Source organism: Actinomycetota bacterium (assembly GCA_040905475.1).
Lineage (GTDB): Bacteria > Actinomycetota > AC-67 > AC-67 > AC-67 > DATFGK01.
In genome coordinates this window covers 1-48,409 of the sequence record JBBDRM010000035.1, presented here as the reverse complement: position 1 = coordinate 48,409, position 48,409 = coordinate 1, and the positions used below count along the sequence as shown (strand labels likewise).

General features: G+C 66.9%; 46 protein-coding genes. 23 read left to right on the top strand and 23 right to left on the bottom strand.

Annotated features, from left to right (window positions below; genetic code table 11):
- The coding region (locus WEB06_03450) for an alkaline phosphatase family protein (GenBank protein ID MEX2554669.1) at positions 1–1,064 on the bottom strand (1,064 nt) is incomplete at its 3' end.
- 157 nt (positions 1,065–1,221) lie between these two features.
- Positions 1,222–1,722, bottom strand: a complete 501-nt coding sequence (locus WEB06_03445) for a PKD domain-containing protein (protein MEX2554668.1) — start codon at positions 1,720–1,722, stop codon at positions 1,222–1,224.
- Between the two features lies 1 nt (position 1,723).
- Here WEB06_03445 and WEB06_03440 point away from each other — a divergent pair, with 1 nt between their 5' ends.
- Positions 1,724–1,912, top strand: a complete 189-nt coding sequence (locus WEB06_03440) for a hypothetical protein (GenBank protein ID MEX2554667.1) — start codon at positions 1,724–1,726, stop codon at positions 1,910–1,912.
- Between the two features lie 93 nt (positions 1,913–2,005).
- On the opposite strand, the gene WEB06_03435 is transcribed toward WEB06_03440, so the two are convergent.
- Positions 2,006–3,304, bottom strand: coding sequence for an NAD(P)/FAD-dependent oxidoreductase (locus WEB06_03435; GenBank protein MEX2554666.1), 1,299 nt, complete (start codon positions 3,302–3,304; stop codon positions 2,006–2,008).
- Positions 3,305–3,335: 31 nt separating this feature from the next.
- Complete coding sequence (locus tag WEB06_03430; protein MEX2554665.1) at positions 3,336–3,827, bottom strand: hypothetical protein; 492 nt, start codon at positions 3,825–3,827, stop codon at positions 3,336–3,338.
- Positions 3,828–3,968: 141 nt separating this feature from the next.
- On the opposite strand from WEB06_03430, the gene WEB06_03425 reads away from it, so the two are divergent.
- A complete protein-coding gene (locus tag WEB06_03425) occupies positions 3,969–4,556 on the top strand; it encodes a YdeI/OmpD-associated family protein (GenBank protein ID MEX2554664.1) in 588 nt (195 codons plus the stop codon).
- Here the strand turns inward: WEB06_03425 and WEB06_03420 are convergent.
- Positions 4,553–6,916 carry a GH92 family glycosyl hydrolase gene (locus WEB06_03420; protein ID MEX2554663.1) on the bottom strand — a complete coding sequence of 788 codons (2,364 nt, stop codon included), beginning with the start codon at positions 6,914–6,916 and terminating at the stop codon, positions 4,553–4,555. The two genes, WEB06_03425 and WEB06_03420, sit on opposite strands and share 4 nt — an antisense overlap.
- A 92-nt stretch (positions 6,917–7,008) precedes the next feature.
- The gene (locus WEB06_03415; GenBank protein ID MEX2554662.1) at positions 7,009–9,825 is read right to left on the bottom strand and encodes a neutral/alkaline non-lysosomal ceramidase N-terminal domain-containing protein; all 2,817 of its coding nucleotides are present in this window, start codon (positions 9,823–9,825) and stop codon (positions 7,009–7,011) included.
- 88 nt (positions 9,826–9,913) lie between these two features.
- Between WEB06_03415 and WEB06_03410 the strand changes: the two genes are divergently transcribed.
- Positions 9,914–10,357, top strand: a complete 444-nt coding sequence (locus WEB06_03410; protein ID MEX2554661.1) for a PaaI family thioesterase — start codon at positions 9,914–9,916, stop codon at positions 10,355–10,357.
- On the opposite strand, the gene WEB06_03405 is transcribed toward WEB06_03410, so the two are convergent.
- Together WEB06_03405 and WEB06_03400 are read right to left on the bottom strand one after the other, a co-directional pair.
- Entirely contained in the window at positions 10,354–10,731 is a 378-nt protein-coding gene (locus WEB06_03405) for a response regulator (protein MEX2554660.1), read from the bottom strand. The genes WEB06_03410 and WEB06_03405 overlap by 4 nt on opposite strands.
- A 2-nt stretch (positions 10,732–10,733) precedes the next feature.
- A complete protein-coding gene (locus tag WEB06_03400) occupies positions 10,734–12,479 on the bottom strand; it encodes an ATP-binding protein (protein MEX2554659.1) in 1,746 nt (581 codons plus the stop codon).
- 104 nt (positions 12,480–12,583) lie between these two features.
- Between WEB06_03400 and WEB06_03395 the strand changes: the two genes are divergently transcribed.
- Genes WEB06_03395 through WEB06_03385 form a run of 3 tightly spaced genes read left to right on the top strand, consistent with a single transcriptional unit; the run spans position 12,584 to position 13,665 of the window.
- Positions 12,584–12,973 carry a cupin domain-containing protein gene (locus WEB06_03395; protein MEX2554658.1) on the top strand — a complete coding sequence of 130 codons (390 nt, stop codon included), beginning with the start codon at positions 12,584–12,586 and terminating at the stop codon, positions 12,971–12,973.
- Positions 12,974–13,012: 39 nt separating this feature from the next.
- Positions 13,013–13,288, top strand: coding sequence for a hypothetical protein (locus WEB06_03390; GenBank protein ID MEX2554657.1), 276 nt, complete (start codon positions 13,013–13,015; stop codon positions 13,286–13,288).
- Positions 13,219–13,665, top strand: coding sequence for a PIN domain-containing protein (locus WEB06_03385; protein ID MEX2554656.1), 447 nt, complete (start codon positions 13,219–13,221; stop codon positions 13,663–13,665). The genes WEB06_03390 and WEB06_03385 overlap by 70 nt, the downstream gene beginning before the upstream one ends.
- A 3-nt stretch (positions 13,666–13,668) precedes the next feature.
- Here WEB06_03385 and WEB06_03380 read toward each other — a convergent pair whose 3' ends face one another.
- Complete coding sequence (locus tag WEB06_03380; GenBank protein ID MEX2554655.1) at positions 13,669–14,934, bottom strand: sulfotransferase; 1,266 nt, start codon at positions 14,932–14,934, stop codon at positions 13,669–13,671.
- A complete protein-coding gene (locus tag WEB06_03375) occupies positions 14,931–16,013 on the bottom strand; it encodes a DUF1214 domain-containing protein (GenBank protein MEX2554654.1) in 1,083 nt (360 codons plus the stop codon). The genes WEB06_03380 and WEB06_03375 overlap by 4 nt, the downstream gene beginning before the upstream one ends.
- 85 nt (positions 16,014–16,098) lie before the next feature.
- Between WEB06_03375 and WEB06_03370 the strand changes: the two genes are divergently transcribed.
- Positions 16,099–17,343: a DEAD/DEAH box helicase gene (locus tag WEB06_03370; GenBank protein MEX2554653.1), complete on the top strand. Its 1,245-nt coding sequence runs from the start codon at positions 16,099–16,101 to the stop codon at positions 17,341–17,343.
- A gap of 6 nt (positions 17,344–17,349) precedes the next feature.
- On the opposite strand, the gene WEB06_03365 is transcribed toward WEB06_03370, so the two are convergent.
- Positions 17,350–18,207 carry an alpha/beta hydrolase gene (locus WEB06_03365; protein ID MEX2554652.1) on the bottom strand — a complete coding sequence of 286 codons (858 nt, stop codon included), beginning with the start codon at positions 18,205–18,207 and terminating at the stop codon, positions 17,350–17,352.
- Positions 18,208–18,217: 10 nt separating this feature from the next.
- Positions 18,218–18,628: a PaaI family thioesterase gene (locus WEB06_03360; protein MEX2554651.1), complete on the bottom strand. Its 411-nt coding sequence runs from the start codon at positions 18,626–18,628 to the stop codon at positions 18,218–18,220.
- Positions 18,629–18,702: 74 nt separating this feature from the next.
- Here WEB06_03360 and WEB06_03355 point away from each other — a divergent pair, with 74 nt between their 5' ends.
- Positions 18,703–19,299 carry a TetR/AcrR family transcriptional regulator gene (locus WEB06_03355; GenBank protein ID MEX2554650.1) on the top strand — a complete coding sequence of 199 codons (597 nt, stop codon included), beginning with the start codon at positions 18,703–18,705 and terminating at the stop codon, positions 19,297–19,299.
- Between the two features lie 98 nt (positions 19,300–19,397).
- On the opposite strand, the gene WEB06_03350 is transcribed toward WEB06_03355, so the two are convergent.
- Positions 19,398–19,784, bottom strand: a complete 387-nt coding sequence (locus WEB06_03350) for a hypothetical protein (protein MEX2554649.1) — start codon at positions 19,782–19,784, stop codon at positions 19,398–19,400.
- The gene (locus WEB06_03345; GenBank protein MEX2554648.1) at positions 19,781–20,725 is read right to left on the bottom strand and encodes an aldo/keto reductase; all 945 of its coding nucleotides are present in this window, start codon (positions 20,723–20,725) and stop codon (positions 19,781–19,783) included. Before WEB06_03345 ends, WEB06_03350 begins: the two co-directional genes overlap by 4 nt.
- A 59-nt stretch (positions 20,726–20,784) precedes the next feature.
- Between WEB06_03345 and WEB06_03340 the strand changes: the two genes are divergently transcribed.
- Positions 20,785–22,416, top strand: a complete 1,632-nt coding sequence (locus WEB06_03340; GenBank protein ID MEX2554647.1) for an AMP-binding protein — start codon at positions 20,785–20,787, stop codon at positions 22,414–22,416.
- Complete coding sequence (locus WEB06_03335) at positions 22,416–23,306, top strand: adenylate/guanylate cyclase domain-containing protein (protein ID MEX2554646.1); 891 nt, start codon at positions 22,416–22,418, stop codon at positions 23,304–23,306. The genes WEB06_03340 and WEB06_03335 overlap by 1 nt, the downstream gene beginning before the upstream one ends.
- On the opposite strand, the gene WEB06_03330 is transcribed toward WEB06_03335, so the two are convergent.
- Complete coding sequence (locus tag WEB06_03330) at positions 23,303–23,746, bottom strand: SRPBCC family protein (GenBank protein ID MEX2554645.1); 444 nt, start codon at positions 23,744–23,746, stop codon at positions 23,303–23,305. The genes WEB06_03335 and WEB06_03330 overlap by 4 nt on opposite strands.
- Positions 23,746–24,600: a lysophospholipid acyltransferase family protein gene (locus tag WEB06_03325; GenBank protein ID MEX2554644.1), complete on the bottom strand. Its 855-nt coding sequence runs from the start codon at positions 24,598–24,600 to the stop codon at positions 23,746–23,748. Before WEB06_03325 ends, WEB06_03330 begins: the two co-directional genes overlap by 1 nt.
- Here WEB06_03325 and WEB06_03320 point away from each other — a divergent pair.
- Positions 24,599–24,910 carry a hypothetical protein gene (locus WEB06_03320; protein ID MEX2554643.1) on the top strand — a complete coding sequence of 104 codons (312 nt, stop codon included), beginning with the start codon at positions 24,599–24,601 and terminating at the stop codon, positions 24,908–24,910. The two genes, WEB06_03325 and WEB06_03320, sit on opposite strands and share 2 nt — an antisense overlap.
- 8 nt (positions 24,911–24,918) lie before the next feature.
- Positions 24,919–25,329 (top strand): PaaI family thioesterase, encoded by a 411-nt coding sequence (locus WEB06_03315; GenBank protein ID MEX2554642.1) that lies wholly within the window; start codon positions 24,919–24,921, stop codon positions 25,327–25,329.
- A 147-nt stretch (positions 25,330–25,476) separates the two neighbouring features.
- Here WEB06_03315 and WEB06_03310 read toward each other — a convergent pair whose 3' ends face one another.
- Together WEB06_03310 and WEB06_03305 are read right to left on the bottom strand one after the other, a co-directional pair.
- Complete coding sequence (locus tag WEB06_03310) at positions 25,477–26,502, bottom strand: class I fructose-bisphosphate aldolase (GenBank protein MEX2554641.1); 1,026 nt, start codon at positions 26,500–26,502, stop codon at positions 25,477–25,479.
- Positions 26,503–27,014: 512 nt separating this feature from the next.
- The gene (locus WEB06_03305; GenBank protein ID MEX2554640.1) at positions 27,015–28,997 is read right to left on the bottom strand and encodes a hypothetical protein; all 1,983 of its coding nucleotides are present in this window, start codon (positions 28,995–28,997) and stop codon (positions 27,015–27,017) included.
- 465 nt (positions 28,998–29,462) lie between these two features.
- Here WEB06_03305 and WEB06_03300 point away from each other — a divergent pair, with 465 nt between their 5' ends.
- From WEB06_03300 to WEB06_03290, 3 genes are read left to right on the top strand one after another with little or no spacing between them, the layout of a single operon-like run.
- Positions 29,463–30,062 carry a cyclic nucleotide-binding domain-containing protein gene (locus WEB06_03300; GenBank protein ID MEX2554639.1) on the top strand — a complete coding sequence of 200 codons (600 nt, stop codon included), beginning with the start codon at positions 29,463–29,465 and terminating at the stop codon, positions 30,060–30,062.
- Positions 30,032–30,277, top strand: a complete 246-nt coding sequence (locus WEB06_03295; GenBank protein MEX2554638.1) for a ribbon-helix-helix protein, CopG family — start codon at positions 30,032–30,034, stop codon at positions 30,275–30,277. The genes WEB06_03300 and WEB06_03295 overlap by 31 nt, the downstream gene beginning before the upstream one ends.
- The gene (locus WEB06_03290; GenBank protein ID MEX2554637.1) at positions 30,274–30,582 is read left to right on the top strand and encodes a type II toxin-antitoxin system PemK/MazF family toxin; all 309 of its coding nucleotides are present in this window, start codon (positions 30,274–30,276) and stop codon (positions 30,580–30,582) included. Before WEB06_03295 ends, WEB06_03290 begins: the two co-directional genes overlap by 4 nt.
- Positions 30,583–30,600: 18 nt before the next feature.
- On the opposite strand, the gene WEB06_03285 is transcribed toward WEB06_03290, so the two are convergent.
- Together WEB06_03285 and WEB06_03280 are read right to left on the bottom strand one after the other, a co-directional pair.
- Positions 30,601–33,327 carry an adenylate/guanylate cyclase domain-containing protein gene (locus WEB06_03285; protein MEX2554636.1) on the bottom strand — a complete coding sequence of 909 codons (2,727 nt, stop codon included), beginning with the start codon at positions 33,325–33,327 and terminating at the stop codon, positions 30,601–30,603.
- 61 nt (positions 33,328–33,388) lie between these two features.
- Positions 33,389–33,544 (bottom strand): hypothetical protein, encoded by a 156-nt coding sequence (locus tag WEB06_03280; protein MEX2554635.1) that lies wholly within the window; start codon positions 33,542–33,544, stop codon positions 33,389–33,391.
- 38 nt (positions 33,545–33,582) lie between these two features.
- On the opposite strand from WEB06_03280, the gene WEB06_03275 reads away from it, so the two are divergent.
- A complete protein-coding gene (locus WEB06_03275; protein ID MEX2554634.1) occupies positions 33,583–36,747 on the top strand; it encodes an adenylate/guanylate cyclase domain-containing protein in 3,165 nt (1,054 codons plus the stop codon).
- A gap of 452 nt (positions 36,748–37,199) precedes the next feature.
- On the opposite strand, the gene WEB06_03270 is transcribed toward WEB06_03275, so the two are convergent.
- From WEB06_03270 to WEB06_03260, 3 genes are read right to left on the bottom strand one after another with little or no spacing between them, the layout of a single operon-like run.
- Positions 37,200–37,799, bottom strand: a complete 600-nt coding sequence (locus WEB06_03270) for a hypothetical protein (protein ID MEX2554633.1) — start codon at positions 37,797–37,799, stop codon at positions 37,200–37,202.
- Positions 37,756–38,121: a helix-turn-helix domain-containing protein gene (locus WEB06_03265; GenBank protein ID MEX2554632.1), complete on the bottom strand. Its 366-nt coding sequence runs from the start codon at positions 38,119–38,121 to the stop codon at positions 37,756–37,758. The genes WEB06_03270 and WEB06_03265 overlap by 44 nt, the downstream gene beginning before the upstream one ends.
- Positions 38,122–38,165: 44 nt before the next feature.
- Positions 38,166–38,522 (bottom strand): tetratricopeptide repeat protein, encoded by a 357-nt coding sequence (locus tag WEB06_03260; protein ID MEX2554631.1) that lies wholly within the window; start codon positions 38,520–38,522, stop codon positions 38,166–38,168.
- A 204-nt stretch (positions 38,523–38,726) separates the two neighbouring features.
- On the opposite strand from WEB06_03260, the gene WEB06_03255 reads away from it, so the two are divergent.
- From WEB06_03255 to WEB06_03225, 7 genes are all read left to right on the top strand, one after another.
- Positions 38,727–39,383, top strand: a complete 657-nt coding sequence (locus WEB06_03255) for a Crp/Fnr family transcriptional regulator (protein ID MEX2554630.1) — start codon at positions 38,727–38,729, stop codon at positions 39,381–39,383.
- 178 nt (positions 39,384–39,561) lie between these two features.
- The gene (locus WEB06_03250; GenBank protein ID MEX2554629.1) at positions 39,562–40,437 is read left to right on the top strand and encodes a serine protease; all 876 of its coding nucleotides are present in this window, start codon (positions 39,562–39,564) and stop codon (positions 40,435–40,437) included.
- 124 nt (positions 40,438–40,561) lie between these two features.
- The gene (locus WEB06_03245; GenBank protein ID MEX2554628.1) at positions 40,562–42,658 is read left to right on the top strand and encodes a cyclic nucleotide-binding domain-containing protein; all 2,097 of its coding nucleotides are present in this window, start codon (positions 40,562–40,564) and stop codon (positions 42,656–42,658) included.
- A gap of 121 nt (positions 42,659–42,779) precedes the next feature.
- Positions 42,780–42,941, top strand: coding sequence for a hypothetical protein (locus WEB06_03240; GenBank protein MEX2554627.1), 162 nt, complete (start codon positions 42,780–42,782; stop codon positions 42,939–42,941).
- Between the two features lie 24 nt (positions 42,942–42,965).
- On the top strand, positions 42,966–43,124 hold the full coding sequence (locus WEB06_03235; protein ID MEX2554626.1) for a hypothetical protein: 159 nt from the start codon (positions 42,966–42,968) through the stop codon (positions 43,122–43,124).
- Between the two features lie 172 nt (positions 43,125–43,296).
- Entirely contained in the window at positions 43,297–46,656 is a 3,360-nt protein-coding gene (locus WEB06_03230; protein MEX2554625.1) for an adenylate/guanylate cyclase domain-containing protein, read from the top strand.
- A 187-nt stretch (positions 46,657–46,843) separates the two neighbouring features.
- The gene (locus WEB06_03225; protein MEX2554624.1) at positions 46,844–48,271 is read left to right on the top strand and encodes a hypothetical protein; all 1,428 of its coding nucleotides are present in this window, start codon (positions 46,844–46,846) and stop codon (positions 48,269–48,271) included.
- Positions 48,272–48,409: the final 138 nt, after the last annotated feature.

Here is a 48,409-nt window from a genome sequence, read left to right as displayed (position 1 = left end):
CGCTCGTCGGGGAAGAACGTGTGCGGGACGTGGTCGTAGAAGCCGCCGTCCTCGTCGTAGGTGATGAATAGCGCGGTCTTGTTCCACAGCCCCGACGACGCCAGCGCCGCGTACACGGCCGCCATGTAGATCTGCCCGAGCTGCACGTGCTGCGGCGAGTGATCGGACGCGGTGAAGTAGCCCGGGTCGAGCGTGACGAAGCTCGGCAGCGTGCCCAGCGCGAGATCCGCGAAGAACGCCGCGAACGGCTTGAAACGCTCAGGATGACGCGTCCGCGGCTCGCGGTAGAGCATCGTGAACGGCGCCTCGAGGTAGTAGACGCCCCAGTCCAGCGGCCGACCGCCTACCGTCGCGCCGTTCGCGGCGGCCTCGTCGATCCGGTCGTAGATCGTCGGGAACCCGAACCCGTTCAGCGGGTTGCCCATCCCTTCAGTGCCCTTGTCGTCGAGCCGGTTGTCCATCAGCCCGCCCGAGGTCGCCGCGTGCAGGTAGTGGCGGTTCGGCAAGGTCGGCGCGCCTACCGGGGAGAAGTGGCGGTCGCAGATCGTGAACTCGTCGGCCGCGGAGTAGAGGAACGGAAGCTGCGGGCGCGTGTAGTAGCCCATCACGTTCTCCATGCCGGACGGGCGCGCGTCGGGCTCGGACGGATCGTTGTGATGGTGCTGCATCGCGCGCAGGTAGCCCTCGTTGGTGCCCTCCGCGTATTGGATGCGCGACGACTCCCACTCGTGCGGCGGATCGAGGCGCTGGCAGTAGGTGTCTTGGATCGGGAACATCGCGAGCCGGTCCCCGCCGAGCCACGGGTTCGACGGCAGCGCTCCGCCGGCGTCGCGCACGATACCGTCGACCTCGGTGCGTCCCTCGTCGAGCGAGAGCGAGCCGAAGTAGTGGTCGAACGACCGGTTCTCCATCGTCAGGACGACGATGTGCTCGATGGGGCACTCGGCGCCGTCTGGGGCCGACGCGCCGGCCGCACGCAGGATTCCGGGCGCCATTGCCGCAGCGCCGCCGGCGGCGAGCGCCCCGGCGACGCTACGGAGGAACTCCCTGCGCGTGAGGCTCATCGCGATCGAGATTCGACGCGGGACCCCCGGAACCTGCGGCGCGGTAGGACATTTGCTCCATGCCTTTCCTCCAGAGGTGGAAGTCGACGGCCCGCGCGGGCCTCTCTCCCGAGGGTGTCTGACATGTCAGACACGTCTGACGCTCCGACGCGAAGGCCTAGAAGCTGGTGGTCGCGTGGTTCCCGGCGCCGTCGACGACCTCGACCGTGCCGTGGGCGCCGGGCTTGGTGACGATGATCCCCTCGGCGGACGTGGCGTCGTCGAAGGACCAGTGCGCGGCGAGGATCGTGCCTTGTACGCCGACAACACCGGCCGTCAAAACGTCCCCGGCCACGTCGACCGTCGCGGAGAGCGGCTCGTCGACGATCAGCGTCCCGGTCCACGTGATCGTGTTGCCCGTCCGCGGGTCGACGACGGAAGCGGTCACCTCGTACTCGCCGGGCCCGGCGAACGTATGCGACACGATCTGCCCGCACCCGCCCGACGACGTCGAGCCGCCGAAGCTCCACGACACCGAGGTCGGGCACTCGCTCGGAATGATGTCGAGGTTGTCGAGCGTGAGGCCGCTGTCGATGGTGGTGTAGCCGGCCTCGGAGGTATAGGCCGTCAGTTCGACGGTCGTGACCGCGCTGGATTCGCTCGAGCGCAGCCTCGTCAAGATGAAGAAGAGCGTTCCCACGGCGATCGCCGACCGGGTTGGTCACTTGATCGCCACGGTTCAGCAGGCGCAGGTCGTTGCGGCAGCGGCGGACGAGATCCCGGACGTGGCGATCCCGACGCCCGAACCGCTGGTGACGGAGGCGGCGACGGATGCGACGGAAGCGCCCGACTCCGGATCGACTCCCTGAAGCGGCGCTGCCCTGCGCCGCCCCCGAGCGACAGTCATGACAGACATGACAGACATGTCTGTCACCTCTCGGAAACGCCATAGACCTACGAGGTCAAGTCTCGCGGGGAAGCTCGTCGTCCTCGGGATCGACCGCTGCGGCGACGGGGTCGGCTTCGCTGCGAAGGATCAGCCGGATCGGCCGGTCCCGGCGGATGTAGTCCCAGGTCCACGACGCGAGGACCGCGGCCCGGTTCCGGAATCCGATCAGGTAGTAGATGTGCACGAACAACCACGCGAGCCAGCCGAGCGTGCCTTTCATCTTGAGCCCGCGCACGTCGGCCACCGCCGCCCGCCGCCCAATCGTCGCCATCGTTCCCTTGTCGACGTAGCGGAACGGCGGCTGCTCTTTCCCGAGGATCGACCGCGCGACGTAGCGGCCTGCTTGCATCGCGGGCGGCGAGAGCATCGGCAGCTCGCCGTCGCGCGTCGTCACCGAGGCCGCGTCGCCGATCACGTAGACGCCGGGTGACCCCGGCAGGCGCAGCCGGTCGTCGACCGCGATTCGCTTCGAGCGGCTGCGTTCTTTCACGCGCTCGCCGAGTGGGTCGGTGGGACGCACTCCGGCCGACCAGACGACCGTGCGACTTCGGATCGTGTCGCCGCCGCGCAACACGACGTGATCGTCGCCGGCGCTCTCGACCAGGGTCGCGGTGCGCACCTCGATGCCGCGCGCCTTCAACTCTTCCGCGGCGTAGGCTCCGAGCTTCGGGTGGAACGTCCCGAGCAGCCGGTCGAGGCCCTCGACGATCAAGATCCGCGCGAGCGAAGGGTCGAGCTCCGGGTAATCGCGGCCGAGCACCAGCCGCAGGAGCTCCGCGAGCGCCCCCGCGTACTCGACGCCGGTCGGCCCGCCCCCGACCACGACGAACGTGAGCCAGTCGCGTGTCTCGTCGGGCGTGTTCGCGCGGCTCGCGAGCTCGAGACAGGACAGCACGTGGTTGCGGAGCCGCATCGCCTCGGCGAGCGTCTTCATCCCGAGCGTGTGATGCGCAAGCGATTCGTTGGCGAAGTAGTTGTTCGTGCTCCCGGTCGCGAGGACCAGCGAGTCGTAGGCGAACTCCTCGCCGAGCACGGTGTGTACGACCTTGCGCTCGGGATCGACGTCCGACACGGCCGCCTGCCGGAAGCGGACGTTGCGCGACCGCCGGAAGATCGCGCGCAGCGGATACGCGATGTCGGACGGGTTCAGCAGCGAGGTCGCGACCTGATACAGCAGCGGCGTGAACAGGTGATAGTTGTGCCGGTCGAGGACGAGCACATCGACCGGCTCACCGTCGAGCTTGCGCGCGCACGCCAGCCCGCCGAATCCGGCTCCGACGACGACGACCCGATGCGGTGCCCCCGTTTGCACGGGGGCGAGCATACGCCGCGCGGTGCTGCTACTACCGCGCGCCCGGGCAGAGCTGGTCGAAGTACGCGCCGACGCGGTTGACCGCTTCTGGTGCGCCGCTCGCCTGGAAGTCGCTGCCCGCTTGCTGTATCGCCGCCGCCTTCTGCGGGTCTGAGTAGGTGCTGGGGTTGGTGAAGTCGATGCCGGCGGCCGTGAGCGCCGCCTGGAACCTCTGCGTCGCGGTCGCCAGGGTCTGGATGTCGGCCTTGATCTCCGCCGGTGCGCCCGAGGCCATCCGGCCGAGCACGGCGGCACTCTGATCGAGCGAACCGCCGCCGGCGCCGGTGAACCCGCCGGAAACCGCCGCCGCGATCGCGAGCGCGGCAGACGTGCAGTCCGAGGACGAGAAGTTGGGAATGTTCCCGGTGACGGGCGGCGTGGTGCCGTCTCCGCTCGCGGTTGGATTGGAGTCGCCGCCGCACGCAGCGAGACTTGCGAGAACGATCGTGAACAGCGCGATCAGCAGACGCCGGGAAAGCCTCATGCCAGACACCCCCAAGTCGAGTAGGCCGGCGCCGAGACTACCTGGGGTTCGGCCAGAGTCAACCTGCAACCGGCGGGGTTTGGGGCTTTCCCGCACGAGGAGTGATGAAGGTCCCGGAGAATCCGGTCATATGCTGGCGGCGTGAAGCCCATCTTCTTCAAGACCCCGGCCGAGCTCCGACGCCGTCTCGCCAAGGATCACGCGAAAGCCGTCGAGCTGTGGATCGGCTTCTACAAGGTTGCCTCGGGCAAAGGCGGCATAACCTACAAGCAGGCGCTCGACGAGGCGTTGTGCTTCGGGTGGATCGACGGGAAGGCGATGAGCCTCGGCGAAGAGAGCTGGATGATCCGGTTCTCGCCCCGCAAGGCGCGGAGCCCGTGGAGCCGCGTCAACATCAAGCGCGCCGGCGAGCTCCGCGAGGCCGGGCGCATGAGGCCGGCCGGCTTGAAGGCGTTCGAGGGCCGCGATCGGTCGAAGGACATGTCCTACTCGTACGAGAATGCCTTGCGCGCGCTGGCCCCCGCGTACGAGAAGCGGTTCATGGCGAAACGAAAAGCCTGGAAGTTCTGGGAGGCGCAGCCGCCCGGCTACAAACGCACGGCCGCTTTTTGGGTGATGAGCGCCAAGCGCGAGGAGACGCAGCTGCGGCGGCTCGCGACCCTGATCGAGGACTCGGCCGGCGGGCGGAGGATCAGCCTGCTCACCTCGCCGACTGCGAAGCGAACCTAGGGTGTGCAGCCGAAAGCGCTCAGCGGGCTCGTGCTCATCGAAGGTGGCGTCGTGGTCGATCCCCAGCCCTTGTTCGCGGTGACGCCCATCTCGAACCGCGCCGAGCCGCCGGGCGTGAACGAATCGTGCGTGAACCAGGTCCTGTCGAGCGGAGCGCCGTTGAGCGTCGCGCCGTGCACGTACTTGCCGAGCAACGACGTCCCAGGCGCCTCGACGGTGAACGCGCCGCCGGGGAGCCGGATCGTCGCGCGCGGGAAGAGCGGGCTCCCGATCGTGTAGACGGGCGCGCCGGCGATCGTCGGGTAGAAGCCGAGCGCGCTCCACACGAACCACGCGCTCATCGTGCCGAGGTCGTCGTTGCCCGGCAGCCCGTCGGGCGTCGCGCGGTACAGCGTCTGATACGCGCGTGCCAGCGCTTGGGTCTTCCAGGGCTCCGACGTCCAGTCGTAGAGGTACGGCGCCTGGAGGTCGTGCTCGTTCGAGGGCGCGTACTGGTTGCCGTAGTACGCGATGCCGTACAGCGAGAGCTTCTGCTGCACCTCGGGCGTGAGATAGGGGATCAGCTCCGCGACCGGTGTCATGAAGAACGTGTCGAGCCGCCGGCGCGCTTTCGCGGGGCCCATCGCCTGGAACAGGCCCGCGACGTCTTGGGGAACGAGCCAGGTGTATTGCCAGCCGGTGCCCTCGCGGAACCCGTCGGGGAGCTCGGGGTGGTAGTTGGCCTTCCACGCGCCGTCCGCGCGCCGCGGGCGTATGAACTTTGTCTGCGGATCGAAGATGTTGCGCCAGTTGTCGGCCTGTGCCAGCAGCGCGTCGCGGTCGGCGGTCTCGCCGAGCCGGTCGGCGACCAGCGCCAAAGCGAAATCGCCGATCGCGTGTTCGAGCGTCGAGCTGGCGCCGCTCCCCGGGTAGGGCACGTAACCGAGTTCGAGGTACTCGGGGTCGCGCCGGTCGACGAGCGCGAGGCGGACGGCATCGGCGTAGAGCTCGGGAAGGACGTCGTCGGGCACCAGCCCCCGGCAGTAGGCGTCGGCGAACGACTGCAGCGCCGGCTCGCCGTTCATGAAGTCGGCGTGCACGTTCATCAGGCTCCATCGCGGAAGCCGTCCGCCCTGCCGCACGATCGCGCGCCACGAGCGCATCATGTCGCGCATCCGGTCGGGCGCGATGAGCATCAGCAGCGGCATCTCGGCGCGATACGTGTCCCACAGCGAGAAGTTCGCGTAGTAGGTCGATCCTGCCGGCATCGGGTCGCCGGGCGCGCCGATCGTGTGCACGGCTCCGTCGTGGCCCAGGTACGTCCCGGCCGCGTCGTTGAACACGTTCGGATGGTGCTGCGCGTGATACAGCGCCGTGTAGAAGCTGCGCTTCTCGAGCACGGTGCCGCCGTCGACGGTGATCGATCGGAGTGCGTCGCTCCAGGCGGCGCGGGTCTCGACGCGTTGCGCGTCGAAGTCGAAGTCGTCGCCCGGCAGCTCGGCCTCGAGGTTCGCGAGCGCCGCCTCCGGGCTCGTGAACGAGAGGCCGGTCTTGACGACGAGCTGCGTCTGGTCGGATGCGAAGCTGACGACGGCACCGGCTCCGTCGCCGTCGATGGTCGTTGCGCCGGTTTTGACCGGCGCTCCCCGGCTCGGCCATACGCCGTACGAGTCGAACGGCCGGTCGAAGCGCGCGGCGAAGTGGACGGGGTAGTTGTCCTCGGCCTCGAGGTCGACGTTGGCGGTCCCCATCACGGTGCGCTGATCGGGAAGGATGCTGATCGAGGCGAGGTTCGTCCCCGGCGTTCGGGTGAGCTCGGTGGACTCGCCGCCTGGGATCTGCCGTCCGATGTCGAGCATCACGTTCTGCTGAACGCCCGGCGGGAAGGTGTAGCGGTGCATCCCGACGCGCAAGCCGGTCGTCAGCTCGGCGTCGATCCCATAGCTGAGGAGCTTCACGCGATAGTAAGCGGCCTCGGCAAGCTCGAACGCGTGCGAGTACAGAGACTTGTACTGCTCGACGTCGGTCGAGGTGACCGGCCCTGCGGTGGGCATGAACGGGATATTGCCGCCCTCGGGCACGCCCATCGATTGCACGTGCACGTGGCTGAATCCGCGCATGAAGAGGTCGATCCACTGGTAGCCGGTGTACGCGAATACGCCGTCGGTGTCGGGCGAGAGCTGCACCATCCCGTACGGCGCCGCGGGTCCGGGGAACACGAATCCCGAGCCGAGCGTGCCGATCATCGGGTCGACGTAGCTCGTTGGGTCGGTGGGGGCCGCCGTGACGCCCGAAGGAACGCTCGCGATCGAGCCGATCAGGACGATCAGCGCGAGTAAGAGCCGGACGGCACGAAGCTTCGTCGCGCGGGTGGCTGACATGGCTGACATGGCTGACATGGCTGACATGTCAGCCATGTCAGTCGTCGTCACAGAACGCATCGTCTCCCGCCGGGCGAGCTGCCGACATGGGATCAGGCGCCGACGTGCAGCACGTCCCAAACCGCAGATCCAAGCGAGACGCTCGCGCCGTTCGTCGTGCCGGCCGCATCGACGACGGCTCCGGGGCGGATCGTCGCGACGTCGCCGGGCCGAAGTGCGGTCGCAGCGACCCAGCGCCCGCCCGTGAACGACGCGGGAACATCTTCGACCGCGCCGCTCGCTCGAACCACGTGAACGGTCGCCGCGACGACGGCCGACGACGACGCCCACGGACGGAACGAGCAGGTCTTGCAAAGGACCGCATTCGGGTCGTCCTGGATGTACGCGAACGAGGAGTCATACGTGCGGGGGTACGCGGCGGCGGCGGTAAATGACACCGAGCCACCGGGCTCGACCTTCGCGGCGCTCACCGTCAGGCCCGTCCACGGCGACACGGTGAAGGGTGCGCTCTCGAGGTGGTACGGCTCGTTCGCGCCGCCCTGCCGGATCAAGCCGTCGACGACGAACCGGTAGGTGCCGAGCGGCGTTTGCCCGCCGGGCACGACGGTCGCCGGGAAGGCGATGAACGCCTCGAAGTTGGCCGTCCAGAGCCACTCCTGGTTGCCGAGATACGTGTCGAGCACGCCCTGAACACCGGACGGGAACTGGACCTTCGTCTGAACCTCGCCGCTCTGATCCGCGAACGGCACCCAGGCGCCGTCGACGAGACGCTCCACCGACGCGACCGGGTTGTCGACGGCGTTCGATCCTCCGCGCCAGGTGAACTCCGCGGCGTCGAAGTGCGTGATGTTCTCGGGCTGGGTGACCGCCGCGGCGGGGCCGACGTCGTTGGGGTGCGAGGACATCCACGCCTCGTACGCGGCGGACGACGCCGCGCCGAGCGCGAGCATGAACGCTTCCTCGCGCGCCAGGTCGACGACCGCCACCGGCTCGAGCGGCTCAGGCGCGAGCGCGGGTCCGCCCTTGAGCGAACCGGCCAGCCGCACCATCCGCGTCGACATGTAATCGGCGGTGTGCGAGCCGTACGCGGTCAGCGCCTTCCGGTAGTGATCGCGGATCATGTATTCGCGGTAGCTGACGACGTAGCCGTTGTAGTCGCCGGCGTGCCCCACGCCCACCGGGAGCGCGTACCCGAGGTCCGCCGGCAGCTCCTCCTTGGTGAAGTTGCCCCAGATCTGCGACGGGTCCGACGGCTCGGCGTTGGCGGCGACCGCGTTGCCCGGGTCTTCCCAGCCGGCGGCGTCGTTGTGCACCTGCGCGAGCATCCGCGCGTGTTCCTCGTCGGTGACGACGACGGTGTTCTGCAGATCCGAGCCTTGCAGGCAGTTCCAAGTCCCGTCACCGTTGTCGGTGGGGCACGGGTACTCGTAGCCGTCGAAGATGTCGCCTTGCACCGCGTTCGCTCGGCTCTCGAAGTTCAGGATCAGGTCCATCTGCGCCTCGCAGGCGCAGGAGGCGAGCAGTACCTCGCCCATCCGGAACGCTTGGAGGTGCAGCGCCGTGTGTTCCTGCACGGCCCCGAACGACGGCGCGTCGTAGTGCTCGGGCAGCGGAATGCCCGTGGCCTTCAGCTGCTCCCAAGTCTTGTTGTTGGGATCCGGCCCCTGGGAGATGTGTGGGTTCACGCCGGTAAATTCCTCCAGCAGGTCTTCCGCGTCGGTCCCCCTGAAGCAGTCGGGCAAGCCGAGGATCGGCGAACCGGGGTCACCCTCGCCGGTCGTCTCGGTGCGGCAGTTTGAGACGCTGGGGTGGGGATGCGAGACGGGGCCCGGCACCCAGGCGTTGCCCGCTTTGACGGGGAAGTCGGACGTGAACGGCACGACCGCATCGCCGGCGCCGATCGACATGTAGGCGGAGACGATCGCATCGGCGAGATACCGCGCGCCCCGCTCGGTCTGTGCGTGGCCCACGTGAGCCCAGGCGCGGATCACGCCGTCCGGTAGCGTCTCGAAGTTATCGCGGAAGTATGGTCCCTCCGCGCTGCCGACGTCGCCCTGGCTCCACACGAGCTTTGCGCCGAGGTCGCGTTCGACCATGCGCTCCGCCGGCGCGAGGTAATCGGCGGTGATCAGGTCGTAACCGTCGTTGGACTCAGGATGCTGACCGTGGTTGACGAGGAGTGCGATCGGCTCGCCGCTCGGCACTTCGTCGAAGCGGATCACCGTCATGCCGAAGTCGGCGTGGGAATCCGGGTAGCCGGCCGGCGTCCCATCGTCGCCCGTCGTGGAGCCGGCGATGTTCCCTTTGTAGATCGAGTGCTGGACGACCGTCGCTCCCATCCGCGCCGGCCGGAGGTCGGCCGCAGCGCGCTCGATCGACTCGGCCATCGCGCGCGCCTCGTACTCGAACGCGCGCAGATCGAACACATCCTGGAACAGCCAGACGCCCACCGACGGCGAGTAGTAGAACGGCGACGAGTGGTTGTGTGACGCCATCTGCATGATGTGGTCGTAGCCAATACCCGACGTCCCGGCGGCGTCGAGGATCTGCGCCGCACGCCGGGAGAGCGCGTCCGACGCGAGGTAGTTGTCTGTCTTGACGAACGCGACGCGCTCGCCGTTCGAACCCTCGACCACGACGGTGCGGATCGAGAGGCGGGACTGAACGCCGTAGGAGTGGCTCTGGATCCACGAGTGGTTGTGCGGATCGATCTCGTCGCCGGTGACGGCGTGCGACAGGTTGGTGTCCTCGAATTGAGTCGTGTATTGACCGGCTCCGGCGCCGACGTTCCAGGTCGCGTCGGCCTCCCCGTAGCCGGCGCGCACCTGAGAGGGCAGCTCGGTCTGCGATCCGGCCAGGCCGGGCAGTGAAGAGACCAGTAGCAGGACGGCGGCGAGCGTACGGCGCATGAAAGTCCTCCCCCGATTGATATGTGGGGATTCGACGCCCGGCCTCCCGGTCCCTTCCCGGGCGAGGGGAGGGGTATCGTTGCCGCCCATGGGGCTGCAGTTCGAGCATTTCGACCCGGGGATCGCCGACGCGTTCGTGCGGATCAACGAGTCCCAGCCCGGCCTGCCGCGCTTCCTCGGCCTGCGGATCGACTCCATCGAGGCCGGCCGCCTGGTCGCCTCGCTCGAGGCGAAAGAGGAGTTCCGGAACCCGTTCGGCACGATGCACGGCGGGATCCTCGCGGGAATGGTCGATCACGTGCTGGCTGCGGTGTTGTACCCGGTCATCCCGCGGGGCTACTGGGCGGCCTCAACCGAGTTCAAGCTGAACTACCTGGCTCCGGTCCGAAGCGGAACGGTGACGGCCGAGGCGACGGTCATCTCGTTGACCAAGCGCACGGCGGTGGTCCGGGTCGACGTGACGAACGAGGGTCGCGCCGTTGCGGCCGCGCAGGGGACGGTGCTGATCCGGGAGCCGAAGCCGGCGGATTAGCCCGGCGCAGGGAGCGCGCGGGCGATCGCGTCGAACAGCTCATCGGATGTGAACGGCTTGGTGACGTAGGCGCGGACGCCTTCGCGCATCGCACGCTCCGCCGTCGAAGGCGTCGAGTGCGCCGACACCATCACCACCGGCATCTCCGGGAAGCGGCCCTGCTCGGTGAGACGCTCGAGGATTTCCCATCCCTCCATGTCCGGAAGGCGGATATCGAGCAGGATGAGGTCGATCTCGGAACGGTCCAGAAGCGCGAGCGCCTCCGCGCCGCTCTCGGCTTCGAGCACGGCGTAGCCGGGGCGGGACTCGAGGATCATACGAGTCATCAGCCGGAGGTCGCCTTCGTCTTCGACGATGAGTGCGGTGAGCGCCATGTCTACGGTGCGCACTCTAGCCGGAACAGGAACCGAGCGCCGTGTGGCGTGGCTTGCTCGTACCAGATGTCCCCCCCGAAGGCGCGGAGCAGGCTCCGTACGATCGCCAGCCCGAGGCCTGAGCCCTCCTTGCCCACGGCTGCGCCGCGGACGAACGGCTCGAAGAGCCGGGAACGCAGCGGCTCCGCGATCCCGAGCCCATCGTCGGAAACCGTGACCACGACGGATCCATCCTCCACGCGCCCCTCGACCGCGATCCTGGAGCCGCCGTACTTGTAGGCGTTGGCGAGCAGGTTCGCGAACACCTGCTCCAGGCGAAAGCGGTCCGCGATCACCGGGACGTCGGGGACGTTCAGCGAGACCGAATGGTCCTCGGGCGGGGGCGTGCTCTCGAGCGCCTGACGCGCGACCTCCGCCAGAGACAGAGGCGCGATGTTCACGGTCAGCTTGCCGGCTTCGATCTGGGTGAGGTCGAGCAGGTTGTTCACGAGGGTTCGCATGCGGAGCGAATGGCGATGCACCGCGTCCATCGCTCTCTGGAGCTGCTCGGGCGACATCCTCAACGGATCGTTCGCCACCATTGACGAGAATCCGAGGATCGCCGTCAGCGGCGTGCGCAGCTCGTGCGCGGCGTTGGCGATGAACGCGCGCCGCGCTTCGTCGAGACGTCGCATCTCCTCGGTGAGGTGCACGCGATCCAACGCGATGCCGACCTCTGAGGCGTACTCGTCCAGACGCTCGATCTCGTCCGATCCGAACATCTGTGCGAACGGGCCGGAGAAGACGACCATCGAACCGGTTCCCTGCTCCGTGCGGACGGGGGCGACGATCGCTCTGCCGGCGCCGCCGCGCGTCGGGACCGAAGTAGCCTCCTCCTCCGGGTGGAGGCGCGCGGCCATGTCGCAGGCTTCGTCGTGCGGCATCCCCGCTTCGGCGAGCACGTCGCCCTTCGGTGTGGCGATGAAGCCGGCGTCACCGCCGACGAGGCGCGTCGCCCAGTCCATCGCGCGCGCGGCAAGCGTGTGACGATCCGGCGCGTACATCACGAGGTCCCGCGACGCGCGTAACGCCTCCTCTTCCGGCGCTCGCCACAGGTGGCGGAGCCAGCTCGGCGGAGCGATGGCCGCAGCAAGGGCGGGCACGAGCGCAAGCACCGCGACCTGGAGACCGAGCGTGACCGCGTCGGAGGAATCGGTGCCGAACGATAGCCCGACGACGAGGATCACGATGATCCCGGCGTAGCCCACGGCCAGTGACCGGAGCCGCGCGCGCTGAACACTTGGGCGCTTCCGGGACGCTCGCCAGAATCGGATGATCGGCTCGATCACCATCGCCGCCCAGACGGCGACCACGACGATGAGCGCGATCGAGTCGACGCCCGTGTAACGCACGTCCGGTCCGTACTCGAGCTGCCGGGCGATGAGGAACCCGGCTGCCCCCGCGGTCACGACGAGGGCCGCGATCCGCACGGACATCCGGAGCGGCAGGAACTCGTGGCGGAACTGGAGCAGCAAGTACCCGGAGGCGAGGAATCCGACCAGGCTCAGGTCGAACAAGATCCGGAAGCGGTAGTCGGTCACCTCGCCGAGGCGGCCGAGGATCGATACGACGGCGATGAGCCCGATCGCGGCGGCGATGACGGCGGTCGCGCGTCCGCCCTGCCGGCGCCACCGGCGAAGTCCGGCGAGCGCGACCAGCACGAATCCCCCTGCGACCAGGTACTGGAGGATCTCGATTGCGTCTTTCATCGCAGGCTACGAGCGTACCCGCTGCCGCGTACGCTGCCCGGGTGGCTGGCTCCTGAGCTGGTCGTTAGAGTCCGGCTCTTCGACCCGCTGCTGAGGAGGAAGCGATGAGCTACTTCACCGACACGTCGAAAGGCGACGCGGACTTCCGCGTCGAGCGGTCCGGCGATCTCCCCGAGCTTCCGCTCGTCGAGGGGATCAGCGTCAGACCGGTGATCGGGGACCGCCTCAACATCCAGGAGGTGACGCTCCGGCCGGGGGCCGTCGCGCCGGTGCATACGCACGACGAGGAGCAGCTGGGCTACGTCGTCTCCGGAACGTGCGAGTTCACCGATGGGAAGTCCACCTGGCTCATGGGGCCCGGCGACTGTTACGCGGCGCCGCCGGGCACGCCGCACGGAGCGACCGCCCTCGAGGACGGCTGCGTGATCATCGACGCGTTCTCGCCACCGCGCGAGCAGGTCCTGCGCATGCTCGCGGAGCGGCCCGGGCAGTGAGGGATGACGGCTTGTCCTACTTCGAGTAGGATAATCGGGATGGCGACGGAGAAGGTATCTCTCACGCTGAACGAGCAGACCCTTAGACAGGCTCGCAAGCAGGTGGGACGTCGTGGTCTTTCCAAGTACGTGGACGAGGCGCTCCGCATCCGGCTTCAGCACGACCGCCTCCGCGCATTGCTCGCGGAGATGGAAGCCGAGCGAGGTCCTATCCCCCCCGAAGTGATGGAGGAGGTTCGCAGGGAATGGGACCGAGGAACCGAGCAACTCGCCGCACGAAGAAGGCCGCCTACCAGCAAGTCGCCCCGCCGCTAGTTCTCGATTCCGGGGCGGTCATCGCCCTCGCCCGAGGCGATGTGCGGGTTAGTGGGTTCCTTTCCCTTGCCCTCGACGAAGGAGCGAAAGTGTTCGTTCCCGCGGTTGCCGTCGCGGAGACCGTGCGGGGTCGCGGCCCTCGCGACGCCGCCGTGAACCGCGTTGTCGCGGCCATCGACGCAGTGCTGACAACCGACGAAGCCTCGGCTCGCACGGCAGGAGCGCTTCTCGGCGCGTCGCGCTCGCGCTCCACGATCGACGCCCTCGTCGTCGCGACCGCGATCCATGCGGCTGGTGCACGGATCCTGACGAGTGACGAGCAAGATCTTCGCCGGCTCAGCGAGGGGCAAGAGGGATTGACGATCCACGCCGTCTGATCCTTACCGCTCTCCTTCGAGCGGGATCGCGAAGCGCTCGATGTAGAACTCCAGCGCCTGACGGCGCTCGCCGCGGTCGATGCCGAGCTCGGCGAGGTCGTAGATGATCGACCCGAACCGGCCGCGCGGGTGGCCGGCCATGAAAGCGTCCATCGCAGCGCGGCTCTCTCCGGTCATCGGCTGTCCGGCCAGCGCGTAGATGCGCTCGACCATCGCAACGTCGTCGGCCATGAACTCGTCGAACGGGACGTCGATCGTCTGGGCGGCCGGCAGAAGATCGCGGTCACGCACGCACGCGCGCAGCATCCGCTCGAGACGGTCCGACCAATAGGCCGCCACCTCGCGCGGGTCCGGTTCCGCCCGGCTCATGCGCGCCGTGTAGGCCAGCATCGTCGTGACAGATGCGGTCACCGCGATCGGATCTCGATGCGTCACGACGAAGGTTGCGTCGGGGAACGTCGCGAGCAGCGGACCGAACTGCTCGATGTGCTGCGGCGACTTCAGCACCCACCGATCGCCGCCGCGGAGCCAGGTCAAAACCTGAAGGACGCGTTTGAGGTAGGCGTAATGCGGCGTCTGGTCGTGGGCGAGGTAGAAGTCGCGCCACGTCGGCATCGGCGCCGTCGTCTCGAACAGCATCGAGGAGAAGTCGATCGCGAGGAGCTGGATCTCCTCGTGGACGTGCTCGACGGTCATCTCGTGCATGCGCTCGAACAGCGGCATCAGCGCGTTGACGAGCCCGAGGGCCATCTCGGTACGCGCCAGCCGCGGGTCCGGCTCCCCGGCGGCCGGCCGCTCCGCGTCGGAGAGCACCGGCTCGAGGCTCTCCCAGTACGGAAGCGATCGCAGCGCGGGATCCGCGGAGATCAGATTCTGGAGGTGGGTCGTGCCGGTGCGCGGCAAGCCGCAGACGATGATCGGGCGGATGATCTCGACCTGCTCGATCTCGGGATTACGGCGGATCAGATCCTCGATCAGCAGCCGATTCTTGAGGAGGTGAACCATGAGGCCGCCGATGGTGAGCTTCCCGATCGGTCCGAGCCGCGCCTCGGTTCGCAACGCCGCGCACAGGACGTCCAGCCGCTCGACGAACCCGGCGACGCCGAAGTCGTCCAGACCCGTCTGCTCCTTCGCCATCTGCATCAGGTCGTCCGGCTCGAAGGTGATCTGCGCGGCCATCGCCGTCATTCCGTCGAGCATCGGCGTCATCTCGTCCGGGAACCGCGGCGCGGCGAGGTCGTCGATACGGACGGCGGACGGGCGGCTCATCGTGGGATGTCGTCGATCTTCACGACGCTTGTGACCGGCTGCTCCGGCGTCGCCTCGGGGTAGAACCAGCGGAACCAGATCCGGCCGCGCGGGTGGCCTGCCGTCGAGACCCAGTTGGGATGCCCCGGATCGGTCGGCGCGACGACGATCCGCCAGGAGCCGTCGTCCTCGTAGCGGACCTGCCCGCCGTTGATCGTCACGCGCTCGTAGTCGTAGTTGTACGTGTGGAGGAACTGATTCCAGAGGCACAGGTTCCAGAACGCGCACGCAGGCGAACGTCCTTCGATCACGAGCGCCTCGTCGTCGGCGAGCGCGAAGCTGCCGAACGCGTACGCGGCGTCGCCCGCCTGCCAGCCGTAGGTGTGTTCGGGCACCGGGTACGGTGCGTCGACGGTGTTCGGCTCGCCGAGCGGGAGCGGAACCATCCCGGCCTGCTCGCGGAGCCAGGTCAGCGCTGCGCGGAACCGGCGCGCGAGGTCGGCGTCGTCCTCGCGGCGCGTCGCCGGCGGGTCGTCGGCCTCGATCGACCATTCGACCCGGCGCCCGCGCTTGGGCTCGACCAGATAGTCGCGCGTGATCGCGCACACCGCGTCGGGAGCGAGCTTGAGCCAGTTCCCGCCACCCGACGGGGGCTCCACGCCGAGCACGACCTCGAACGAGCCGTCGGGCGCGATCTCCAGGGTGCGGTCGTTGACGGTACCGACGATCCGCTCCGAGTAGCGGCCGTCATCGGGCCCGCCGTACACGGTCAGGGACAGGTAGACGGCGTCGCCCATCCGACCGCGGACCCGGTAGGTGCGCGCCGGATCGATCGGAGCGAACTGGTAGAAGGCGTCCGCATTGTCGCCTCCCCACTTCTTGTAGGGACCGACGATGTCGACGAATCTGGGCCGGGCGGCGTCGGCCCATACGTAAACGTCCATCGCTACCTGTAAGATGGAGAAGATCCAGCGGTACCCCTCGAGCACGCCCTGATCGTCGAGGGGGGTATTTGGGCCCTCGTGGAGCTTCCGCTCCAGGAGGCGGGCCTCTTCGAGCAGCTCGCGAAACGCGTGGCTTGTCTGCTCGGCCCCCGTCACCGCCTCACCCCCTCACCCGCGGCGGAGCGCGAGTGTACCCCGGTTATCCTGTAAGAAGCCCGTTTAGAAACGACAGAAAGGACCCATGGAACCTGATTCTCCGAACAACCCGCCCGTCGTCGTCGAGTCCCCGATCCCGGCGACCCCTCGAAGCTTCGCCGAGTTCGGCGTTACCCTGCAGATCGTCGAGGCGCTGGCCTTGCGCGACTTCCACGCCACGTTCCCCATCCAGGCTCTGGTGCTGCGCGACGCGATCTCAGGTCGCGACGTCTTGGCGCGGTCGCGCACCGGTTCTGGCAAGACGCTCGCGTTCGCCATCCCGATCGTGCAAGGACTGACCCACGACAACGCCTCACCCGCCGCGCTGATCCTCGTGCCGACGCGGGAGCTCACCAGCCAGGTGGCCGAGGAGTTCCGCACTATCGCCGACGTGAAGAAGCTCAGAGTCGCGACCGTCTACGGCGGCGTCGGGTTGAAAGAACAAGCCACCCGCGCGGCCAAGGCCGACATCGTCATCGCGACGCCGGGCCGGCTGCTCGACCTCGTGCGCCGCCACATGCTCTCGCTCAACCGTGTCCACGTCGTCGTGCTCGACGAAGCCGACCGCATGCTCGACATGGGGTTCCTCCCGGACGTGAGCGACATCCTGTCCAAGCTTCCCGAGGATCGTCAGACGATGCTCTTCTCGGCCACGCTCGACGGAGAAGTAGGCCGGCTGGCGGCGCGGTACACGCACGATCCGATCCTCCATGAGATCATCGAGGATCGTCCGATCATCGAGGAGGCGCATCACCGGTTCATCTCGGTGCCGCGCGAGGAGAAGGTCGCCACACTCGCGCGCGAGTTGGCCGGCGATCGCGGCTTGACCTTGATCTTCTGTCGGACCAAGCGGGGCGCAGACCGGCTCGCCCAAACGCTGAAGACGCAAGGGTTCGGCGCGCAAGCGCTCCACGGCGACATGAGCCAGGCGGCGCGCGAACGCTCGCTCTCGCGGTTCGCGTCCGGCAAGGCCGACGTGCTCGTGGCGACCGACGTCGCGGCCCGCGGCCTCGACCTCGAGCACATCACGCACGTCGTGAACTACGACCCGCCGGACGACGACAAGTCCTACATCCACCGCGTCGGCCGCACCGCACGCGCCGGCCGCACGGGCACCGGCATCACGCTCGTCACGCCGGACCAGCGCGCGGACGTCAGCCGGATGGTTCGCCAGCTCGGCCTGGAAGCCGAGTTCGTCGAATCGGGCTTCAAGGTGCTTCCGCCGCAGCTCGTGTACGTGGGCGGGCGAGGCCGCGGCCGGATGATGGGTCGCCGTCCGCGCCGCCGCTGAGAAGTCCTACGCCGCCGCCGTCTCCCGCATGAACGTCTTGATGGCGTCGGCCAGCTTCTCCGGCTGATCTTCGGGGATGAACGCCCACGAGTCGGGGATCTGAACGAGGCGGGCGTTCGGCAGATCGGCCGCGAGCCGCTCCGCGTAGTGAAACGGGAAGAGCTTGTCACCGGGCGCCCAGGCGATCAGCGACGGGCCGTGGAAATGCTTGAGCTTCTGGATCGCCGAAAGCGTGTGCTCGGGCTTGAGCTCGCGCAGGAACTTGCCGATGTCGCGGCGGATCGCGCTGCTGCGGATACCCGGCCGGCACCAGCTCTCCAGGATCTCCTGATCGAGTCCGTGCTTGGCGAGGTGCCCGAACGCCAGCGGACCGTTGCGGAAAGACTTCAAGCGCATCGGCTGAGCCATCTCGAACACGAAGCCGGGGATGTGCGCGGCTTTGCTGAGCCAGCGGAAGCCCTTCGGCGGGAAGTTGTCGTAGGCGTCGCAGTTGGTGAGCACGATGCGGCCGATCCGCTTCGGATGCTCCGCGGCGACGAGCTGCGTCAGCGCGCCGCCGGAGTCGTTGCCCACCAGCGTGACGTTGGAGAGGTCGAGCGCCTCGATGAAGTCCGCGATGATTCTCGCGACTCCGAGAGGCGAGACGTCGGCGTCGCGGTTCATCGGAACCTCGTGGGATCCGAGCGGCCAGTCGGGAGCGATGCAGCGGTGATCCCGGTCGAGCAGCGGGACGACCTTCCGCCAGAGCCGCCCGTCCACCATGAAGCCGTGGACGAACACGATCGGCTCGCCGCGCCCGGCGTCGCGATAGCGAACGGTTCCCTGCGGGAGCCGGACCTCTTTGATCTCCTCGAGCTTCGGCATGCTGGTCTCCTTATCCGAGCTTGTAGGTGACGAGCCCTTTCGCCACGAGCTCGCCGGCGGCGTCGGTCACGTCCACGTCGCAGGCGCAGAGGTTGCGGCCGCGGCGCACGACGCGCGCGCGTGCGGTCAGATCCGTGGAGCGCGCCGCCTTCGTGAACGAGATGCTGAGCGACACCGTGGTGCCGCGCAGATTCTCCGGCGGCTTCTCCGTCGACCACGACGCGGCCATCGCCGCGGTGTCGATCAGCGAGGAGATCGCCCCGCCGTGGACGGTGTCTCCGATCGTGATGAGCGGCTCGGAGAAGGGGAGGAGCAGCTCCGCGGAATCGGGCTCGAGCGAGACCAGCTTCATCCCGAGGTGCCCCACGAAAGGAGAGGCCTTCAGGAACTCGCGCATGATGTCCGCACCGGATTGGGTCATGGTTGCCATTCTTCCACCTCCATGGCTCCCGCTGGTGTAGGATACAGACAGCCTGTATGTTACATACAGACAGTATGGATGTCAAGAGACGCAAGGCCGAGCAGTCGGAAGCCACCCGCGCCGCGTTGATCTCTGCGGCCCGCGGGCTCTTCGCCGAGCACGGGTTCGCCGACACCGCTACCGAAGAGATCGTCCAACACGCGGGCGTGACCCGCGGCGCGCTCTACCACCACTTCAAGGACAAGACCGCGCTGTTCCGCGCCGTCGTCGAGCAGATCGAGGGCGAGGTGACCGCGAAGACCGGCGAGGCCGCGATGGGGGCCGGCGGCATCTGGGAGGGGATCGTCGCCGCGACCGACGCGTTCCTCGACGAGTGCCTCGACCCGGCGATCCGCCGGATCATCCTGATCGACGCTCCCTCCGCGCTCGGGCTCGCGACCTGGCGCGAGATCGAGCGCACCTACGGGCTGGCGCTGATCCAGATGGCGCTCGAGGCCGCGATGGGCGACGGGTTGATCGCGCGCCAGCCGGTCGAGCCGCTCGCCCACATCGTCGCCGGCGCGATCAACGAGGCCGCGCTGACGATCGGAGCGGCGGACGATCCGGTGCGGGCGCGCAAAGAAGTGGGCGCCGCCCTGATCGGCCTGCTCGAAGGGCTCCGAACCCGCTAGGTCGTTCGGCCTGAAGCGCGCTCAAAGGGTTGTCAGACGATTGTCAGACACAGTGACGTCGTCTTGTCTGACACCGTTCGGAGCGGTCCATCCCCCGCTCAGTGAAGTCGCCGGATCTCCTCCGCAGCGTCGGCGAACTCTTCGAGCGGGGAGACGATGTCGCCGAGCCGCGCATTGAGCGGCTCGAAGCCGAGCCGTGCCGAGGCCGGGTCATCGCGCATCCGCTCCGCGTGGATCCGCGCCATCATGAGCGCCTGTGTGCATCGGGTCCAGATCGGCTCTGTCCGGTCGTTACGCCACGCCGCCATCGAGGCCTCGGCCCGGCCGAGCCCGGCGAGGAACTCCTCGATCGCCGGCTTCAGCGGCGAACCGGGATCGCGTGAGGTCGGGATTGCGGAAAGAAGCACCCGCTGTGCGGCGTCGAGCTCCGAGACGACGCGGCGGAACGCCTCGCGTTCCGGCGACTTTCGGCGGAGGGGCGTCACGGCGCGGACAAGATCTTCTCGATCACATCGACGGTCGCCTGATCGAGCTCGACGTCGCCGGCCGCGGCGGTTTCCGCGATCTGCGAGGGCCGTTTCGCGCCGCAGATCGCGCTGGTGACCGCGTCGTCGCGGAGCAGCCACGCGACGGCGAGCTGCGCGACGGTGAGGTCGAGCCCGTCGGCGATCTCGCGAAGCTCGTCCACCGTGCGCAGATGCTTGCCGAACGCTTTCGGCGCGAACAGGTGCTCGTAGTAGTCGATCCCCATCTCTCCGGAGCGCCAGTCGTCGGGCGGGAAGGTCGCGTCCGGCGTGAACTTCCCGGTCAAGATCCCGTAGGCGAGCGAGCCGTAGCTCACCACGCCGGTGCCGTGCTCCCGGCACCATCCGATCAGCGCGTTCTCGGGGTCGCGTACCAGCATCGAGTAGTGCGGCTGCAGCGAGTCGACGTGGCGGATCGGCTCGCAGCGCTCGAGGTGCTTCACCTTGAAGTTGGAGACGCCGAGGAAGCGCACCTTCCCTTGATCCTGCAGCGCCGCCATCGCTTCCCACGATTCCTCGAGCGGCGTCTTCCGGTCGGCCGGCCAGTGGATCTGGTACAGGTCGATCCGGTCGGTGCGCAGGCGCAACAGCGACGCGTCGCACGCTTTGCGGATGTGCTCCGGCGTCAGGACGACCCCGCGCGGGGTGATGCCGAGCTTGGTCGCGATGAACACCTCGTCGCGACGGCCGTCGAAGGCGTCGGCGACGAGCTCCTCGGCGTGGCCCCACCCGTAGGCGTCGGCGGTGTCGTACCAGGTGATCCCGAGGTCGTGGGCTCGCTGCATCGCCGCGATGATCTCGTCGTCGTCGGTCGGCCCCCACATGCCGCCGCCGCCGGCCCACGTGCCGAAGCCGACCGTCGATATCGGGGGACCGTTCTTGCCCAGCGGCCGGTAGCGCATCGCGCAGGAGCCTACGCAGGTTGGCCCGCAGCGTGCGACTCGGGTAGGAAAGCGTCTTGATGGATCTTCCACAGTGGCGCGGGCTGATCGGCGAGATCGACAAACGCTTCCAAGCGGTGCGCGTGCTGGCGCGCGCGGGGCTGGCCCGGCCGGAGCGGCCCGACCGGCTGTTCCGGGCTCTCCTCGCGCTCGTCGAGTGGGATCGAACGCCCGCCGCCGGCGCGACGGCCAACGCCTCGCGTCATCCGGACGAGACCTACATCATCGACGAGCTCGGACGCCTCACGTTCGCCGAGGTGAACCGACGCACGAACGCGCTCGCCAACGGGCTCGCCGAGGCGGGGATCAAGGAGGGGAACTGCGTCGCGATCATGTGCCGCAACCACCGCTACATCGTCGAGGCGATCATCGCCTGCTCGAAGCTCGGGGCCGACGCGGTTCTGCTCAACACGGACTTCGCCGGGCCGCAGATCACCGACGTCGTCAAGCGCGAGAAGGCGCGGGCGCTGATCTACGACGAGGAGTTCGCCGGCCTGCTCGCCGAAGCCGGGCGCCGTCGCAAGCGATTCGTGGCGTGGGTGGACGGCTCGCCGAAGGACCCGACGATCGAGCAGGTGATCTCCGGCGCCGACGACGCGGAGCCCCTCCCTCCGGAGCGGCCGGGACGGCAGATCATCCTCACGTCGGGAACGACCGGCGCGCCGAAAGGCGCGGCGCGGCCGCCGATATCCTCGCTCGATCCGGTCATCGCGATCCTGTCCACGATCCCGCTCAAGACGCGCGAGACGCACTTCATCGTCGCGCCGCTGTTCCACTCGTGGGGACTGTTCCACCTCAGCATGTCGTTCCTGCTCGCCACGACCGTGGTGCTGCGCCGCCGCTTCGATCCCGAACGCACCCTGTCGACCATCGGCGAGCACGAGGTGCACTCGGCGCCGATGGTGCCGGTGATGCTGCAACGGATCATGGAGCTGCCGGAGCCGGTGCGCCGCCGGTACGACGTCTCGTCGTTGCGCGCGGTGCCGTTGTCGGGCTCGGCGATCCCCGGCGACCTCGCGGTGCGTTTCATGGACGACTTCGGCGACGTCGTCTACAACCTCTACGGCTCGACGGAGGTCGGCTACGCGTCGATCGCCACGCCGGAGGATCTGCGCGAGGCGCCCGGTACCGCCGGCCGCCCGCCGTACGGCACGGTCGTGAAGATCCTGGACGACGAGGGGCGCGAGGTTCCGCAGGGCGAGACCGGCCGGATCTTCGTCGGCAGCGAGGTCGTCTTCGAGGGCTACACCGGCGGTGGGAGCAAGGAGGTCGTCGACGGCTTGATGTCGAGCGGCGATGTCGGCTCCTTCGACGAAGCGGGCCGCCTCACCGTCACCGGACGCGCCGACGACATGATCGTCTCGGGCGGCGAGAACGTCTTCCCGCGTGAGATCGAGGATCTGCTCGCGAGGCACGACGCGATAGCCGAGGCCGCGGTGATCGGCGTCCCCGACCCGAAGTTCGGCCAGCGGCTCAAAGCGTTCGTCGTGACCCGCGACGGCAGAAAGGTCACCGAGGAAGAGGTCCGGGACTACATCAAGGCTCATCTCGCGCGCTTCAAGGTGCCGCGCGAGGTCGAGTTCCTCGACGAGCTGCCGCGCAACCCGACCGGCAAAGTGCTGAAGCGCGTGCTGGCCGAGCGGGAGGCCTGATGTCCGATCCCAAAGGCAAAGACGCGGCGAAGGGCAAGGCGAAAGCGAAAGCCAGGTCCAAGGCCGCGCTCGCGAAGGAAGAAGCGCGCGAGGCGAAGCGGGAGGGCGGTCGCCGGGCGGCGTCGGCGATCCGCGAGGCCATCAAGACCGCCTTAGGGCAGGACACTGAGCTGGCCGAGGAGATGGAGGACGCGCAGCGGCGCGCGGGCGGCAAGCGCAGCGCCGCGGCGTGGCTCCACGCAGCGGACGCGCTCGAGCCGGTCCTCGCGGACGCGGTCGAGCGCCGGCCGTCGTTCCTCGGCAGGCTCGCCTACGGCACCGCGCAGCTCGTCACCGCGCTCGCGACCGACGACGAGGCGTCGAGCGGGCGCTTCGCCGAGATCGCCGGCGGCGACCACGTCGGGATCGTGTTCATCGACGTCGTCGGCTTCACCGCGTACACGGCGAAGAACGGCGACGACGCGGCCGTCTCTCTGGTGAAGCGTCTCGAGACGATGGTGGGAAGCATCTGCAACCTCCACGAGGGCGAGGTCGTGAAGCATCTCGGCGACGGGTTCCTGCTCGCGTTCGCGACCGCCGCCGACGCGGCGCAGGCGGCGCTGGCGCTCCGCGACTCGGCGCGCAAGAAGCGAGCGGCCGACCCGTCGTTCCAGCAGGTTCGGATCGCCGTGCACGCCGGGCGCCCGTCGGTGGTGCGCGACGACCTGATCGGCCACGACGTGAACCTCACGGCCCGGCTCCTCGAGCACTGCGAGCCCGGCGACGTGCTGGTGACCGCGGACGCGAAGCTGCTCGCGGAGAAGGACCTGGACTCGCTGCGTTTCGTCGATGCGGGGAGCGTTCAGCCGCGCGGCCTGTCCGAACCGGTCGCGACCTACCGGGCGGTCTAAGCCGCGTCCTGCTCGTGCTCGACGACCCACCTGGCGGCGAGCAGCGTCGCCCAGAGGTTGCGTCCGACGATCCTGCCGGCGATGCGCTCGACCAGCCAGCCTCCCAGGCCCGGCAGCGTGAAGTCGATCTCCAGGCGCACCCGCGTCCCGGCGCGTTCGGGCTCGATCTCGGTGCGTCCGGTCATCCCGATGCCGGTCTCCGACTCCCAGGCGATCCCGCGGTTCTCCTCCCATTCGGTCACGTGAAGGGTGCCGCCCGCCTGGATCGACCCGACCTGCATCAGAACGCGATAGCGCGCGCCGACGCCGGAGCGCTCCTCGGACTTGGGGTCCCACTTCGTGATGCCGGCGAAGAACTCCGGATACCGCGCGAGATCGCCGACGAGCCGCCAGACGTCCTTCGGAGGCCGGTCGATGAAGATCGATTGCTGGACACGCATCACACGAAGGGCGGCAGCACGCGCGAAGCCGCCATCGCGGTGAGGGTTTCCTGCATCCGGCCGGTGACGTAGTCGTACGCGTCGTCCGAGTCGGCGTCGTCGCCGAACTTGGAGACGACATCGATCGGCTCGAGCACTTCCTGGCGGATCTTCGCCGGGAGCGGGATGTGGCCGAGGAAGTCGCCGATGTTGAGCCCCCACGGCAGCGCAAGCGAGATCGGCAGAACCTTGAGGCGCGCCAGCTTGTCCAAGCGGAGCGCCTTCGCGATCGCGCGGCCGTCGGTCAGCGGCAGGTAGGTGTCCTGCCCGCCGAGCGAGACGACGGGAACGATCGGCACGTTGGCTTCCTTCGCGAGTCGCAGGAAGCCTTTGCGTCCGTCGAAGCGGATCTCATGGCGCGCGGTCCACGGGCGGTGCACCTCGACGTCGCCGCCGGGATACACGAGCACGCTGTGGCCCCGCTCCAGGATCGCCTTCGCAGCTTCGGGCCCGGCCGTCACGATGCCCCACTTCTTCGCGAGGGTCCCGAGGATCGGATACGAGGTGACGAGCGCGTGCGCCAGCGCGTGCAGCGGCCGCTCCACGCCGAAGTACGTGTTGAAGGCGAGCGTGAACACGATCGAGTCCGGCGTCATGTTCCCGCCCGAGTGGTTGGCGACGAACAGCAGCGGCCCTTCCTCGGGGATCCGCTCGAAGCCCTTCACCTCGGCCCGGAAGTACAGGGTCGCCAGCAGCCACATCAACGGGAGCTGGCTGCGGATGTACTCGGGATCGCGCGCCTCGAGGTCGGCGGCGACGCCGCTGACGAAGGCGCGCTTTTCGGGCTCGATGAGATCAAGCTGTTGCTCCTTCATGGCGTCGCTCGATTATCCTCCGCTTATGGGTTTGCTCGCCACGTTGTTCCCCATCAATCCGTGGAGCGTCGGGCGCCTGCTCGACGACATCCACGACCTCGCGTTGTTCGCCCGGGATATCGGGCCGAAGGTCGAGGAGCTCGGCGCCCGCTATGAGACGCTGGCCCAATCGTTCCTCGGCCTCGCCGGAAGGCTCGATCAGCTCATCGGGCAGGTCGTGAAGGTGACGGGTCCGCTCGAGAGCGCGGTCGAGCGCGTCGGCCGGATGATGCCCCGCCTGTCGCCTCGCGACCCCGAGATCGAGAGCTGATCGAGCCTGTGGCCGACGAACCCCTGATCCCACCCGGCCTCGACACGCTAACCGAGCGGCTCGGCATCACGATCGAAGAATGGGGACGCGAGCGCGTCGTCGGAACGATGCCGGTCGAAGGGAACACGCAGCCCGACGGGATCCTCCACGGCGGCGCGACGTGCTCGCTGATCGAGACGCTCGCGTCGGCCGGCGCGGCCGCCGTCGCGGGCTGGCCCGAGAGGCTCGTGATGGGACTCCAGCAATCCACGAACTTCATCCGCGCGAGCAGGGAGGGTCACGTTCGCGGTGTCGCCACCCCGATCCACACCGGCAGAACGACCCACGTCTGGCAGGTCGAGGTCACCCACATCGAAACCGGAAAGCTCACCGCTTCGGGGCGAGTGACGCTGGCGGTTCGAGAACGCCCGACGGAATAGCCTGAGGCTCCCGGCTACCCAGACACGCGCAGACCGTGTCCGGATCTGCTCGTTCCTTAGAAGACCGGGGCCGAAAACCTACGCCGGGCGTAGGTTTTGGGTCACGCTTCACAGGAACGAGCAGATCGACGCGAACGACGAGACCACCTAGGCGGCGCTCTCCATCTCGGACTTGTACTCGCCGGTGCGAGCGAGCGAGTTCATCTTCGCCCGGTGGTAGAACGCGCGCTGCGCAGCTTCGACGTTGCTCGACTCGCCCTTCCACGTCTTCAGCGCCGGCGCTTGCAACGCCCGGCCGTACGAGAACGACAGCTGCCACGGGTGCGGCCCGAGCTTGTTCATCTCGTTGAGGCGCGCCGTCGCGTCCTCGTCCGACATCCCGCCGGACAGGAACACGACGCCGGGCACCGTTTCGGGCACCGACGCCTTGAGCGCGGCGACCGTCATCTCAGCGATCTTCCCGTGGTCGACTTGTGTCGACGACGTCTTGCCGGGGACCACCATGTTCGGCTTGAGCAACATCCCTGAGAAGTCGACCAGCTGCGCTTCGAGCTCGGCGAAAACGACCGTCAGCGTTTCGCGAGTGACTTGATCGCAGCGCTCGATCGTGTGATCGCCGTCCATCAGCACTTCGGGCTCGACGATCGGGACGAGTCCTTCGTCCTGGCAGAGCGACGCGTATCGCGCGAGCGCATGCGCGTTGACCTGGATGGAATAGCGCGACGGGATCTCGTCACCGGCGATGTCGATCACGGCGCGCCACTTGGTGAACTTGGCGCCGATCCCGCGATACTCGATCAGCCGGTCGCGCAGCCCGTCGAGGCCCTCGGTCACCGTCTCGCCGGGCGACTTCGCCAGCGGCTTCGCCCCCGTGTCGACCTTGATGCCGGGGATCACGCCGGCGTCCTGGAGCGCCTTCACGAACGTGGTGCCGTCCCCAGACGATTGGCGGATCGTCTCGTCGAACAGGATGACCCCGGAGATGAATTCGCCCATCCCCTTGGTCGTGAGGAGCACGTCGCGATAAGCCCGGCGCGTCTCTTCGGTCGACTCGACGCCGATCGATTCCAATCGCTTCTGGATCGAGCCGGTGGACTCGTCGGCGGCGAGGATGCCCTTGCCGGGCGCCACGAGCGCGCGCGCCACCTTGTTGAGCTCTTTTGTCGTGGCCATGAAAGGGACCCCCTCGCTCGAGGTTGTTTCCTCAGATTGGTGGCCAGGCGGGCCCGGTTGTCAACTCTCGCGCCCGGTCGGCTTCACGGCGTTGCTGTCGTAGGCGGGTGATAGCGTCGGCACCGAACCGCGCAAGGGGCTGACCGGCCGAAGGGGCTCGGAGTCGGTGAGGAGACCAGGCATGTGAAGCGGTTCGGTTTCCGTGTGGTGGCGACAATCGAGATCTCGTGATCCCTCGGTTTCGACTATGCAGCTTCCATGACACTCGCCACCGCGGGGCAACTTCTCCTCCTCCTAGACCGCTCGGACGATTTGCGACGACCTTGTTACCGGGCCGCGCTGATGAGCGCGGGTCGGGAACGCCAGAATCGAGACTCGGCCGCGCAGGCACTGGCCGGACTTGGCGCATGCGCTGTCGCAGAGGGTCGATTCGGGAGAGCAGCCGTGTTCCTAGGTTTAGCGGAGACGCTCGGCGGCGGGCTTCCGGCCCGCCCCGTTGTTTCGCGCGTTCCTTACGTTTCGCACCCAGAGACGGTCTCGCCGTTCGTGCACTGGTCTGTGCCCAGGCCGCCGTCGAGCGTGTCAACCCCACCCCGGCCGTCCAGCGTGTCATCGCCGGCCTCTCCAAGGAGATGGTTGTTCAGATCGTCGCCGGTGATGACGTCATCGAACGCGGTCCCGATGACGACTTCGATCTCGCCGATCCCGAAGCTGATCGCCATCTCGCAGAACCCGGGCTCCGGCTCGCTCAAGCAGGCGAATACCTCTCCTGTCGCGAGGTCGACCGACAGTCCCACGCCGATGTTGGACGCGTCGTAGGCATCGTGCCCGGGCCCACCCGTGATCATCGCCTCGCCGATCAACTGCTCGGCGGCTCGACATCCGCCCGACGGCGCGCAGCCGATCTCCGAAAAGATCTTGAGTATGTCGTCGCCGTTACCGCCGTCCATGAACTGGGGGCTGCCGAACAGGATGTCGTTACCGTCGCCGCCTGAGAACAGCGAGCCCCCGCCCTCGAGGGTGTCGTTCCCCGCCCCGCCGTACACAGCCGTCGAACCGAACCCCGGCGAGAGGATTTGATCGTCGCCCGCTCCTCCGGACAGAGAACGGGATCGAGCGGTGCCCACGATTGAATCTCCGAACGCGGATCCGATCACGTTCTCCATGCTCGGGATCTGATCGTTGCCGTTGCCGGCGGCAGTCTGACTCCCGATGTCGACGGTGACTGCCGACGGGGAGCTCGAGTAGTCGACAGTGTCGCTGCCGATCCCGCCGATGAGAACGTCGTCGCCACCTAAGCCGTCGATGACGTCATCGCCGGCCCGCCCGCAGATGACGTCGCGTCCGGGCGTGCCGATCAGGAGGTCGTCCCGGTCCGTCCCGGTGATGGTGCACGGCTCGAAATCTTCCAGTACGAAGACCGACGCCGTGGCTGGAGCCGTGAACCACATCTTCTCGTCCGGTCCTGCGACGACGGCGAGCGGGTTGAGCTGGTCGGGCAACATGAACTCGGTCAGGATGCCGTCCGGCGTCAAGCGACCGACCACGTTCGTCAGTATCTCCGGACAGAAGCATCCGAAGAGCGTGAAGTATAGGTTGCCGTCGGCGCCGGCCTCGATCGCTATCGGTTCTTCGAACTCCTGTGGCAGCGCGTACGCGCGGTAGGAGCCCGCCGGCGTGACGCGCGCGATCCGGTCCGCCCCGCGCTCGGTGATCCAGATCGCACCGTCCGGGCCCTTCGTGATCCCCTCGGGCGCGCCGAAGCCCGGCGGGTCGTACTCGGTGATCTCGCCGAATGGCGTGACGCAACCCAGGATCCCCCCGCCGTTCTTGCTCGTGAACCAGATGTTGCCGTCCGGGCCCGGGGAGACGAAGAACGGAGCGTAGCTAACGGGGCCGAAGTGATCGATCTGCCCCGTCGGAGAGATGCGTCCGACGGCGTCGGTGCCGGGCAGTCCGAACTCGGAGGGGTTGTTCGCGTACCAGATGTTCCCGTCGGGACCGAGCGTCATGTCGTTGGGGTTGCCGACGAAGCCGAATCGCGCGGTGACCTTGCCCGTCGCGGGTTTGACCCTACCGAACTGGTTGGCGGCGCCGTACCAGATGTTGCCGTCCGACCCCGGGCTCAGCACGAGCTCCCTCACACGCATATCGAACGTGGTCGCTGTGCCGCTCGTTGTTACCCGCGCGATACGGCTGCTGCTTCCGGAGACCCACAGATTGCCGTCGGGGCCGGTAACGATGTCCCACGGACTGGTGACGGGCGAAACGCTGTGCACTCTGACAGAGAAGTTGGTCGCGGAAGTTCGGACTGGGATCGGGCGGGAGGTCTCGGGCGTCAGCCCTGCCGGGCACGGCGCTGCGGCCTCGACGACGACGGTCATGGGAAGCAGCATGGCGGCGGCGGCCAGCGTGATCGTGGCCGCCCGAAGGCCGCGTCGAGTGGTCGAAGTGTCGCGTGCGGTGGCTGAAGCGAATCCCCCTTGAGTTCTCATATTCCCCCCTTGCCGTAACCATCCGCGCGGTCGGTGGCGACGTCAATACGTCAAACGCACTGCATCGGCAGCCGCTCAATCGCTCGAGTGCAACCCGACTGTTGGCTAGAGCTAACCCTCGCGTACCACTACCGGTCTGTTTGCCAGATGACAGTCAACGCTCCGATCGACTGTCGCTCGTTCGGCGGGGGATCTGCCGCTGAGCCGATATCATCCTCCGGAAGCGCGTGGATGGGGGCTCGCAAAGTGGACTGCTGGCATTGCAGGAAGACGGCGGTGGGCTCTTGCCGTTTCTGTGCGCGAGGCCTCTGCGAGGACCATGTACAGGATCGTCCCTACATCCTCGAGCTCTATCGCGCACGCGGCGAAGGTCCGATCAAAGTCCTCGTCGTCGAAGATGCCCTCTGGTGCGGTACCTGTTCGCCGAGACCCGATCCGGTGGTGTTGCCGGAGCTGGACTGACCGATGGAGTGGGAACTCCTCGCCGGCCTATCGCCCGAAGAGCGAGACTCACTCCTCGCGCTCGCGCGGCGTCGCAGGTATGCGCGGAACGAGATCATCTTCCATCAGGGTGATCCCGCCGAGACGCTTCATCTGATCGAGAGCGGCCGCGTTTCCGTTCGCGTGACGACCCCGCGTGGTGACGTCGCGACGCTCGCCGTGCTCGGGTCCGGAGACTTCTTCGGCGAGACCTCGGAACCGCCGGCTGATTCCGCGACCGCCGTTTCCGTGCGGACGTTCCTGATCGCCGACGTTCGCGGATACACGGCGTTCACGCGCGAGCACGGCGATGCGGCGGCCGCGCGTCTGGCGAAGAAGTTCGCCGACCTGGCCCGCGACGCGGTCGAAGCGCGCGGCGGGCAAGTCATCGAGCTTCGCGGCGACGAGGCGCTGGCCGTGTTCACCTCGACCGCGCAGGCTGTTCGCGCAGCGGTGGAACTCCAGGCCGCGTGCGCCGAGGCCCGGCCGCCCGAGAGGGCGGGTCTTGACGCGGCAACCACGGCGAACCGTGAACAATATGCTACGATATTGTCATGGCGCGAACCGCTACGCTGGTCCAGCTGAACCAGGAGCTTCTCGCGGCGCTCGACCAGCGGGCGGCCGAGAGGGGTGTTTCCAGATCTCAACTGATCAGGGAAGCGGTCGAGACCTACCTCGCAGACGCCATCGGCGCGGCGATCGATAACCAGATCGTCGAGGCGTACACGCGTCGCCCTCAGGTCGCCGACGCCGCATGGGAGGCGTCGCTGCGGGAGTCGATCGCCGCCGAGCCCTGGTGAACCGGGGCGAGGTTTGGTGGGCGGAGCATCCCGACGCGGGACGCCGTCCATACCTCATCCTCACCAGACAGGCAGCCATCCCCGTGCTCTCGGGCATTGTCGTCGCCCAGATCAGCCGGACCGTTCGAGGTATCCCGACCGAGGTCGCGCTGGACGCGGACGATGGGATGCCCGAGCCCTGCGCGGCCAGCTTCGACAACATCCTTACGATCCCCAAGTGGTCGTTGACCGAGCGGATCTGCCAGCTGGGCCTGCCGAGGCTTCACGACGTGTGCCGGGCCCTGCGAACCGCGACCGGCTGCTGAACTAAGGCTTCGGGGTTCTCATTCGAGCAGACCCTCTGCTAGCTGGTGTGTCTCATCCGGTGTCATAGCTCGGCCCGCGCGGAACTCATCTTCCCAACGTGCTTCGCCGAGATCGCGACGGGCCGACGAGAGGTTGGTTTCGTACGCGTCACGGATGAACGGTGGCAACGGTGCGTCGATTCTTCCCCACGACTCCGTCGCCGCGCCGAAAAGTCGCGCGGCGGCCACATACTCCCCCGCCACGGCGGCGACTCCCGCCAGGCCGTCCGCGCACGACGCCCAGTCGAAGGGTTCACCGTTCTCGTGGGAGAGCACCAGTCCTTCGATGAGAAGGTCGCGCGCGCGCCGCAGTTCGTGATCGCGCAGTGCTACAAGACCTAACGTATGGAGCTGCGGAGCATTTGTTCGCGCGAGCCCCAGCGCGTTCGATTCGGCGAGCGACTCCTCGCCTAGGGACCGTGCGCCGATGTAGTCACCTTGGATGTAGGAAAACCAGCTCATGTTCGCCCGGATGATGGACATCTCCCAATGGTATTCAAGCTCGCGCGCCAGAAGCGCTGCTTCCTCGTATCTCGTCGCCGCGAGCTCGAACTCGCCTTTCTCCGCCAGCGCCACCGCGAGCGATCGAAGAGCTCGAACCTCGATGCGACGATCCGTGCACTTTCGCGCGGCCGCAACCGCCGATTCGCTGAATGCGACGCTCGCCTCCCAATGGGCTTGGCAAATCTCAAGACGTGCCAGACCATTGAGAGCCTCGGCCATCCCTGATACGTCGCCCATTTCTTCGAACATCGACCGCGCCTTGAGCAACAGCGGTTCAGCACCCCGATAGTCGCCTACTGTTACTGCGAGGTCACCGGATGTCCGGTACGCCTTAGCGGCGAGCTGCGAGGTCTCCTGAACGCCAGGAAGAAATCGGTCGCGCCACTGAAGAGCCTCTGAGAAGCGGCCGTGATATGTCCAGCACCGCGCGAGTGGCACGAGGAGTCGTAGAGCCTGGTCTGTCTGCTTCGTCTCGGCAAGCCAGCGGAGCGCTCGTCGTATGTTGTCCATCTCTCGATCGAGGGTCCTCGCCCATGTCGCGGCGTTGGGACCCATCAGCTCCTTATCGCCGCGTTCGGTCAACTCGATGTAATAGTCCGCGTGTCGCATCCGCGTCTCGGTCGCGACTCCTGAGTCCTCCAGGCGGTTACGGGAGAATTCCGCGACCGTTTCCAGCATCCCGAGACGACGATCCGCGTCGACGTCACGTCGTACGAGAAGGTTGAAGTCCGTGAGCGCCTGGAGATGGTCCACGAGTTCGATCTCATGGTTCGGCCTGCAGACGAACGTGGCGGCGTCCATGGTGAACGATTCCGCGAAGACGGACAGGGTCGCAAGTGTGGCCCGAACGTTGGGATCGAGCAGGTTAAAGCTCCACTCGATCGTGGCGGCGAGCGTCTGTTGCCGTTCGGGCAGGTCGCCACCGCCAACGGTCAACAAACTCAGCCTGTCATCCAATCTTGCGAGGATCTCGGCTGGAGACAGGATTGAGAGTCGCGCGGTGGCGAGCTCGATCGCCAAAGGCAGGCCGTCGAGCCTTGCACAGATCTCTGCGACGATCTTCGCGTTGTCATCGGTGAGGTCGAAATTCGGATCGACGGCGCGAGCGCGCTCGACGAACAACGCGACGGCCTCCGAGCGGGCGATCGTTCCCAGCTCCTGGTCGTGTCGCGTATCCGGCAGATCGAGCGGCGGCACGGCGAACCGCGTTTCCCCTGACAAGTGCAGGGGCTGCCGGCTCGTGGCGAGAACGTTAAGCTCCGGCGCGGCGCTAAGGATCTCGCTTACCGCGAGCCCGGCCTTTGGCAGATGCTCGAGGTTGTCCAAGGCCAAGAGGAGCTTCTTGCCTGCGACGCGTCGACCGATCGCGTCCAACAGGAGGGCCCCGGACGCATCGCGGATCCCCAAGACGCGACCGATCGTAGGAACGATGAGATCCGACTCGCTCACGGAAGCGAAACCGACGAAGAAGCACCCGGCCGGATAGTCGTCCAAGAGGCGGCGGGCGGCTTCGATGCACAGACGCGTCTTGCCGCTCCCGCCCGCTCCCGTAAGCGTTAGCAGACGGACGCCGCCGCGACGCATCTGCTCGACGATCGCGCGAAGCTCTGCCGAGCGACCCACCAGAGAGCTGGCCGGCGTGGGGAGGTTCGTGGGCCGAAGCGAACGAAGAGGCGGGAAGTCCTCTGCCAGACCGCGGATGAGGAGTTGGTAGAGCTGCTGCGGTTCCGCGAGATCCTTTAGCGCATGATCGCCGAGATCGCGGAACTTGAAGTCGTGCTCGACCCCCGTAGCGCGCGCTTGGGCTGAGACGAGCACCTGGCCGCCGTGCCCAACGGCGCAGATCCTCGCGCCGCGGTGGACGTCGATCCCAACGTACCCTTCGGCCACCCGGGTGGGCGTACCGGTGTGGATGCCCATCCTGACGCGGACCGGCTTGTCGTCCGGCCAGGACGCGGCCGCCAAGGCGACTTGCGCGTCAGCAGCAGCAGCGATCGCGTCGGGCGCTCGTTGAAAGGCGATGAAGAATGCGTCGCCTTGCGTGTCTACTTCGACACCGCCGTGCTTGGTGAAGGCCTCGCGAAGAAGCCCTCGATGCTGTCCGAGCGCCTCGGCATAGCGATCGCCGAGCTCATGCAGCAGCCGGGTGGAGCCCTCGATGTCGGTGAACAGCAGCGACACGGTCCCCGACGGTAGGGTCATGGGCAAGGGATACATGCTGGATGGGCTCGCAATCAAGGACGGTCGAAGAGAGGGCCGAGCGTTATCGGACGAGCGAGCGTGCGAGCTGGTGCACCTCGTCGATCGTCATTGCTCGCCCTCTCTGAACCTCTTCATGCCACCGCTCCTCACCGAGCGCCGCCTTCGCCGCCGAGACATGCCTCTCGTACGCCGAGCGAACGAACGCTGGAAGAGGCATCTTGAATATCGGCCGGAGCACGACCATAGAATCTGGCCGTGGCTGCATGCCCGAACTGCGGCGCCGAGAATCCCGAGCACGCGCGCTTCTGCTCGTCGTGCGGCTCCGCATTGGCCGGCACGGCGGCGCCGTCGCGGATCCGAAAGACGGTAACGATTGTGTTCTCGGACATCGTCGGGTCGACCGAGCTGGGAGAACGGTTCGACCCCGAAACCGTGCGTGGGGTGATGTCCCGCTATTTCGGGGAGATGCGGGCCGTGCTGGAGCGACACGGCGGCGCGGTCGAGAAGTTCATCGGCGACGCGGTTATGGCCGTGTTCGGGATCCCGAAGCTCCACGAGGATGACGCGATGCGAGCCGTACGCGCGGCGGACGAGATGCGCCGGGCGCTCGAGCAGTTGAACGACGAGTTCGAATCGCGCTGGGGAACCCGCCTGGCGATCCGGATCGGCGTGAATACCGGCGAGGTCGTGACGGGCGATCCCGCCGTCGGTCAAACGCTGGTCACCGGAGACGCGGTCAATCTCGCGGCCCGCTTGGAACAGGCGGCTTCGGCCGGCGAGATCGTGATCGGCCCTATCACGTATTCGCTGATCCGGGATGCTGCGACAACGGAAGCGATCGAACCGCTCTCAGTCAAAGGCAAGGCCGACCGTATCGCCGCACATCGGCTGATCGACATACGCAAAGACGCCTCGGCGCGCCGTGCGCGTGGCGTGCCGCTGATCGGCCGAGACCCCGAGCTTGCGCAACTACGTGAGTTTGCCGAGCGCGTATGGCGCGGTAGTTCCTGTGAGCTCGTCACGATCCTCGGCTCGCCCGGGATAGGAAAATCCCGGCTCACGGCCGAGTTCTTAGCCGGCGTCGATCGCGGGGTCGTGCGTGCTCGATGTCTTCCCTACGGTGAAGGGATCACGTTCTGGCCCGCGGCGGAAGCGATCAAACAAGCGGCCGGTATCCTCGATGAGGATGACGCGGAGGGCGTCGGCGCCAAGATCGGCCGGCTCATCGCCGGAGATCCCGAGCAGGCCGCGATCATGAACGGGGTTGCTGAGATCCTCGGTGTCGGAGGCCTCGGTGTGGCGACCCACGAGCTCTTCTGGGCTGTTCGAAAGGTGTTTGAGGCGGTCGCTCGTCCAGCCGGGCTGGCTCTCGTCTTCGAAGACATCCATTGGGCGGAGCCGACGTTCCTCGACATGCTCGAATATCTGAAGGCGCGCGTCGCGGCTCCTCTTTTGATCGTTTGCCCGGCACGGCCGGAACTCTTGGAAGAGCGCCCTTCATGGGTCGAGGTCGGTCCTCGTATCGCGCTCGAGGCGTTGCCGGAAAACGCAGCGGGTGATCTTGTGACGATCCTTCTCGGAGAGGCCGCTATCGCGGGCAACGTCGCCGGGCGGATGGTCGCGATCGCCGAAGGAAACCCGCTCTTCCTCGAAGAGCTCGTGGGGATGCTCGTGGACCAAGGCGTTCTCCGTCGCGAGAACGGGTCATGGGCACTCGCCGGCGATCCGGCCGAATTGAAGATGCCCGCGACGATCGAAGGGATCCTCGCGGCGCGCCTCGACCAGCTTCAGGACGAGGAGCGAACCGTGATCGGATGCGGGTCCGTCATTGGGCGGACGTTCGAGGAGGAGGAGGTCCGCCATCTGGCCGGGGATCAGCTGCGAGACGCCCTCGTCCCGAGCCTCGACGCGCTCGAGCGGCGCGATCTCATCCAACCGGATCCGTCGACGACGGCCCCCAGCTATCGATTCCGACACATCCTCATCCGCGATGCGGCGTACGCCGCAGTGACCAAGGAATCGCGTGCCGCCCTGCACGAACGGTTCGCCCGATGGCTCGAAGCCTCGCTCGGCGATCGCGCCATCGAGCTGGAGGAGATCGTCGGCTATCACTTCGAGCAAGCATTCCGTTGGTCTTCCGAGCTCGGGCCGGTCGGCTCGGCGGGGATGGAGTTGGCCGGGCGCGCGACGGAGTACCTGGCTCGTGCGGGCCGGCGCGCACTGGCCCGCTCCGACATGCCGGCTGCTTCGCGACTGCTGGCTCGCGCGGTAGCCCTCTCGCCTGACCGCGGCTCTCGGCACGTCGAACTCCTGGTAGATCTCGCTGCAGCTCAGACCGAGGGCGGCGAGTTCGATGCGGCCGAAGCTTCGATCAACAATGCTGAGGCCGTTGCGCCTGGGAGCGATGCGCGCCTCGGAGCGCTTGTGGCGCTTGAACGTTGGCGGCGTCAAGTGATGGTTCAGCCCGAGGAAGCCATGAAGGCCTATCGGAAGTCGGAGGACCTTGTGCGGATCTTCGAGGTATCCGGCGACGATGCGGCATTGGCGAAGGTCTGGAAGCTCGTTGCGGATAACCATCTGTTCGGGATGATGACGCGACACGCCGAGGAGGCGCTGATGCGGGCGCTGGACTATGCCCGGAGGGCAGGCGACAGACGCGCTTTTCTGGATGCTGCCATCTGGCTGCTCCTTGTCGCGGTCGAGGGGCATGTCCCGACATCAGAGGCGTTCAAGCGGCTTCACGCCTTGAATGATGACCTCAGAGAGGACCGCTTCGCGCGCGGTCTGCTCTCGATCTTCGAGTCGCTTCTCCATGCACGGAGAGGCGACTTCATTACGGCGCGCCAGCAGTATCGCGACGGTCGAGCTCTCGTTGACGACGCAGGCCGAACCGTCCTCGGGGCCACGTATTCGTACTTCGCCGCAAAGGTCGAGATGCTGGCGGGCGACCCGGAGGCGGCCGTCGCACATCTACAGCCTGACTACGACATCCTGAGCAAACTAGGCGAGCGCACTTACCTGTCGACGCTTGCGTCAGCCTCTGCGCTGGCGCTCCATGCGTGCGGTCGTTATGACGAGGCGGAGGCATTGGCTGAGATCAGCCGAGAAACCGGTGGGGCAGAGGATGCCGTCACGCAGATGGAATGGCGTCGCGCGAAAGCGCAGCTACTCGCGGCCAGAGGCGATCTCGATGGAGCCGAGGAACTCATACGAGAAGCGCTCGCGATCGTCGATGCCTCTCACGCGATCAACGACCAGGCAGACACCAGGGTGGATGCGGCGTCGATCTTCATCCGGGGCGGCCGGCGTGACGATGCCAGGACTATGTTGCGGGCAGCGCTCGCGCTCTACGAGGAGAAGGAGAACGTCGTTTCCGCCGCGAGGGCGAGAGCCGCACTCCAGGAGCTGGAAACCGCCTGACCAGCTCGATCGACGGCCCGCACGGTGCGAGCATCGTCTTCGAGAACAACTCGTGCATCGACGCCGTCAGCGATCTCTTCGTCATGCGGTTCAACGGGACGAGGGTTCGGCAAGTCACGAGCGGGTTCGGCAACAACATAACTCCAAGCTGGTCACCCGACGGCAAGCTCATTGTTCGAACACTTCGCGGACATCACATTTCCGCCGTCGGACCTGTACGTGCTGAACGCCGACGGCAGCGGTGGCTTACGAAACCTCACCAACACGAAAAACAAAACCGAGGAACACGCCGACTGGCAGACCATCGATAGGTGGGAGTCGGTTGAAAACGGGGGACGGCTCCTCCTTCAACGGAGCCGTCCCTCGGCTATCGAACCCGATCGCACCGAAAAACGCCGGCGCCGATTGCTGGATCGGATCCGCGCTCGTGCACGTGACATCTGATCAGGATGTCACTGCCTCGAGACCGACAAGGCTCGCCGTCTCACTCTGGTGTTGATTCGCTTCATCGCCGAGCCGACGGTGCGATCGGTCTCTTCGATCGCTGCGAGCCGGGATCGCACGTAGCGCCAGTCGATGACATCGAAACAGGCGGCCGCCACGGCGAGGGTCGACTGGAAGTGGACGTCCTCGATGTCTTCGTTCATCGTCGCCTGACGAAGCCGATCGAGGTAAAGGTCGTCGACGCCGATGATGCGAGCCGCTCCGCCGGGTACGGACTCGAGTACGGTTCTTTCGGGGTCACCGTCGATCGTCGAGTCGGGAAACTCCACCGCCACGCGAGAAGAGGCGTGATACCAGTGGCGTCCTTCCCGTTCGAAGCCTAGGCTCCCCAAGGTCTTGCGTTCTGCGGTCGTCAATGGGGCGCACACGTCGAGATCTGTCTCGCGATACTCATCGCTGGTCCAGAACTCCTCGGCCGTTCCGCCGACGACGATCGGATCGCTTCCGAGCACTTCGCGGAGCGCTGCAGCAACCAAGAGGTGGCGGCGTAGCCGGACCTTTGATTTAGCGGCGCGTGCGAGAAGCCGCTCGGCCTTCGAAGTGCTCACGCGTCAGCCCATCAGACTCAAGGCTCTTGATCTCAGCAGAGCCCGGGGACCGCTCCCACGGATCGAACACGTAGTCGCCGAGTGCTCGCCGCACTCGACCACGACGGGTTCGGCGGTCGGGCAGCGAGGGTTCCCCTCCGAACGTCACGGTGATCGGTTGCCCGACTGCCCGTGCGAAGCGCTCGATGAAGCCGGACGACGGTTCGAGCCAGCCCGCTTCCGCTCGCGAGATGACGGACTGTGTCGTCCCCATCCGCTCGGCGACCTGCGCCTGGGTGAGCTTCTTCCCGAGCCGGGCTGTGCGCAGAACTGATCCGATCATCATGGTTTTCATATATCGAATTTATAGCATATCTGCTATGAGAACTACAGCAGAGCAAGGAACTCCTCGGCCTGGCGGGCGCTCGCCTGGTTCCCCTTTCGGAGGTAGATCTCCAGGCTCCTCGAGGCGGCGTCCCTAGCTTCGTCGACCTGCCCGGCAGCCAGGGACACCATTGCCAAGCTGAACAGAGCATCCGCCTGGTCGTTGACGAGGTCCGTCTTCTGAGTCGCACGGACAGCCTCCATCGCCCTACTTCGGGCTTCGTCGAACTGCCCAGACCACGCAAACAATGCTCCGAGCTCGTCGCCGGAATTACCCAGAATCTGCCCGGTTTCACGGTTATTGGGACTATCATCCCCTCGGATCCTCGGGACAGGGGCTCGCAAGTGGACTGCTGGCATTGCAGGAAGACGGCGGTGGGCTCTTGCCGTTTCTGTGCGCGAGGCCTCTGCGAGGACCATGTACAGGATCGTCCCTACATCCTCGAGCTCTATCGCGCACGCGGCGAAGGTCCGATCAAAGTCCTCGTCGTCGAAGATGCCCTCTGGTGCGGTACCTGTTCGCCGAGACCCGATCCGGTGGTGTTGCCGGAGCTGGACTGACCGATGGAGTGGGAACTCCTCGCCGGCCTATCGCCCGAAGAGCGAGACTCACTCCTCGCGCTCGCGCGGCGTCGCAGGTATGCGCGGAACGAGATCATCTTCCATCAGGGTGATCCCGCCGAGACGCTTCATCTGATCGAGAGCGGCCGCGTTTCCGTTCGCGTGACGACCCCGCGTGGTGACGTCGCGACGCTCGCCGTGCTCGGGTCCGGAGACTTCTTCGGCGAGATGGCGTTGATCACACCTCCACCGGCGCGAACGGCGACGATCGTCGCGCTCGAGCCCACCGAGACGGTGATCATCCATCGCGACGCCTTCCAGGACATCCGTTCGCGATCCCCAGAGGTCAACGAGGTCTTGGCTGCAGCCCTCGCCACACAGGTGAAGCGGCTGACGTCTCACCTTCTGGAGGCGTTGTTCGTCCCCGTCCAGACGCGGGTGTTCCGCCGGTTGCTGGCGTTGGGCGATGTGTATGCGGAGGGGACGACCGACCTGGTCATCCCCTTGAGTCAGGACGACATTGCCGCCCTCGCGGGGGCGACTCGCCCGACCGTCAATTCCGTCCTCAAGGACGCCGAGCGGTCCTTGATGATCGCCCTGGGTCGCGGCCGTATCGAGGTCCGCGACATCGAGGAGTTGCGCCGCCGAGCACGTTCATAATGGGGCCGGCAAGCCGACCCGGCATGACCCGATCCCTCAACTGCCGCTGGAGTGTCATCACGGCGACGGTTGGAAACAGCGCTTCCAGCTATCCTCGCCCCAGTCGGGTCAAAGATGGGCTAACTGCCCTATTGCAACCAAAAGGCACCGCTTTGAGGATGGCAACAGGGGGTGAGAGATGAAAGGCTTGCGCCAAGTTTCTCGGTTCGTATTGCCGATCGCGCTCGTCCTCTCGATCGGCGGGACGTCGAGCGCCGTCGTCGGGGGGCAGCCGGCCGACCCGGGTGAGTATCCCTGGGCCGCTGCGATGTATCGCGGTGACGACCCGGCCGGCCCGGTCCCCCTGGTCCGAGGACCCAACTGCGGAGGCGCTCTCGTCGCACCGCGTTTCGTCATATCAGCCGGTCATTGCATGGCGCCGTTTGTCGACCCGACCCTTTCACCGTTCATCGATCCAACCTTAGCCGCCCTTCCGGCGGATCCCGCCGGGCTCGGCTTGAGCGTGCTGCTCGGAACGACGGACCTCCAGGAAGGCGGCGAGCGGATCCGCATCAAAGCCTTCCATCGCGTCTCGGATCCGAACAGTGACCTCCTGGTGATCGAACTTTACGAAGATTCCACACAGCCTGTCCTCCGCTGGGCCGCGCCGAGCGACGAATCCCTGTACCCAGCGGGGACCCTGTCGACGATCATCGGCTGGGGCCTGCGTGAGGAGGCCCCTCTCGGCCCGGCAGGCGCGATCATGCAGGCGATGCTCGATCCCACGTATCAGCTCCAGGAGGCAGAGGTCCCGATCGTTGCCGACGCTGCATGCGCGGCCGCATATCCGGAGGACTTCGTTGCCGAGACGATGGTCTGCGCAGGGTACGACGAAGGCGGCGTCGACACCTGCCAAGGGGACTCGGGAGGCCCGTTGCTCGCGAAGTCGTCTGAAGGCGAGTGGATCCTGATTGGCGTGACCTGGTTCGGCGACGGGTGTGCCAGGCCCGGCAAACCCGGTGTGTACGCCGAGGTTGCGCCGTTCAGCGATTTCATCGCTTCATCGGCCGCCTAGGAGGCTCCTTCGGAACCGCCAGTTCGGTTTCCGATGAGCGGCTAGAGCCGTCGTGACTGCGCCTCCTTCTGATGTATGGCTGGAGCTCGGCCGTGCCGTGGCGTCCTCATCACGAGACGGAGAGGTGTTCGATCGGGGCGCTTGGAGGCAAGTTCGAGAGCGGCTCGACCCTACGCTCTACAAGCCTCTACTCGCGCCGGACATCGAGATCAAAGACTTCACGCTTCGCTGGGGCAACGACTACGCGATGGCCGCGAACCCGCGGGACCTCGTCTTCTATCGGCTGCTGCCTTGGGAGGCGGAACTCATGCGGCGCATGGATGGGACGCGGACCGTCAACGAGCTCGTTGCCGAGCGTCTTGGAGCGGAAGAGGGGCTCGACCCTGACGCCGTCGCCGACCTCATCACCCAACTCCGCATCGGCGGCTTCCTGGAGCCCCCGTTCGAAGACGTCGATGCCGCGGTCCGGCGCGGGTTGAAGCCGGTGTCCCGCCGGCGTGCGAGGGCCAAAGAATTCTTCCGGACGTTGTCGATCGAGTGGTCCGACGCCGACCGGCTGGTGCGGTGGCTCTATCGGAATGGGCTGAAGTATCTGTTCACCCGCCCTGCGAAGATCGTGTGCGGTCTGATCGCCGTCGCGGGCCTAGTCGCGTTCGGCGGACTGATACAGCCCGGCGCGTACCATCTCGAGCCGACGAGCGCCGGCGTCGAGTTCGTGATCATCTGGATCCTCAACCTGTTCATCATCTTCGCGCACGAGCTCGGCCATGCGCTGGTCGTCATCCGGCACGGCCGGCGTGTGAAGAGTGCCGGGTTCCGGATCTACTACGGCGCGCCGGCGTTCTTCGTCGATTCGTCGGACGCGATGATGCTCGACCGCCGCACGCGCATCGGGCAGGCGTGGGCCGGGCCGTACGCCGAGATGATCCTCGCGGCGCCTGCGGCCTTGTACGTGTGGCTCAACCCCGACGGCTGGGGCGCGCCGACGCTCTACAAATGGGCGGTCCTCAACTACTTCATCCTGTGGATGAACCTGGTGCCGTTGTTGGAGCTCGACGGCTACTGGATCCTCTCCGATGCGATCCAGGTGCCCGACCTGCGGCCGCGATCCCTCGCGTTCCTGCGGTACGACTTGTGGCACAAGCTGCGCACGCGCGTGCGGATCAACCGGGTGGAGGTGGGGCTCCTCGTCTACGGCGTCGTGGGGATCGCGTTCACGATCTTCTCGTTCTGGCTGAGCTACTTCTTCTGGAAGCGCCTGTTCTTCAGCGTGATCGAAAGCATGTGGGAAAGCGGGCTCGGCGGCAAGATCATGCTCGTCGCGCTCGGTGTATTCATCGGGGGACCGATCGTTCGCGGGATCGTGAAGCTTCTGCGATCGCTTGCCCTTCGCGTCCGTGATCTCTGGCGTGCCGTCGCGTTCCGGGCACAGAAACGCTGGCGGGTCGAAGCTGCTGGGCTTCTCGATCGACTTGCGGTGTTCGAAGAGCTACCGGTCGAGACGCTCAACGAGATCGCCGGCCGCGTGCGTCTGCAGCGCATCGCGAGCGGCCAGCCCGTAGTCCGGCAGGGTGAGCCGGCCCGCGCTTATTACGTGGTACGTCGGGGGTCGCTCGACGTGGTCGAGGAGGGAAACGATGGGCGGGAGCGCGTTATCCGCACGCTCGGGCGTGGGGAAGCGTTCGGGGAGCTCGGGCTCGTCGAACGCGCGACGCGGACCGCGACCGTCCGCGCCACAGTCCCGTCCGAGGTCTTTGAGCTTGACGCCGGAACGTTCCAGCGGCTGCTCGAACCCATCGCCCAACGGCCGCGCTTGGTGACGTCGGCGGCTCAGCTGGAGGAACTGCGCCGCCTGCCACCGTTCCGCCATCTCGAGACCGACGAGCTGGCGCGTGTGCTGTATCTGGGCGAGTGGGTGAACGTTGCGCCGGGGTCCACGCTCATCGAGCAAGGGGCCGAGGCGGCGGAGTTCTACGCGATCGGATCGGGCCGGGTCGAGGTGTTGGAGGACGGGAGACGCGTGCGTGAACTGGGTCCGGGGTCGCACGTGGGAGAGGTTGCGCTCCTGCGCGACTCGCCACGCACCGCATCGGTTCGGACGTTGACGCCGGTCCGCGCGTTCCGCTTGAGCCGTGCAGGCTTTGACCGGCTGGTCCGGGGAGCTTTCCGGCGAGGGTTGGTCAGTCCGCATGCCGCGGTGGGTTGGGAGCAGGAGCATTGAGCATCTGTCAGAGAGCCGACGGTTTTTGTGTCGCCTTTGAGATATAGGGAAACGTGCCCGGGTCGTAGGGTTCGACTGTGTCCGGGCAGAGGGCTCGGGCGAGGAAGGGGAGGCGATGGGGATGGCAGGCAAGAAGATCCAGCCGAAGCGGCCAGCGGCTCGCGCCGCGAGCAAGACCGATTCGAAGGCGCAGTCGAAGGTGGCCAGCCGCAAGACCGCCAGACCGTTGAAGCGTGGTCGCAAGAGCGCCCGCAAGACGGCCGGTAGTAGGTATGGCGGCTAATCAACAACACCGGAGGAGGAGGTCATGACAGCGAAGAAGATCCAGCCGAAGCGACCGGCGGCGCGCTTGGCTAGCAAGACCGGGTCCAAGGCGCAGTCGAAGGTGGCGGGTCGCAAGACCGCGGCCCTCAAGCGTGGCCGCAAGAGCGCCCGCAAGACGGCCGCTCTCAAGCGGGGCGGCTGATCCACATCCACGGGGAGGCCCGGCCCCACGGCCGGGCCTCGTCCGGCCGTCTTACCGCCTTACGATCCTCCGGCCCTAAACTCGATCCATGCCGGCGTGCCCGAGGTGTTCCGCAGAGAATCCCAAGCGCGCGCGGTTCTGTCTCGACTGCGGGCAGCCGCTTGCCGCGCCGGTGCCGCCGGCCGCCAGCGAGGAACGCAAGATCGTCACGGTCCTGTTCTGCGACCTCGTCGGCTTCACCGCGCGCTCCGACCGCGCCGATCCCGAGGACGTGCGCGCCGCTCTCCGCCCCTATCACGCGCTCCTGCGCAGCGAGATCGCGAGCTTCGGCGGCACCGTCGAGAAGTTCATCGGCGACGCCGTCATGGCCGTGTTCGGTGCGCCGGTTGCGCACGAGGACGACGCCGAACGCGCGGTTCGCGCCGGGCTCGACATCCTCGATGCGATCGATGAGCTGAACCGCTCCGAACCCAGCCTGGGCATCGCCGTCCGCGTCGGTATCAACACCGGCGAGGCGCTCGTCACGCTCTCTGCTCGGCCCGAGCTCGGAGAAGGCATCGTCACCGGTGATGTCGTCAACAGCGCCAGTCGGCTCCAGGCGGTCGCGCCGGTGGGAAAGGTCGTGGTCGGCGAGCAGACGTACCGCACGACGGCTCGCGTCTTCGACTACGAGGCGCTGCCGCCGGTCGAGGTCAAAGGGAAGTCCGAGGCGCTGCTCGTCTGGCGGGCCGTCGCGCCGCGCGCTCGCTTCGGGATCGACGTCGAGCGCGGCGCGTTCTCGCCCTTCGTCGGCCGGGACGACGAGGTCGAGGTGTTGAAACGCACGTACGGTCGCTGCGTCCGCGAGTCGTCGGTCCAGCTCGTCACGATCACCGGTGAACCGGGCGTGGGCAAGACTCGCCTCGTCGAGGAGTTCTCCAACTTCATCGAGGGGCTCCCGGATCTCGTTTCCTGGCGGCAAGGCCGCTGTCTGCCGTACGGCGACGGCATCACGTTCTGGGCGCTCGGAGAGATCGTCAAAGCTCAGGCCGGGATCCTCGAATCGGACGGCACAGACGAGGCGCGACAGAAACTCGGCATCGCGATCGAGGAGGCCGTCGAAGACGAGTCCGACCGGGAGTGGATCCTCTCGCAGACCGCGCCGCTCGTCGGGATCGCCACATCGCAACCCAAGGACGCTGCTGACCGATCGGAGTCGTTCACTGCGTGGCGGCGATTGTTCGAAGCCATCGCGACCCGGGGACCCATGGTGTTGGTGTTCGAGGACCTGCATTGGGCGGACGAGGCCTTGCGGGCGTTTCTGGAGCACCTCGTCGACTGGTCCTCCGGCGTGCCGCTGTTCGTCCTCTGCACGGCGCGTCCGGAGCTCTTCGAGCAAGCCGCCGGGTGGGGCGGGGGGAAGCGCAACTCCAACACGATCGCGCTCGGGCCGCTGACGGAGGAAGAGACCGCACGGTTGGTCTCGGATCTGTTGGAGCGTTCGGTGCTTCCGCCGAAGACGCAAGCGCTCGTGCTCGAGCGCGCGGGGGGGAACCCGCTGTACGCAGCCGAGTTCGTGCGGATGGTGAAGGATCGCGGCGTCGTCGGCGACGGCATGGACCTCGCCGGATCCGAAGACGAGATCCCCGTCCCCGATTCCGTGCAGGCGCTCATCGCCGCGCGCCTCGACACCCTCGCCGCGGACAAGAAGTCGTTGCTTCAGGACGCCTCGGTGATGGGCAGGGTCTTCTGGGACGGGGCGGTGGCCACGATCGGCAACCGCCCCGGGCGTGACGTGCATGAAAGCCTTCACGCGCTGTCGGCCAAGGAGCTCGTCAAACCGGCCCGCAACTCGTCGGTGAAGGATCAGCGTGAGTACACCTTCTGGCACGCGCTCGTGCGCGACGTGGCCTACGCACAGATCCCGAGAGCAGGGCGCATCCAGAAGCACCGCGCCGCCGCGGCGTGGATCGAAGGGATAGCGGGAGAACGCATCCAGGACCACGCCGAGCTGCTCGCTCACCATTACCTGGAGGCCTTGAGGATCGCGGAAACCGTCGGCGGCACCGACGACGCGGTCGACCTCAAGCAACGGGCCCGCCAGTTCCTCACACTCGCCGGCGACCGAGCGCTGAACCTCGACGCAGGCAGGGCGGAACAGTACTACCGCAGGGCGCTGGAGTTGTTCTCGCCCGACGACCTCGGCCGGACCCGAGTGCTGGTCTCCGCCGGGAAGGCCGCCTACCACGCTGGCCGCCTCGGCGAGTCGGAACGCGACCTTCGTATGGCGATCGAGGAATGCGACCGGATCGGCGATCGCGTAGGTGCAGCGGATGCCTGGGCCGCGCTGTCGTACCCGCTCCGACAGACGAAGGGACCAGCGCCTGCGTTCGAAACGCTCGAGAGAGCGATCAAGATCTTCGAGGAAGAAGGGAACGACCCAGAGCGCCTTGCGGCTGCGTATGCAGATGCCGCCTACGCGCTGATGCTCGGCGGTCGATCGAGAGAAGCCATCGAATTCGCGGAAAGGGCCTTAACGGCGGCCCGGGACATGCCTCCCGGCGCGCCTCTATATCTAGGCCTCGAGGCGAAAGGCTTCGCTCGATGGGATCTTGGTGACGTCGGCGGTATCGAGGACGCGAAGGAAGCGCTTTCACTCGCCCTCGACCATGGAACCGCAGCCCATGCCGTTCGCATCCAGGGAAACCTGGGAGAATCAATCTGGTTCTCGGAAGGGCCGCGGCAGGCACTGGATTGGGCCCGCGAAGAGGTGGATTTCGCCGCCCGACGTGGTCTAACGAACATGGAGATGGTGGGCAACACGCTCGCCCTCGAGCAGATGTTTGAGATCGGCCATTGGGACGCACTCCTTGAACAAGCCGCAGTCCTGGAACGACATCATCGAAAGACCGGCGCAGCGTGGGCGAGGCTCCTCGCCGGAGTCCTCGCGACCCGGGTCCGGCTGATGCGCGGCCTTGCGCGTGACGCCTCAGCGCTCTTGGGTGAATACCTAGACGAAGTTCGGGAGATTGCGTTTACGACGGTCCTGGCCCAGGTCTTTAGTCTCGCCGCGATGACCGCCGTGTCCGAACAGCGCATCGACGACGTCGCGGCACCCCTGGCAGAACTCGATCGATTGGCGCGGGAACTCTCTGGCATGAGCCAATACGTAGGGATTCAGCTCCCGGACGTCATCCGCTCCTACGTCGCGGCGAACGATATTCGGCGGGCGGAGGAGCTCCTCACGAACCTCGATCTTCCGCCGTTCCCGCGATTCGAACACGCGGTTCTCACGTCCAGGGCGGCCATCGCCGAGGCCCGCCAGCAACTAGAATATGCCGCTCGGTCGTACGTCGATGCCGCCGAGGGATGGAACCAGTACGGGCACGTCGTCGAAGACGCGACGTGCGCCCTCGGCGCCGGACGGTGCCTGGCTCAGCTCGGGAAACCCGACGCCCGCATATGGCTCCAACGGTCGCTGGACATCTTCGGTCGACTCGAGGCGAAACCTCGCATCGCTGAGGCGGAAGCGTGGCTCGAACGTGCCCGTTAGGAGCGGCGGCGGGGCGCATGAGAGCGACCACCGAGGCAAAGTGTCGGCAAGCCGACGGTTCTGGCATCGATCTTCTGATATGACGAAAAGGGCGGCCCCGCAAGATGTCCGCTCGGCACCCGTAATAGAGGGTGCACGTGGGGTCGACGACGGTGTACAGCCGTCGCAGAGAGACGAGGGGTGGGAGATGCGTCGGGAAGTGGGTTCCTTGTTCTCCTCTTCGGTCGTCCTCCGGGCGCTGTCTCCTCAGCTTCATCGGCGGATGGCGATCTGGGGGATCATCAGTTCACTTCTCCTGATCGCCGCTGCTCCACCATCGGCCACTGCCGCCGTGCCCGGCGCCTCCGCGCTGGGGATGGAGATCGTCGGAAGCAACGATCTTGGCGGCCGCGGGTTCAATGGCGATGTCTGGGTTCACAAGCGGGCCGCGTACGTCGGCCAATGGGGGTTCGGTCGAACGGATGGGCCGCGTCACTGTCCATCGGGATCGGCAACCGGCGTGCGGGTGGTGGACGTGTCCGATCCCGCCGACCCGCGGGTCATCGCAACGTTGCAGAACCCGGCAGGGACATCGGCTGAAGACATGCAAGTCATCACCTATACCGGTGGTCCGGCTGCGGGACGGGATATCGCCTTCGTTGGCATCCAGGCGTGTGAACGCGTCAGCGATGCCCCGCGCGGATTGCAGATCTTTGACGTGACCGACCCCGCTCACCCGAGCGAGATCGGATTCTTGTCAACGCCGGCAGTCTTCGGAGTGCACGAGTTCTGGGTAACTCCGCGGAGCGACGGTCGCGTCATAGGCATCCTCGCTGTCCCGTTCTCGATGCTCCGGGACGATCAGAATCCAAAGCGTGGTGATGTGCGGATCGTCGACCTGTCGGATCCTGCGTATCCGGTAGAGCTGAGTGATTGGAGTTCGAACCGCGAAGGGCTGACGTCGAATGCACCGTTCGAGGGGATGGGCTGCACCGTGCTCACCTATGGGCACGCCGCCACCACGAACGCCGCGGGGACGATCGCCTACGTGGCGCACTGGGACCTCGGAACGGTGATCCTCGATATCACCGACCCCGCGGCTCCCAGATATCTGGGCAAGACTCCCTATCCCGCGAATGCGGAGGGTGATGGCCATTCCGGCGATCTGACGGGCGACGAGCGCTACCTCCTGCATACCGATGAGGTCCTTCCGCCTACCGGCGCATGTCCCGGTGCGAATCTCCAACTCGAAAAAGGTTGGGGATACGTTCGCGTCTTCGACGTTTCCGACCCCGCTCGGCCCATCCAGGTAGGGCAGTACAAGACGCCGAACTCCCAGAGCCCATCCAACTTCCGGTCGGGCGACTATACGGCGCACAATCCCGTCGTCGTCGGCAACAAGGCGTACGTGTCGTGGTACTCAGATGGCGTCCGCGTGCTTGACATCAGCGATCCGACGCGGCCGTTGGAGATCGCTCACCTCGTACCGCCGCCGGCAAAAGACCCTCACCACGTGGTGGGGTACGTGACCGAGATCTGGGGCGTCGTCGTTGATGACCGCGGCTGTGTCTTCCTGAGCGACATGAACTTTGGCCTGTACATTGTCCGGGAAACGTCGAATCCAGCGTGCGCGTGACTTCTCAGTGAGCCGGTATTGCGGTCGACGCCGGAACGTTCCAGCGGCTGCTCGAGCCCATCGCACAACGGCCGCGCTTGGTGACGTCGGCGGCACACCTGGAGGAGCAGCGCCCCCAGCCCCCCATACCTCACCACC

Excerpts from the sequence above, each read along its gene's own strand:
- WEB06_03440 (MEX2554667.1), top strand. The coding sequence starts at position 1,724 with ATGAAGAAGAGCGTTCCCACGGCGATCGCCGACCGGGTTGGTCACTTG.
- WEB06_03430 (MEX2554665.1), bottom strand. The coding sequence starts at position 3,827 with ATGAGGCTTTCCCGGCGTCTGCTGATCGCGCTGTTCACGATCGTTCTC.
- WEB06_03420 (MEX2554663.1), bottom strand. The coding sequence starts at position 6,916 with ATGTCAGCCACCCGCGCGACGAAGCTTCGTGCCGTCCGGCTCTTACTC.
- WEB06_03415 (MEX2554662.1), bottom strand. The coding sequence starts at position 9,825 with ATGCGCCGTACGCTCGCCGCCGTCCTGCTACTGGTCTCTTCACTGCCC.
- WEB06_03410 (MEX2554661.1), top strand. The coding sequence starts at position 9,914 with ATGGGGCTGCAGTTCGAGCATTTCGACCCGGGGATCGCCGACGCGTTC.
- WEB06_03405 (MEX2554660.1), bottom strand. The coding sequence starts at position 10,731 with ATGGCGCTCACCGCACTCATCGTCGAAGACGAAGGCGACCTCCGGCTG.
- WEB06_03400 (MEX2554659.1), bottom strand. The coding sequence starts at position 12,479 with ATGAAAGACGCAATCGAGATCCTCCAGTACCTGGTCGCAGGGGGATTC.
- WEB06_03395 (MEX2554658.1), top strand. The coding sequence starts at position 12,584 with ATGAGCTACTTCACCGACACGTCGAAAGGCGACGCGGACTTCCGCGTC.
- WEB06_03390 (MEX2554657.1), top strand. The coding sequence starts at position 13,013 with ATGGCGACGGAGAAGGTATCTCTCACGCTGAACGAGCAGACCCTTAGA.
- WEB06_03385 (MEX2554656.1), top strand. The coding sequence starts at position 13,219 with ATGGGACCGAGGAACCGAGCAACTCGCCGCACGAAGAAGGCCGCCTAC.
- WEB06_03380 (MEX2554655.1), bottom strand. The coding sequence starts at position 14,934 with ATGAGCCGCCCGTCCGCCGTCCGTATCGACGACCTCGCCGCGCCGCGG.
- WEB06_03370 (MEX2554653.1), top strand. The coding sequence starts at position 16,099 with ATGGAACCTGATTCTCCGAACAACCCGCCCGTCGTCGTCGAGTCCCCG.
- WEB06_03365 (MEX2554652.1), bottom strand. The coding sequence starts at position 18,207 with ATGCCGAAGCTCGAGGAGATCAAAGAGGTCCGGCTCCCGCAGGGAACC.
- WEB06_03360 (MEX2554651.1), bottom strand. The coding sequence starts at position 18,628 with ATGACCCAATCCGGTGCGGACATCATGCGCGAGTTCCTGAAGGCCTCT.
- WEB06_03355 (MEX2554650.1), top strand. The coding sequence starts at position 18,703 with ATGGATGTCAAGAGACGCAAGGCCGAGCAGTCGGAAGCCACCCGCGCC.
- WEB06_03345 (MEX2554648.1), bottom strand. The coding sequence starts at position 20,725 with ATGCGCTACCGGCCGCTGGGCAAGAACGGTCCCCCGATATCGACGGTC.
- WEB06_03340 (MEX2554647.1), top strand. The coding sequence starts at position 20,785 with ATGGATCTTCCACAGTGGCGCGGGCTGATCGGCGAGATCGACAAACGC.
- WEB06_03335 (MEX2554646.1), top strand. The coding sequence starts at position 22,416 with ATGTCCGATCCCAAAGGCAAAGACGCGGCGAAGGGCAAGGCGAAAGCG.
- WEB06_03330 (MEX2554645.1), bottom strand. The coding sequence starts at position 23,746 with ATGCGTGTCCAGCAATCGATCTTCATCGACCGGCCTCCGAAGGACGTC.
- WEB06_03320 (MEX2554643.1), top strand. The coding sequence starts at position 24,599 with ATGGCGTCGCTCGATTATCCTCCGCTTATGGGTTTGCTCGCCACGTTG.
- WEB06_03325 (MEX2554644.1), bottom strand. The coding sequence starts at position 24,600 with ATGAAGGAGCAACAGCTTGATCTCATCGAGCCCGAAAAGCGCGCCTTC.
- WEB06_03310 (MEX2554641.1), bottom strand. The coding sequence starts at position 26,502 with ATGGCCACGACAAAAGAGCTCAACAAGGTGGCGCGCGCGCTCGTGGCG.
- WEB06_03305 (MEX2554640.1), bottom strand. The coding sequence starts at position 28,997 with ATGAGAACTCAAGGGGGATTCGCTTCAGCCACCGCACGCGACACTTCG.
- WEB06_03300 (MEX2554639.1), top strand. The coding sequence starts at position 29,463 with ATGGAGTGGGAACTCCTCGCCGGCCTATCGCCCGAAGAGCGAGACTCA.
- WEB06_03295 (MEX2554638.1), top strand. The coding sequence starts at position 30,032 with ATGGCGCGAACCGCTACGCTGGTCCAGCTGAACCAGGAGCTTCTCGCG.
- WEB06_03285 (MEX2554636.1), bottom strand. The coding sequence starts at position 33,327 with ATGACCCTACCGTCGGGGACCGTGTCGCTGCTGTTCACCGACATCGAG.
- WEB06_03280 (MEX2554635.1), bottom strand. The coding sequence starts at position 33,544 with ATGCCTCTTCCAGCGTTCGTTCGCTCGGCGTACGAGAGGCATGTCTCG.
- WEB06_03265 (MEX2554632.1), bottom strand. The coding sequence starts at position 38,121 with ATGATCGGATCAGTTCTGCGCACAGCCCGGCTCGGGAAGAAGCTCACC.
- WEB06_03260 (MEX2554631.1), bottom strand. The coding sequence starts at position 38,522 with ATGCCAGCAGTCCACTTGCGAGCCCCTGTCCCGAGGATCCGAGGGGAT.
- WEB06_03255 (MEX2554630.1), top strand. The coding sequence starts at position 38,727 with ATGGAGTGGGAACTCCTCGCCGGCCTATCGCCCGAAGAGCGAGACTCA.
- WEB06_03250 (MEX2554629.1), top strand. The coding sequence starts at position 39,562 with ATGAAAGGCTTGCGCCAAGTTTCTCGGTTCGTATTGCCGATCGCGCTC.
- WEB06_03240 (MEX2554627.1), top strand. The coding sequence starts at position 42,780 with ATGGCAGGCAAGAAGATCCAGCCGAAGCGGCCAGCGGCTCGCGCCGCG.
- WEB06_03235 (MEX2554626.1), top strand. The coding sequence starts at position 42,966 with ATGACAGCGAAGAAGATCCAGCCGAAGCGACCGGCGGCGCGCTTGGCT.
- WEB06_03225 (MEX2554624.1), top strand. The coding sequence starts at position 46,844 with ATGCGTCGGGAAGTGGGTTCCTTGTTCTCCTCTTCGGTCGTCCTCCGG.